General features: G+C 71.7%; 45 protein-coding genes (1 of these 45 cut by a window edge). 21 read left to right on the top strand and 24 right to left on the bottom strand.

The genetic code is table 11. The annotated features are described in order from the left end of the window. Nucleotides 1-209 precede the first annotated feature (209 nt). From ACZ4XD_RS07295 to ACZ4XD_RS07280, 4 genes are all read right to left on the bottom strand, one after another. Nucleotides 210-1244, bottom strand: a complete 1035-nt coding sequence (locus ACZ4XD_RS07295) for an NUDIX hydrolase (protein WP_468039049.1) — start codon at nucleotides 1242-1244, stop codon at nucleotides 210-212. Nucleotides 1245-1597: 353 nt separating this feature from the next. Continuing rightward, nucleotides 1598-2515, bottom strand: coding sequence for a carbohydrate ABC transporter permease (locus ACZ4XD_RS07290; RefSeq protein ID WP_468039047.1), 918 nt, complete (start codon nucleotides 2513-2515; stop codon nucleotides 1598-1600). Further along, nucleotides 2512-3423, bottom strand: coding sequence for a carbohydrate ABC transporter permease (locus ACZ4XD_RS07285; RefSeq protein ID WP_468039045.1), 912 nt, complete (start codon nucleotides 3421-3423; stop codon nucleotides 2512-2514). Before ACZ4XD_RS07285 ends, ACZ4XD_RS07290 begins: the two co-directional genes overlap by 4 nt. A gap of 44 nt (nucleotides 3424-3467) precedes the next feature. Then, nucleotides 3468-4724 carry an ABC transporter substrate-binding protein gene (locus ACZ4XD_RS07280; protein ID WP_468039043.1) on the bottom strand — a complete coding sequence of 419 codons (1257 nt, stop codon included), beginning with the start codon at nucleotides 4722-4724 and terminating at the stop codon, nucleotides 3468-3470. A 269-nt stretch (nucleotides 4725-4993) separates the two neighbouring features. Between ACZ4XD_RS07280 and ACZ4XD_RS07275 the strand changes: the two genes are divergently transcribed. Further along, nucleotides 4994-7069, top strand: coding sequence for an NPCBM/NEW2 domain-containing protein (locus ACZ4XD_RS07275; RefSeq protein WP_468039041.1), 2076 nt, complete (start codon nucleotides 4994-4996; stop codon nucleotides 7067-7069). Between the two features lie 69 nt (nucleotides 7070-7138). Here ACZ4XD_RS07275 and ACZ4XD_RS07270 read toward each other — a convergent pair whose 3' ends face one another. Beyond that, nucleotides 7139-9043, bottom strand: a complete 1905-nt coding sequence (locus ACZ4XD_RS07270) for a serine/threonine-protein kinase (protein WP_468039147.1) — start codon at nucleotides 9041-9043, stop codon at nucleotides 7139-7141. Nucleotides 9044-9324: 281 nt separating this feature from the next. Further along, nucleotides 9325-10278: an ROK family protein gene (locus ACZ4XD_RS07265; RefSeq protein ID WP_468039038.1), complete on the bottom strand. Its 954-nt coding sequence runs from the start codon at nucleotides 10276-10278 to the stop codon at nucleotides 9325-9327. Between the two features lie 143 nt (nucleotides 10279-10421). On the opposite strand from ACZ4XD_RS07265, the gene ACZ4XD_RS07260 reads away from it, so the two are divergent. After that, nucleotides 10422-11462, top strand: a complete 1041-nt coding sequence (locus ACZ4XD_RS07260; protein WP_468039036.1) for a LacI family DNA-binding transcriptional regulator — start codon at nucleotides 10422-10424, stop codon at nucleotides 11460-11462. Nucleotides 11463-11537: 75 nt separating this feature from the next. On the opposite strand, the gene ACZ4XD_RS07255 is transcribed toward ACZ4XD_RS07260, so the two are convergent. After that, entirely contained in the window at nucleotides 11538-11888 is a 351-nt protein-coding gene (locus ACZ4XD_RS07255; RefSeq protein WP_468039034.1) for a hypothetical protein, read from the bottom strand. A gap of 57 nt (nucleotides 11889-11945) precedes the next feature. On the opposite strand from ACZ4XD_RS07255, the gene ACZ4XD_RS07250 reads away from it, so the two are divergent. Further along, nucleotides 11946-12572, top strand: coding sequence for a TetR/AcrR family transcriptional regulator (locus tag ACZ4XD_RS07250; protein ID WP_468039032.1), 627 nt, complete (start codon nucleotides 11946-11948; stop codon nucleotides 12570-12572). Nucleotides 12573-12695: 123 nt separating this feature from the next. On the opposite strand, the gene ACZ4XD_RS07245 is transcribed toward ACZ4XD_RS07250, so the two are convergent. Further along, nucleotides 12696-13982 carry a DUF6986 family protein gene (locus tag ACZ4XD_RS07245; RefSeq protein ID WP_468039030.1) on the bottom strand — a complete coding sequence of 429 codons (1287 nt, stop codon included), beginning with the start codon at nucleotides 13980-13982 and terminating at the stop codon, nucleotides 12696-12698. A 197-nt stretch (nucleotides 13983-14179) separates the two neighbouring features. Here ACZ4XD_RS07245 and ACZ4XD_RS07240 point away from each other — a divergent pair, with 197 nt between their 5' ends. After that, entirely contained in the window at nucleotides 14180-14698 is a 519-nt protein-coding gene (locus tag ACZ4XD_RS07240) for a DinB family protein (RefSeq protein ID WP_468039028.1), read from the top strand. A 90-nt stretch (nucleotides 14699-14788) separates the two neighbouring features. Here ACZ4XD_RS07240 and ACZ4XD_RS07235 read toward each other — a convergent pair whose 3' ends face one another. The 4 genes from ACZ4XD_RS07235 to ACZ4XD_RS07220 all read right to left on the bottom strand — a co-directional run bounded on the left by ACZ4XD_RS07235 (nucleotide 14789) and on the right by ACZ4XD_RS07220 (nucleotide 17977). Continuing rightward, nucleotides 14789-15751: an electron transfer flavoprotein subunit alpha/FixB family protein gene (locus ACZ4XD_RS07235; protein WP_468039026.1), complete on the bottom strand. Its 963-nt coding sequence runs from the start codon at nucleotides 15749-15751 to the stop codon at nucleotides 14789-14791. 49 nt (nucleotides 15752-15800) lie between these two features. Next, nucleotides 15801-16586 carry an electron transfer flavoprotein subunit beta/FixA family protein gene (locus ACZ4XD_RS07230; RefSeq protein WP_398831856.1) on the bottom strand — a complete coding sequence of 262 codons (786 nt, stop codon included), beginning with the start codon at nucleotides 16584-16586 and terminating at the stop codon, nucleotides 15801-15803. A gap of 239 nt (nucleotides 16587-16825) precedes the next feature. Then, nucleotides 16826-17332, bottom strand: coding sequence for a flavin reductase family protein (locus ACZ4XD_RS07225; RefSeq protein ID WP_468039145.1), 507 nt, complete (start codon nucleotides 17330-17332; stop codon nucleotides 16826-16828). Nucleotides 17333-17557: 225 nt separating this feature from the next. Then, entirely contained in the window at nucleotides 17558-17977 is a 420-nt protein-coding gene (locus ACZ4XD_RS07220; RefSeq protein ID WP_468039023.1) for a TlpA family protein disulfide reductase, read from the bottom strand. Between the two features lie 252 nt (nucleotides 17978-18229). On the opposite strand from ACZ4XD_RS07220, the gene ACZ4XD_RS07215 reads away from it, so the two are divergent. Continuing rightward, nucleotides 18230-18946, top strand: a complete 717-nt coding sequence (locus ACZ4XD_RS07215) for a lysophospholipid acyltransferase family protein (RefSeq protein ID WP_467162490.1) — start codon at nucleotides 18230-18232, stop codon at nucleotides 18944-18946. A gap of 117 nt (nucleotides 18947-19063) precedes the next feature. Here the strand turns inward: ACZ4XD_RS07215 and ACZ4XD_RS07210 are convergent, their stop codons facing one another. From ACZ4XD_RS07210 to ACZ4XD_RS07190, 5 genes are all read right to left on the bottom strand, one after another. After that, the gene (locus ACZ4XD_RS07210) at nucleotides 19064-19789 is read right to left on the bottom strand and encodes a B3/B4 domain-containing protein (protein ID WP_468039020.1); all 726 of its coding nucleotides are present in this window, start codon (nucleotides 19787-19789) and stop codon (nucleotides 19064-19066) included. 12 nt (nucleotides 19790-19801) lie between these two features. Further along, on the bottom strand, nucleotides 19802-20380 hold the full coding sequence (locus ACZ4XD_RS07205; RefSeq protein ID WP_468039018.1) for a transglutaminase domain-containing protein: 579 nt from the start codon (nucleotides 20378-20380) through the stop codon (nucleotides 19802-19804). Between the two features lie 75 nt (nucleotides 20381-20455). Continuing rightward, the gene (locus ACZ4XD_RS07200) at nucleotides 20456-21544 is read right to left on the bottom strand and encodes a threonine aldolase family protein (protein WP_468039016.1); all 1089 of its coding nucleotides are present in this window, start codon (nucleotides 21542-21544) and stop codon (nucleotides 20456-20458) included. Then, nucleotides 21523-22284: an SDR family NAD(P)-dependent oxidoreductase gene (locus ACZ4XD_RS07195; protein ID WP_181018707.1), complete on the bottom strand. Its 762-nt coding sequence runs from the start codon at nucleotides 22282-22284 to the stop codon at nucleotides 21523-21525. Before ACZ4XD_RS07195 ends, ACZ4XD_RS07200 begins: the two co-directional genes overlap by 22 nt. Nucleotides 22285-22343: 59 nt before the next feature. After that, nucleotides 22344-23741 (bottom strand): DUF6421 family protein, encoded by a 1398-nt coding sequence (locus ACZ4XD_RS07190; protein ID WP_468039014.1) that lies wholly within the window; start codon nucleotides 23739-23741, stop codon nucleotides 22344-22346. 533 nt (nucleotides 23742-24274) lie between these two features. On the opposite strand from ACZ4XD_RS07190, the gene ACZ4XD_RS07185 reads away from it, so the two are divergent. The 4 genes from ACZ4XD_RS07185 to ACZ4XD_RS07170 all read left to right on the top strand — a co-directional run bounded on the left by ACZ4XD_RS07185 (nucleotide 24275) and on the right by ACZ4XD_RS07170 (nucleotide 27732). After that, nucleotides 24275-24958 (top strand): glycerophosphodiester phosphodiesterase, encoded by a 684-nt coding sequence (locus tag ACZ4XD_RS07185; RefSeq protein WP_468039012.1) that lies wholly within the window; start codon nucleotides 24275-24277, stop codon nucleotides 24956-24958. Nucleotides 24959-25142: 184 nt separating this feature from the next. Then, nucleotides 25143-26024, top strand: coding sequence for an ABC transporter substrate-binding protein (locus tag ACZ4XD_RS07180; RefSeq protein ID WP_468039009.1), 882 nt, complete (start codon nucleotides 25143-25145; stop codon nucleotides 26022-26024). A 14-nt stretch (nucleotides 26025-26038) separates the two neighbouring features. Beyond that, nucleotides 26039-26923, top strand: coding sequence for an amino acid ABC transporter permease (locus tag ACZ4XD_RS07175; RefSeq protein WP_468039006.1), 885 nt, complete (start codon nucleotides 26039-26041; stop codon nucleotides 26921-26923). Next, nucleotides 26920-27732, top strand: a complete 813-nt coding sequence (locus ACZ4XD_RS07170) for an amino acid ABC transporter ATP-binding protein (protein ID WP_468039004.1) — start codon at nucleotides 26920-26922, stop codon at nucleotides 27730-27732. The genes ACZ4XD_RS07175 and ACZ4XD_RS07170 overlap by 4 nt, the downstream gene beginning before the upstream one ends. Before the next feature lie 18 nt (nucleotides 27733-27750). Here the strand turns inward: ACZ4XD_RS07170 and ACZ4XD_RS07165 are convergent, their stop codons facing one another. Beyond that, the gene (locus ACZ4XD_RS07165) at nucleotides 27751-28284 is read right to left on the bottom strand and encodes a GNAT family N-acetyltransferase (RefSeq protein WP_468039001.1); all 534 of its coding nucleotides are present in this window, start codon (nucleotides 28282-28284) and stop codon (nucleotides 27751-27753) included. Between the two features lie 139 nt (nucleotides 28285-28423). On the opposite strand from ACZ4XD_RS07165, the gene ACZ4XD_RS07160 reads away from it, so the two are divergent. The 5 genes from ACZ4XD_RS07160 to ACZ4XD_RS07140 all read left to right on the top strand — a co-directional run bounded on the left by ACZ4XD_RS07160 (nucleotide 28424) and on the right by ACZ4XD_RS07140 (nucleotide 32157). Next, complete coding sequence (locus tag ACZ4XD_RS07160) at nucleotides 28424-28810, top strand: VOC family protein (protein WP_423606182.1); 387 nt, start codon at nucleotides 28424-28426, stop codon at nucleotides 28808-28810. A gap of 126 nt (nucleotides 28811-28936) precedes the next feature. Continuing rightward, entirely contained in the window at nucleotides 28937-29542 is a 606-nt protein-coding gene (locus ACZ4XD_RS07155; protein ID WP_468038998.1) for a DUF5134 domain-containing protein, read from the top strand. Between the two features lie 138 nt (nucleotides 29543-29680). Beyond that, nucleotides 29681-30616: a M56 family metallopeptidase gene (locus ACZ4XD_RS07150; protein ID WP_468038997.1), complete on the top strand. Its 936-nt coding sequence runs from the start codon at nucleotides 29681-29683 to the stop codon at nucleotides 30614-30616. A 105-nt stretch (nucleotides 30617-30721) separates the two neighbouring features. Next, complete coding sequence (locus ACZ4XD_RS07145; protein ID WP_468038995.1) at nucleotides 30722-31462, top strand: phosphatase PAP2 family protein; 741 nt, start codon at nucleotides 30722-30724, stop codon at nucleotides 31460-31462. Then, a complete protein-coding gene (locus ACZ4XD_RS07140) occupies nucleotides 31459-32157 on the top strand; it encodes an HAD family hydrolase (RefSeq protein WP_468038993.1) in 699 nt (232 codons plus the stop codon). Before ACZ4XD_RS07145 ends, ACZ4XD_RS07140 begins: the two co-directional genes overlap by 4 nt. Nucleotides 32158-32190: 33 nt before the next feature. On the opposite strand, the gene ACZ4XD_RS07135 is transcribed toward ACZ4XD_RS07140, so the two are convergent. From ACZ4XD_RS07135 to ACZ4XD_RS07120, 4 genes are all read right to left on the bottom strand, one after another. Further along, the gene (locus tag ACZ4XD_RS07135; RefSeq protein WP_468038991.1) at nucleotides 32191-32589 is read right to left on the bottom strand and encodes a VOC family protein; all 399 of its coding nucleotides are present in this window, start codon (nucleotides 32587-32589) and stop codon (nucleotides 32191-32193) included. Between the two features lie 145 nt (nucleotides 32590-32734). Next, nucleotides 32735-34954 carry an NADP-dependent isocitrate dehydrogenase gene (locus ACZ4XD_RS07130; RefSeq protein WP_468038989.1) on the bottom strand — a complete coding sequence of 740 codons (2220 nt, stop codon included), beginning with the start codon at nucleotides 34952-34954 and terminating at the stop codon, nucleotides 32735-32737. A 196-nt stretch (nucleotides 34955-35150) separates the two neighbouring features. Next, nucleotides 35151-35690: a hypothetical protein gene (locus tag ACZ4XD_RS07125; protein ID WP_468038987.1), complete on the bottom strand. Its 540-nt coding sequence runs from the start codon at nucleotides 35688-35690 to the stop codon at nucleotides 35151-35153. Between the two features lie 125 nt (nucleotides 35691-35815). After that, a complete protein-coding gene (locus ACZ4XD_RS07120; protein ID WP_468038985.1) occupies nucleotides 35816-36676 on the bottom strand; it encodes a DUF3761 domain-containing protein in 861 nt (286 codons plus the stop codon). An 892-nt stretch (nucleotides 36677-37568) separates the two neighbouring features. Between ACZ4XD_RS07120 and ACZ4XD_RS07115 the strand changes: the two genes are divergently transcribed. The 5 genes from ACZ4XD_RS07115 to ACZ4XD_RS07095 all read left to right on the top strand — a co-directional run bounded on the left by ACZ4XD_RS07115 (nucleotide 37569) and on the right by ACZ4XD_RS07095 (nucleotide 43897). Beyond that, nucleotides 37569-38510, top strand: coding sequence for a hypothetical protein (locus ACZ4XD_RS07115; protein WP_468038983.1), 942 nt, complete (start codon nucleotides 37569-37571; stop codon nucleotides 38508-38510). A gap of 56 nt (nucleotides 38511-38566) precedes the next feature. Beyond that, on the top strand, nucleotides 38567-40102 hold the full coding sequence (locus ACZ4XD_RS07110; RefSeq protein WP_468038981.1) for an amino acid permease: 1536 nt from the start codon (nucleotides 38567-38569) through the stop codon (nucleotides 40100-40102). Between the two features lie 270 nt (nucleotides 40103-40372). Further along, nucleotides 40373-41053 carry a response regulator transcription factor gene (locus tag ACZ4XD_RS07105; protein ID WP_468038979.1) on the top strand — a complete coding sequence of 227 codons (681 nt, stop codon included), beginning with the start codon at nucleotides 40373-40375 and terminating at the stop codon, nucleotides 41051-41053. Between the two features lie 124 nt (nucleotides 41054-41177). Beyond that, nucleotides 41178-41834 carry a Pvc16 family protein gene (locus ACZ4XD_RS07100; protein WP_468038977.1) on the top strand — a complete coding sequence of 219 codons (657 nt, stop codon included), beginning with the start codon at nucleotides 41178-41180 and terminating at the stop codon, nucleotides 41832-41834. Beyond that, nucleotides 41831-43897, top strand: coding sequence for an ATP-binding protein (locus tag ACZ4XD_RS07095; RefSeq protein ID WP_468038975.1), 2067 nt, complete (start codon nucleotides 41831-41833; stop codon nucleotides 43895-43897). Before ACZ4XD_RS07100 ends, ACZ4XD_RS07095 begins: the two co-directional genes overlap by 4 nt. Before the next feature lie 52 nt (nucleotides 43898-43949). On the opposite strand, the gene ACZ4XD_RS07090 is transcribed toward ACZ4XD_RS07095, so the two are convergent. Beyond that, nucleotides 43950-45302, bottom strand: coding sequence for an RICIN domain-containing protein (locus ACZ4XD_RS07090; protein WP_468038973.1), 1353 nt, complete (start codon nucleotides 45300-45302; stop codon nucleotides 43950-43952). A gap of 81 nt (nucleotides 45303-45383) precedes the next feature. Continuing rightward, complete coding sequence (locus tag ACZ4XD_RS07085; protein ID WP_468038971.1) at nucleotides 45384-48401, bottom strand: AfsR/SARP family transcriptional regulator; 3018 nt, start codon at nucleotides 48399-48401, stop codon at nucleotides 45384-45386. A 332-nt stretch (nucleotides 48402-48733) separates the two neighbouring features. Here ACZ4XD_RS07085 and ACZ4XD_RS07080 point away from each other — a divergent pair, with 332 nt between their 5' ends. Further along, nucleotides 48734-49930 carry a hypothetical protein gene (locus tag ACZ4XD_RS07080; RefSeq protein ID WP_468038969.1) on the top strand — a complete coding sequence of 399 codons (1197 nt, stop codon included), beginning with the start codon at nucleotides 48734-48736 and terminating at the stop codon, nucleotides 49928-49930. A gap of 134 nt (nucleotides 49931-50064) precedes the next feature. After that, nucleotides 50065-51457: the 5' portion of an eCIS core domain-containing protein gene (locus ACZ4XD_RS07075; RefSeq protein ID WP_468038967.1), read on the top strand. Its footprint extends 332 nt past the window's final position; 1393 of the gene's 1725 nt are visible here — the first part of the coding sequence; the start codon lies at nucleotides 50065-50067; its stop codon lies off the right edge, out of view.

Here is a 51457-nt window from a genome sequence, read left to right as displayed (position 1 = left end):
TGTGCCGGACGTAAAGCGAAGCAGTCCGGCACACCCCACCCGCGCAGGCCCGTCACCGCACCCCGACAGCCCCGCGCAGCGGCACCGCCCGCCGCGTGGGGGTACCTCCCACGCCCTTCAGGCAGTGGGGGAGCAACGGCGAGTGCACCGCGCAGCGGGCAACAAACGGCGAGCAACAACCACGGCGGGAAAGCCAAAAACGTGGGGAGCTACCCCAAAGGCGCTCCGGCCTCCAAATAGAGCGGACACCCCCGCTCCCGCGCGCGAAGCGCCCAGCGGAGGCGGTTCCACCGGACCGGTGGCAGCATCGTCTCGGCCTCCGCCTCCGTCACAAAGCGCCAGTCGCGCAATTCCGCGCCGGGCAGCTGTAGCTTGCTGATGCGGTCGTGGGAGAGGGTGCCGCCGTCGTAGAGGAGCCGCAGTCCGCCGAAGGCGGGTGGGTCGGGGGCTTCCCAGTCGAGTACCAACAGGGTGAGGGCGCGGGGGAGTTCGATGCCGAGTTCTTCGGCCACCTCGCGCACGCCGGCCTGGGCGGGAGCCTCACCGCGTTCCACGACACCGCCGGGGAATTCCCAGCCGGCTTTGTAGGTGGGGTCGACGAGCAGGACCCGGTCCTGGTCGTCGAAGAGGAGGACACCGGCGGCGAGGGTTTCGGCGGTCGGTTCCGGGGTCTGCACGATGTCGCAGGTGCCGGCGCCGGTGCGTACGGCCTCGGCGACCTGCTCGGCGGCCTGCCGGGGGGTGAGCCGGGTGGTGTCGACGACATGGGCGTCGCCGCGCAGCCAGGGTAGGGCGTCGGCGTACGGTGTGAGGTGTTCCAGGCTCCACCGGCGGATCGTCGCCTGGGCTCCGGGGTCGTCCGAGGTCTCCTCGCGGTGGGCCATCCGCGCCCGCAGGATCGTTTCCTCGGCGTGCAGCAGAACATGTCGTACGGGTATCCGGCGGGCGGCGAGGGCGCCGAAGATCTCGTCGCGGTACTCCTGGCGCAGCAGCGTCATCGGCGTCACCAACGGACCGGGCACTTCGGTGAGCAGGGCGGCGGCGGTGTCCACGACCATGCGCCGCCAGGCCGGCAGGTCCTGATAGTCGTCGATCTCCTCGAACCGCTTGGCCGGCAGCATCAACCGCAGTCCGCTGCCGAGGAGTTCGGGGTCGTAGAGCGTGCTTCCGGGAAGCAGGTCGAGCAATTCTTGAGCCGTAGTGGTCTTGCCCGCACCGAACGCGCCGTTCAGCCAGACGATCACGGTTTCCCCTCTTCCCTAGACCCCAGGTGAGTTGCCCGCAACACCCTGCCACGGAAACGCTCGGGAACCAGGGGCCGCGCGCACGACCGGAAACGTTGCACATTCGACTATCGGCCCGGCCAGGGGACGTCGCTCACCCATGGACGTGCCGATCGAGAAATGCCGCGTGCGGCGGATGCCGGTCACCGTATCCGCCGCCGCGTAGCCCCCGGCTAACAAGCGCTCCCCCGCCCCTCCTGTACCGAAACCCCCACCCGATACCGGGTTTTCGCACCGCGGCCGGGCCACAAGGCCCGGCGCATATGACGGCGGCCCATCGTGGGGCCCGGCGGCGGGGGCCATGCGGTTCCTGCCTACCCTTTGCTCGCGCCGAGGGTCAGACCGGCGATGAAATGCCGCTGGAGGAGCAGGAAGACCAGGACCGTGGGCAGGGCGACGAGGACGGAGCCCGCGGCCAGCAGGTTGTAGTCCGTGAAGAATTCGCCGCGCAGATTGTTGAGGGCCGAGGTGACCGGGAGTTTGTCGCCGTCGGAGAGGAAGACCAGGCCCCAGAGGAAATCGTTGTACATCCAGGTGAATTGCAGGGTGCCGAGGGCGGCGAGCGCGGGGCGGCACAGCGGCAGGGTGACCCGCCAGAACTGTGTCCAGACGCCGGCTCCGTCGATGATCGCGGCCTCCAGGATTTCCTGCGGCAGGGTGCGCATGAAATTGGCCAGGACGAAGACACAGAAGCCGAGCTGGAAAGCGGTCTGGACGGCGATGACGGCCCAGAGGGAGTCGTACATCGTCAGGGAGTCGGACATCCAGTAGGGCAGCGGAATCCGGTTGAACAGGACATAGAGCGGGGTGACGATCACCTGTTGGGGCAGCAGGTTCCCGGCGGTGAAGAGCATCAGCAGGATGATGCCGCCGCGCATCCGCAGCCGGGACACGGCGAAGGCCACGAACGAGGCCAGGAAAAGCGTGAGCAGCACTCCGGGGACGGCGATGAGTAGCGAGTTGAGGAAATACTTGCTCATCCCGGAGTCGGTGAAGGCCTGCCGGTAGTAGTCGAAGGAGAGTCGTCGGGGGAAGGAGAAATAGCCGTATCGCGCGGTCTCTTCGTAGGGGCGCAGCGAGGCATAGACGGCCAGCAGCAGCGGAGCGAGGAAGGCGAGCGAGACGGCGCCCAGAAAGAGGTGGACGCCGAACCGGCCGCGGCGGCGGGCCGGTGCCGGGGCCGCGGGTTCCGGGCGCGGGGCGGGTGGCGCGGCGGTGGCAGCGGTGGTCATCGCCGACGCTCCCCTCGGAGTTCCTGGACGAGATAGGTCACGATGAATCCCAGGGAGACCAGCAGCAGGACGACGGCGAGCGCCGAGCCGAATCCGATGCGGCTCGCCTCGCCGATGATGTTGTCGGTGACGAGCACGGACAGCAGTTCCAGGCCGTTACGGCCCTTGTTGACGGCGTAGACGATGTCGAAGGCGCGCAGCGATTCGATGACGGTGATGACGCCGACGATGACGTTCACCGGGCGCAGGGTGGGAAGGACGACCCGGAAGAATGTCTGGCGTTCACCGGCGCCGTCGAGGGCGGCGGCCTCTTTGAGTCCGGGATCGACGGATTTCAGTCCGGCGAGATAGAGGATCATGACATAGCCGGTGTGCCGCCAGCAGGCGGCCAGCAGCACCATCCAGATGTTGAGTCCGGGATTTCCCAGCCAGTCGGTGGGATTTTCGCCGCCGAGGACCGCGTTCAGGGCGCCCTGGTCCCGGGAGAGGATCAGCTGGGCGATAAAGCCGACGACGGCGAGCGAGAGCACCACCGGCATATAGAGCGTCGACTGATAGAAGCGGCTGAAGCGGACGCCGCGGTCGATGAGGACGGCGAGCAGCAGGCCGAAGGGGGCGGCGAGCAGCCCCAGGAAGGCCAGCCACAGCAGGTTGTGGCGGACCGCCGGCCAGAATTGCGGGTAGCCGGTGAAGAGGTGGTCGTAATTCTGGAGGCCGGTCCACCGGATATCGCCGATACCGTCCCAGGTGGTGAAGGACAGTCCGACGGAGGCGAAGGTCGGGCCCCAGATCAGGGTGAGGTCGAGCAGGATCGGCAGGCCCAGCAGCACGCCCAGGACGAGGCGGTCGCGGCGGGTGTACCGGCGCGGTCCCGGTCGCCGGGCGCGCCGTGCGCGGAGGTTCGGCACGGCGGTTCGCTCCCCGTCTTTCACGGTTTCCGTTCGGCGGCGCGTCACGTCGCGGAGAAGATCTGCTTCTTCTGGCGTTCGATGTCGTTCACCAGTCCGTCGATGTCATCCGGCTTGTTGAGGAACTGCTGGATCGCCTGAATCATCACGGTCGAGGCGAAATCGGGCCGGGTGTCGCGGTCCAGGAACTGCGATATCTGCCGGGCGCCGGACACGAGTTGGACGGCCTTCTTCTGGAGCGGGGTGTAGGCGGCGGTGTCGGCGCCGCTGTTGAGCGCGACGTTGTTGGGGTCGGACTTGAGGTAGCTCTCCTCCGCCTGAGGGGTGGCGAGGAACCTCAGCAGCTCTTTCGCCCCGTCCCTGTCCTTGGCCTTCTTCGACATCAGAAATCCGTCGATCGGTGCCTCGACCGCGTCCTGTCCGTGGGCCGGGTCGATCTCCGGGAAGGGGAAGAAGTCCAGGTCCTCCCGGTCGGCGGCGCTGAACTGCTGGCCGGGGTGCGGCAGTCCGAGCACCGTCATACCGGCCTTCTTCTGCGCGAGGGTCTGGGCGGCCTCCTGCCATGTACGGCCGTTGGCACCCTTCTGGTGATAGGGCAACAGACCGCGCCACAGGTCGAATACCTGCTTCACCTGCGGGCTGTTCCAGGATTTCTCGCCGCGCAGCAGGGCGATATGGAAGTCGTAGCCGTTGACGCGCATATTGAGGTAGTCGAAGGTGCCCATCGCCGGCCAGCCGTCCTTGTCACCGAAGGCGAACGGCACCAGGCCGTCCTTCTGCATCTGTTTGGCGAGCGCGCGGTACTGGTCAAAGGTCTTGGGGACGTCATATCCCCTCTCCCGGAACACGCTCTTCCGGTGGAAGACGGCCCAGGGATAGTAGTAGTACGGCACCAGATACTGCTTGCCGTCCAGGCCCGTCGACTGCTTCTTCAGTGCTTCGGAGAATCCGTCGAAGTCCCGCCACAGGTCGCTGATGTCGGAGAGCAGTCCCTTCTGCGCGAAGTACTGCATGCGGTTGCCGGCGAACCACATGAAGACATCGTCCGGGGTGCCCTGGAGATAGCGGTTGATGTTCTCCTGGAAGTTCTCGTGATTGACGGTATTGACCCGTACCGTCTTCTTGGACTTCTTCTCGTACGCCGTGAAGGCCGCGGCGAAGGCCCTCTTCGGCACGGGGTCCGAGGCGTTGGACCCCATCGTGACGCCGCCGGGGCCGCCGCCACAGGCAGCGAGCACGGACGGGAGGGCCACCGCCCCCGTGCCGGCCGCCGCGCCCCTCAGTAGTGTCCGGCGGGACATCCGACGTCCTGCCGCTTCCCCCTGCGCAGCCGAGCCGCTGAACGTTGACGGGACCATATCCCCCTCCTCAGGGGTGGAACCAAACAGAAACGAACGCGAGTGGTGGGATCTCACTCCGAACGGCACGGCGCGTCAAGGGTTTTGGCAGGCGGAGCAGGAACCGTTACCGCTCCTCTTCCAACAGACTCCAACAAGCCCTACCGTAAACACTCGCCAGTGACCGGTACATGCCCCCACCACACCTCTCGTGAAGACGGAGGACGCGAAGCATGCGCGTTCATATCGGCACCACCCACCGGCGAGGACACCGAAGAATCGTCGGAGCGCTGTCCGCCGCGCTGTTGTGCACAGCAGGGGTGACCGCCCTGCCCGCCGCGGCCCGGACACCCGACGCCCCGGCCCCCGGCGCCGCCCCCACCGCCCGTACGACCGGGACCGCTCCGGCCCCCCGGCTTCCCGGCGGGCTCGCCCAGACGCCCCCGATGGGCTTCAACAACTGGAACTCCACGCACTGCCGGGCGGAGTTCAACGAGGAGATGGTCAAGGGCATCGCCGACCTCTTCGTCACCAAGGGCCTCAAGGACGCCGGCTACCAGTACGTCAATCTCGACGACTGCTGGGCGCTGCCCACCCGCGACGCGAACGGCAAGCTCGTACCGGATCCGCAGCGCTTCCCGCACGGCATCAAGGCGGTCGCCGACTATGTGCACGCCAAGGGCCTGAAATTCGGCATCTACACGAGCGCCGGCATCAAAACCTGCAACCCGGCCGGATTCCCCGGCGGCCTGGGTCATGAGAAGTCCGACGCCCAGCAGTTCGCCGACTGGGGCGTGGACTACCTCAAGTACGACAACTGCAACAACCTGGGTGTGGACGCCCAGCAGCGGTACCGCACCATGCGGGACGCGCTCAAGGCCACCGGACGGCCCATCGTCTACAGCATCTGCGAATGGGGCGAGAACAAGCCCTGGGAGTGGGCGTCGGACGTAGGGCATCTGTGGCGCACGACCGGCGACATCAGTGACTCGTGGTCGAGCATGCTCGCCATCGCGAAGCAGAATCTGCCGCTCGCCGCGCACGCCGGGCCCGGGCACTGGAACGACCCGGACATGCTGGAGGTCGGCAACGGCGGGATGACGGACACCGAGTACCGCAGCCACTTCTCCCTGTGGTCGATGATGGCCGCCCCGCTGCTGATCGGGTCCGATCTGCGCAAGGCGTCCCCGGAGACGTTCGAGATCCTGGCCAACAAGGACCTCATCGCCATCGACCAGGACACCCTGGGCAAGCAGGCCACCGTGCTGAAGTCCGAGGACGGCCGCTGGACGGTGGTCCGGCAACTGGCCAACGGGGACCGTGCGGTGGCGCTGTTCAACGAGACCGGCCGGCCGCAGCGGATCTCCACCACGGCCAAGGACATCGGTCTGCCGCGGGCCGACGGCTACCGGCTGCGCGATCTGTGGCAGCACCGGGACACCCACACCACCGGCACCGTCTCCGCGACCGTCCCGGCGCACGGCACCACGGTCTACCGGGTCTCCGCCGACCCGCGCTGGGCGGCTTACCCGCCGGCCGTCGAGACCGGCACCGACCGTACGCCGCTGGTCGAGGCCGGGACCGCCACCGGGATCGGCTCCACCGTCCGCAACCTGGGCGGCACCCCCGCCAAGCACCTCACGGTGACGCTCAAGGCCCCGCGGGGCTGGCGGGTCCAGGCCACCTCGCCCGCGTCAGCCCGCGCCCTGCCCGGCGGCCGTACGCTCCGCACCAGCTGGCGGATCACCGCACCGGCCGGCACCGCGCCCGGTGCCTACGCCCTGCCGCTCACCGCCGACTACCGCTCACCGCGCGGCGAACGGAGCAGCACCACCCTGCCCGGCACGGCCCATGTCGTGGTGCCCCCGCCGGCCGGGACCGCGGACGCCGCCGCACTGCCCTGGCTCACCGCCGCCAACGGCTGGGGCCCGGTGGAGAAGAACAGCAGCGTCGGGGAAGAGGGGGCCGGGGACGGCCGGCCGCTCAGCATCGGCGGCACCGGTTTCGCGAAGGGCCTCGGGGTGCACGCCGCCAGCGAGGTGAGCTTCTACACGGGCGGGCGCTGCTCCGTGTTCAGCGCCCGGACCGGCCTCGACGACGAGGTGGGCGACCGTGGCTCGGTGGACTTCGAGGTGTGGGCCGACGGCAAGCGGGTCGCCCGGATCGCCGGGGTGACCGGTGCGGATCCCGCCGGGACCGTCAGCGCCCCGGTCGCCGGCGCCCAGAGCGTCCGGCTGGTCGTGACCGACGGCGGGGACGGTATCGACTACGACCACGCCGACTGGGCGGACGCCACGTTCAGCTGCTGAGCCGGCATTCAGTTGCTGCCGGGCGGGCCGGTGTCGGTCCGCCCGGCAGCCGAACCGTGTACCGGGCGTTCAGCAGGTGGGCAGCCCGGGGACCGGCTGGTCATTCGCCCCGCCCTTGAGGTAGACGACGCTGATGTAGACACCGGAATTGCCGCTGTCGTCATCGGTCTTGGCCCACCAGACGTTCGTCCACTTCCCGTACGTCTCCCGGCGGCCCAGCTTCGCCTGGCAGTAGAAGTAGTTCGTGCCCATGTTGAGGGTGCCGACCTGCTCGAAGGACGCGGTGTACGAGTGCGCGCCGCGCCAGACGTCGCAGTTGGCCTTGCCGCCGCCGATCGGCTCGCACGACGGCCCCTGCGTCGGCTCCTCGCCGTCACTGCCACCGTCGCCGCCGGTCCCCCCGGACGCCTCGCCGTGGCCACCGTCCGCGCCACCGCCGTCGGTGCCACCTTGGCTTTCTCCCGAGCCGCCGTCCTGTCCGCCCGGACTCCCGCCCGCACCACCAGGCTCGGTGCCCTTGGACCCGCCGCTGTCCGAGGGCCGGTCCGACGCGGACGGCGACGCGCTCTTCCCGCCGCCCTTGCCCTCGTCGTTGCCCGCGTCCTTGCCGTCTTCCCCGCCGGCCCTGCCCTCGGCCGCGTCCCGGCCATCCGGCCCGCCGGGCGGCCCGGCCGGCCGGGCCGACGGCCGCCCGCGGTCCGCGACCGTCTCGCCCGCCTCGCCGCCGACCAGCGCATACGTCAGCCCACCACCTGCCGCGAGCACGGCGAGCACCGCCGCCACGGCCGGGAGGACCCGACGCCGTCCCCGGGCAGGCACCCGTGCGGTGTCCCGCTCGGCGGAGCCCACCGGGGACGGGCCGGTGGCCGCCGGGGGAGGTGCGGAGTGACCGGCGTGCGGGGCGGGAGGCGTCGATGTCGGTGCCGCTGCCGGTGCCGGTGCCGGGGTCGGGGTCGATGTCGGGGTCGATGTCGGTGGCGATGCGGGCAGCGGCGTGGGCTCGGTCGGTGGGCCGCCCTGAGCCTCCGGTCCGGACGGCGAGCCGGCCGCCCGGACATCCGTCACCGTCGGCGAATGCGGTGCCCCGGGCGCCGGTGGCGGCGTGGGCTCGCGGCCCTCGGCCACCGCCGCCAGCAGGTCCCGCGCCTGGGCGGCGGAGGGCCGGTCGGCCGGGTTCTTGGCCATCAGGGCATGGAGTACCGGGGTGAGCGGGCCGGCCCGCCGGGGCTCGGGGAGCGCCTCGGTGACGATCGCGGTGAGCGTCGACCACACCGACGTACGGCGGAACGGCGCGCCGCCGCCCTCGACCGCCGCATACAGCGTCATCCCCAGCGACCAGATGTCCGAGGCCGGGCTGGGGTCCTGGCCCTGCGCCCGCTCGGGCGGCAAGTAGTCGAGCGAGCCGACCAATTCGCCGCTGCGGGTGAGGTGCGTGGTCGCGCCGTCGCCCGGGGCCTCGATGCTGGCGATGCCGAAATCGGTGAGCACCACCCGGCCTCCCCCGGTGCCCGAACGGCCCGTGCGGCGCCCCCAGTTGTCCAGCAGCACATTGCCGGGCTTCACATCGCGGTGCAGCACGCCCACCTGGTGGGCGGCCTCCAGGGCATCCAGCACCTGGGCGCCGATCCGGGCGATCTCCCGTGGGTCGAGGGCGCCGTGCTGTTCCAGCACATCGTCCAGCGACGGGCCGTCCACCAGCTCCATGACGATGACGGGCCGGCCGTCCTCGTCGATGACGTCATGGACGGTGACCACACCGGAGTGCCGGATACGGGCCGCGGCCCGCGCCTCGCGCTGCATCCGGGTGCGCAGATCGGCCAGTTCCGGAGCGGAGGCATCGGTGTAGGCGCGCAGGACCTTGACCGCGACTTCGCGGCCCAGCACCTCGTCGACGGCGCGGCAGACCACGCCCATGCCCCCGCGTCCGATCCGGCCGGTCACGCGATAACGGCCGCCCAGCAGCCGCCCGGTCAGGTCCGCGTCACCGCCGCGCCGCGGCTCGCTCGCGGCGGCGGCCCCGGGCGCACCGTGGCCCGCCCCGCCCTCTGCGCTCCCTGGTGGGTCGCCGGCCGGCTCGCCGGGGCCGTTCACCCCGCTCGCCTCAGGCTCCCCGTCCGCTCCGCCCTGCGCACGCTCCCCCGTTGTCACCGTCGTCGATCCCCTCGCTACCCGTGCCCCTGCCAACCACCGGCTGCGTCACGGTGGTCGTCGCGATGGGCACCACACTAAGGGGCGCAGGGGGCCCGGTGGTGACGTCAGGGCGCCGGGACGAAGGCATCGAGGCGGGACTGTTGCGCGGCGGCCGCGGCGCCCACCACCCCGGCGTCCGTGCCCATTTGGGCGGGTACGACCGTCAGGCCCGACACGAACGACAGCGTCGCGTAGTCCCGCAGCGCCGCACGCAACGGGCGGAAGAGGACCTCCCCCGCGCCCGCGACCCCGCCGCCGATGACCGCGATATCGATCTCGACGAGCGTGGCGGTGGCGGCGATCCCGGCGGCCAGCGCCCGGGCCGCTCGCTCGAAAGAACGCAGGGCGACCGGGTCACCGGCCCGGGCGGCGGCGGCGACGCCGGCCGCACTGGTGTCACCGTCCGGGCCCGGCTGCCAGCCGTGGGCCAGCGCCCGGCGGGCGATGTTGGGGCCGCTGGCGATCCGCTCGACACAGCCGCGGGACCCGCACGGGCAGGGGTCTCCGTCGATATCGACGCTGATGTGGCCGATGTGCCCGGCGTTTCCCGTGGGTCCCGGGTGCAGCCGGCCGTTGAGGACGAGCCCGCCGCCGACCCCCGTGGACACCACCATGCACAGGGCGTTGGCGTGGCCCCGTGCAGCGCCCTGCCAGTGCTCGGCCGCGGTCATCGCGACGCCGTCACCGACCAGGACGACCGGGCGCTCCCCGACGAGCGCCCGCACTCCGGCGACGAGCGGGAAGTCGCGCCAGCCGGGGATGTTGACCGGGCTGACGGTGCCGGTGGCGGCGTCCACCGGGCCCGCGCTGCCGATGCCGACGGCCGTCACCCGCGCCCAGTCCGGCGCCGCCGCCAGCTCGCCGAGCACCGCGGCCACCGCACGCATCACCGTCGCCCCGTCCTTGTCGGCGGGGGTGGGCCGGGCGGCCCGTACGAGCAGTCTGCCGTGCGGGTCCACCAGAGCGCCGGCGATCTTGGTGCCGCCGATGTCCAAGGCTGCGCTGAGGTCCGTCTGCATCGGTGTGGAATCTCCTGGTCGGGCCCGGGGGCCGAGCGTACCGGCCCGGCGTGAGAACGCCAGTCTTCCCGCGATTGACAACGTTGTCTAGGGGCTATGCTCGACGCCACACGCCGATGCCGACAGAATCAGGACCGCACACCGTGAGCGACTCCGCGCGGGGCACGTCCCGCCGCTATGGCACCCGGCCCACGATGAAGGATGTCGCAGCACGCGCGGGGGTCGGCCTCAAGACGGTCTCCCGTGTGGTCAACGGCGAACCAGGAGTCACCCCGGACACCGAACGCCGCGTCCAGGAGGCCATCACGGCCCTCGGATTCCGCCGTAACGACTCCGCCCGGATTCTGCGCAAGGGACGCACCGCCAGCATCGGCCTGGTCCTGGAGGATCTCGCCGACCCCTTCTACGGCCCGCTCAACCGCGCCGTCGAGGAAGTCGCCCGCAGCCACGGCGCCCTGCTGATCAACGGCTCCAGCGCCGAGGACCCGGCTCGCGAACAGGAGTTGGTACTCGCCCTGTGCGCCCGGCGGGTGGACGGCCTGGTCATCATCCCGGCCGCGGACGACCACCGGTATCTGGCACCGGAGATCGCGGCCGGGATAGCCACCGTCTTCGTCGACCGCCCGGCCGGCCGCATCGACGCCGATGTCGTCCTCTCCGACAGCTTCGGCGGCGCCCAGGACGCGGTGGCCCATCTCATCGCGCACGGCCACCGCCGGATCGGCTTCATCGGCGACCAGCCCCGGATCCACACCGCCCATGAGCGGCTGCGCGGCTACCGTACGGCAATGGCCGCCGCCGGCCTGCCCGTTGACGAGTCCTGGGTCTCCCTCGGCCCGACCGCGCCGGAGCGGGTGCGGTCCGCCGCCACCGCCATGCTGGCCGGCCCGCAGCCGGTGACCGCGCTGTTCGCGGGCAACAACCGCGTCACGGTCACGGCCGTGCGGGTACTCGCCGAGCACCCGCGCCCGGTCGCCCTCGTCGGCTTCGACGACTTCGAGCTCGCCGATCTGGTCAACCCCGCGATCACCGTCGTCGCCCAGGACGCCGCACGACTCGGCCGTACGGCGGCGAAGCTGCTCTTCCGCCGGCTCGACGGCGCCGATGACGCACCCCGCCGGATGGAGATACCCACCCGGCTGATCCCCCGCGGCTCGGGCGAGATCCCGCCCGCGGAGAGCTGAGCTCCCCGCTGCACACGCCGGGACCGCCGCACCCCGAGGACCGCTACACACCCAAGGGCGGCCACGGCCCCGGCCTCACCGGTCGTCGCGCCCAGGGGGACCGGCGCTGCCGGCCGCACCCCGCCCCCGCTGCCCGCGCCCGTCGTCGTCCAGGTGACGGGCGGCGGCCCGGAGCGCCGCACCGGCCGGCGATCCACCGCTCCGGGAGGCACCGCGGCCCCGCGCGGCGCCCCGGGCGTCCAGACCGCGGCTCACGGCCCGCGCCGCGGGTGCCGCGTACCGCCGCACCGCGCCCAGCCTCCCCCGGCGCCGGAGCGTCACCGCCACCGCGAAGACCAGCAGCGTCAGCACCACCAAACCCCCGACGAGCAGGCCGAATCGAAGGAGAAGAAGGTTCAGGACCTGTTCCATGATCACCTCTCGCATTTTTGTATCACAGGTGTGATAGAAAACAATTTATCACAGCCGTGATAGAAAGAGCTCATGCCCAAACAGGTGGACCGCGAGGCCCGGCGCCGCGAGGTGGTCGACGCCCTTTTCCGCGTGGCCGTACGCGACGGCCTCCAGCGCGCCTCGCTGCGTGCCGTCGCCGACGAGGCGCAGCTCAACATCGGTTCGGTCCGGCACTACTTCGCCGGCCAGGAAGAGCTGATCCGCTTCGCGATGCGGTCGATGGTCGACCGGGTCGGTGACCGGCTCCAGCGCCGGATCGACGAGATCGGTGAACTGGACGGACTCTCCGGACCCCGGGTCCGCCGGTTCGCGGTGGAGCTGCTGTCCGAGCTGCTGCCCCTGGACGACCGCCGGCGCGCCGAGGTCACCGTCCTCGTCGACTTCTCCACGGCCGCCCGGACCGACCCCACCCTGGACGGCCTCGCCCACGAGACCGCCGTCGCCACCCGGGCCCTGGTGCGCCGCATCCTCACCCGCCTCGACTCGGCGGGCGGACTGCGGCCGGGACTCCACGTCGAGATGGAGACCGAGCGGTTGACGTCCCTTCTGGACGGCCTCGCCTTCACGGCCGTACTACGGCCCGAGGTGCTGGACGGCCGCACCTGCGCCGCCGTCCTGCGCGCCCACCTCGACGACCTCGGCCCGGCGGCGGACTGACGCGGCAGGCCCCCGCCGGACCGGCGGGGGCCTCATCGGGCCTGACCGGCCCGTAACCATAAGTGGCAGTCAACTCCCCGCCCCACACGCGGAGTTGCGCGGGACCGGATTCGACTGTCGCCCTCAGACGTCCCTGGCTGCCGGGCGGCCCGCGAGGGCGTCCAGGTCGGCGCGGGTCAGCCCGGTCAGCCGGGCGACCTCGGCGGTGTCCACGGCACCGCAGTCCAGTCCGCGCAGCAGATAGCCGCTGAGCGCCTTGGCGGTGGCGGGCTCGTCCATGACATCACCGCCGGCCTTGGCGACATACGCCGCGAGCCGGGCCGCGGCCTGCTCCAGGCCGCCGCGGTAGAAGGCGTAGACCGCGGCGTAGCGGGTGGGCAGATGGGCCGGGTGCATGTCCCAGCCCTGGTAGTAGGCGCGGGCCAACGAGCGGCTCACGAGGCCGTGATGGAGCCGCCAGGCCGCGTGGACCCGGTCGGTCGGGCCGACGGGGAGGACATTGGTGGAGCCGTCGGAGAGCCGTACGCCGGTGCCGGCCGCCGCGACCTGCATCACGGCCTTGGCGTGGTCGGCCACCGGGTGGTCGAGGGACTGGTGGGCGGCGCTGACACCGCAGGAGGCGCTGTAGTCGAAGGTGCCGTAGTGCAGGGACGTGGCGCGGCCCTCGGCCGCCTCGATCATGCGGGCGACGGTGGCCCGGCCGTCGGCGCCCAGGATCGACTGGGTGGTCTCGATCTGGATCTCGAAGCCGATCCGGCCGCTCTCCAGGCCGTGTACCCGCTCGAAGGCCTCCAGCAGCCGCACCATGGCGGTGACCTGTTCGGCGTAGGTCACCTTGGGGAGCGTGAGGACCAGTCCGTCAGGCAGTCCGCCGGACTCCATCAGGCCGGTGAGGAAGATGTCGAGGGTGCGGATACCGCGGTCGCGGACGGCGGCCTCCATGCACTTCATCCGGATGCCCATGTACGGGGCCGCGGTGCCCTTCTCGTACGCGGCGGCGACCAGGGCGGCGGCACGGGCGGCGGCCGCGTCCTCCTCGGCGTCCGGGCGGGGGCCGTAGCCGTCCTCGAAGTCGATCCGCAGATCCTCGATGGGCTCACGGACCAGCTTGGCGCGGACCCGGTCATGGACCTCGTCGGCGAGTGTGTCGGGCAGACCGAGGACGGCGGCGAGCGCCCCGGCGTCGGGGGCGTGCGCGTCGAGGGCGGCGAGGGCCTGGTCACCCCAGGAGCGCAGGGTGTCGGCGGCGAAGGCATCGCCGGGGACATAGACCGTGTGGACCGGCTGGCGGGTGCCGGGGTCGCCCGGGTAGTGCCGCGCCAGATCCGCGTCCACCTGGGCGAGAGCGGCGCCGATGCCCTCGCGTACGGTGTCCGCGAGGCTCGTCGCCGCGGTCTCCTGCTGCCCCATTCGCTGCCCCTCCCGGTGCTCGGCCCGACCATCGAGCGCATTCCGCGTAACGGAATCAACAATCCGTATAGCGAAGTTATCCGGGTCGTTCGGCGAGGTCAACACCCGCCGCCCGGAGCGGCGCAGGTCATGGGCGCGCGGGCGCGCCGACCGGAAACCCCGTGGCGCCACGGTGCCGGCCCCGTCAGACTCCCCGCATGACTTGGATCGCACCCACTATCGAGCGCCGAGAATTCCCCACCGTGGCCGGTGAACGGGAGATGCTCCAGGGCTGGCTCGACTTCCACCGCGACACCCTGCTCACGAAATGCACCGGACTCACCGCCGACCAGCTCACCCAGGCCGTCAGCGCGCCGTCCCCCCTCACCCTGCTGGGCCTGGTGCGCCACATGACCTATGTCGAACGGATCTGGTTCCGCAAGCGCTTCCTCGGCGAGCGGATCGACGATCACTACATCACCGAGGACCAGCCCGACGCCGACTTCAACGATCTCGACCCGGCCGCCGCCGAGGCGCACTTCGCGGCCTTCCGCACCGAGATCGAGGCCTGCGACAAGGCCGTGGCGGACAGCGAACTGGACGAGACCTTCCTCAGCTCCCGGGGCCGCCCGCTGAGCCTGCGCTGGATCTACGTCCACATGATCGAGGAGTACGCACGGCACAACGGCCACGCGGATCTGCTCCGCGAGCAGATCGACGGCGTGACCGGCTGTTAGCCCCTCCGCCCACCACGGACGCACGAGGCCCCGTACGCGCGCCGCGTACGGGGCCTCGTGCCGTGCCGAAGGGCCGGCACCGGGACGAGCTCAGCCCTTGCGGGTCTTGACCTCGTCGGTGAGGGCCGGGACGACGTCGAAGAGGTCGCCGACCACGCCGTAGTCGACCAGGTCGAAGATGGGGGCCTCTTCGTCCTTGTTGATGGCGACGATCGTCTTCGAGGTCTGCATACCGGCGCGGTGCTGGATCGCACCGGAGATGCCCGCCGCGATGTACAGCTGCGGCGAGACCGACTTACCGGTCTGGCCGACCTGGTTGGTGTGCGGGTACCAGCCGGCGTCCACGGCGGCACGCGAGGCGCCGACGGCCGCACCGAGCGAGTCGGCGAGCGCCTCGATGACCGGGAAGTTCTCGGCGCCGTTGACGCCACGGCCACCGGAGACCACGATCGCGGCCTCGGTCAGCTCCGGGCGGCCGGTCGACTCACGCGGGGTGCGCGAGACGATCTTGGTGCCCTTGGACGAGTCGGCGACGGTCACCGCGAGCTGCTCGACCGTGCCGGCGGCCGGCGCGGCCTCCGGGGCGGCGGAGTTGGGCTTGACGGTGATGACCGGGGTGCCCTTGGTGATGCGGGACTTGGTGGTGTACGAAGCCGCGAAGACGGACTGCGTGGCCACCGGGCCCTCGTCGCCGGCCTCCAGGTCGACGGCGTCGGTGATGATGCCGGAGCCGATGCGGACCGCGAGGCGGGCACCGATCTCCTTGCCCTCCACGGAGGACGGCAGCAGCACGGCGGCCGGGGAGACCGCGTCGTAGGCGGCCTGGAGCGCGTCGACCTTGGGAGCGACGAGGTACTCCGCGAACTCCGGCGCGTCGGCGGCCAGGACCTTGACCGCGCCGTGCTCGGCGAGGACCTTGGCGGCCTCGTCGGCGTGCGGGCCGAGGTGCACCGCTACCGGCTCGCCGATGCGGCGGGCGAGGGTGAGCAGTTCGAGGGTGGGCTTGCGGACGGCACCGTCCACGTGGTCGACGTAGACAAGAACTTCAGCCATGGGATTGCTCTCCTGCGGGAAGAATGAGGGCGGTGGAAAGGGCTGCGGCTCAGATGAACTTCTGGCCCGCGAGGAACTCGGCGAGCTGCTTGCCGCCCTCGCCCTCGTCCTTGACGATCGTGCCCGCCGTACGGGCCGGACGCTCGGCGGCGTCCTCGACCTTGGTCCAGGCGCCCTCGAGGCCGACCTCGTCCGCCTCGATCTCCAGGTCCTCCAGGTCCAGGGACTCCACCGGCTTCTTCTTGGCGGCCATGATGCCCTTGAAGGAGGGGTAACGCGCCTCACCCGACTGGTCGGTGACGGACACGACGGCCGGCAGCGCGGCCTCCAGCTGCTCGCTGGCGGTGTCGCCGTCCCGGCGGCCGGTGACCTTGCCGCCGTCGACGGAGACCTCGGAGAGCTGGGTGACCTGAGGGATGTTCAGACGCTCGGCGAGCAGCGCGGGCAGCACACCCATCGTGCCGTCGGTGGAGGCCATACCGCAGACGACGAGGTCGTAGCCGGTCTTCTCGATGGCCTTGGCGAGTACGAGGGAGGTACCGAGCGCGTCGGTGCCGTGCAGGTCGTCGTCCTCGACGTGGACGGCCTTGTCGGCGCCCATCGACAGCGCCTTGCGCAGCGCGTCGTTGGCGTCCTCGGGGCCGACGGTGAGGACCGTGATCTCCGCGTCGTCGGCCGCTTCCTTGATCTGCAGGGCCTGCTCGACGGCGTACTCGTCGAGCTCCGAGAGCAGACCGTCCACATCGTCACGGTCGACGGTCAGGTCCTCGGCGAAGTGCCGGTCGCCGGTGGCGTCGGGCACGTACTTCACACAGACAACGATCCTCAAGCTCACGCCGACTCTCCTACCTGCTTCGTCTCTTCAGAACTGCCTTGTGCTGGCAGCATAGGCGCCTGTTGGGGCGGCTCCCGGTCGGATCCGGTTCCCCACGCCGACCGTCATATTACTCGCCAGTACATCCAGTCTCGTGCCCCGAATCAAGGCCGTCGAAATGTGACCTTGCCAACGGCCCTGAACGGAGGAAGAGGAAGCCTTGCGGGAACCCGCGCGTGTCGGGTTCCGGCGACGGGCCGTCAGTCGCGCAGCGCGTTGAAGCGGCCCTGGTGATAGAGGAGCGGACGGCCGGGCCCGGCCGGGTCACCGACGACGGGCTGAGCGATCACGAGGCAGTGGTCGCCGGCCGGGACCCGTGCCTCGACCCTGCACACCAGCCAGGCGAGGACGCCGTCCAGGAGGGGCACGCCCTCGGGGCCGGTGCGCCAGGAGGTGGCGGGGCCGAAGCGGTCGGCGCCGCTGCGCGCGAAGGTGGCGGCCAGCTCCTGCTGGTGCTCGCCGAGTATGTGGACGCCGATGTGCTCGGCCACCGAAACGGCCGGCCAGCTGGAGGAGCCGGTGCCCACGCCGAACGAGAGCAGCGGCGGATCGGCGGCGACCGAGGTGAGGGAGGTGGCGGTGAAGCCCGCGGGGCGGGAGCCGGGCGCGGTGATCACCGCGACGCCGGCGGCGTGCTGCCGGAAGACCGAGCGCAGGAGCTCGGGAGAGGCGGTCTGAGGCGTGCCGAGGCCGGGCAGGGCCGTCATGGAGTTGTCCTTCTGCTGTCGAGTACGAGCCCGGGCGGAGCCGTCGACGGCCGGGCGGCGGTCGGCGGCGGTGGTGTCGTCGCTGCTCACATGCCCGGACAGCGGGCGCTGGCAGTCCGCAGAAGGTCGACGTGGGCGCGTCCGTAGAGAAGGGGTCCTGGCCGCATCACGTCAGAGTGACGATTCGTGACCCACAGCGTCAAGGGGAGCCCGTCATCTGGGAGATCAATCACGGACCGCCGCGCCCAGGGCCGCGATCACATCCGCCTTCCGGGGCTGTCCGGAGGCGCGGCGCACGATCGCGCCGTCCGCGTCGAGCACCAGCACCGTCGGGGTGCGCTGCACATGGAGCTGTCGTACGAGCTCCAGATGGTCCTCCGCGTCGATCTCGACATGGGCCACGCCGTCGACCATGCCGGCGACCTCGGTGAGGGTGCGCCGGGTGGCCCGGCAGGGCTGGCAGAAGGCGCTGGAGAACTGGAGCAGGGTGGCCCGCTCCCCCAGCGCCGCCCCGATCTCGGCGGCGCCCAGCCGTCCCGCCTCGTCCCGCTCCCGCACCCTCGGCCTCCTCTTGCTGTGTTGCTGCCACCGCCGGAGACCCTCGTCGCCGCGAGCGCCCCGATGGCACACCATGCGTCCCGTCATCCACGGATGCAGCGTTCACGGGACCACAAAGATTCCCGGGGATGCCTCCGGTCCGGCGTACGGGAGGTACCTTCTGCTGCGGAGAGCGGTCGGCTGAAGCCGCCACGTGACAAGAATCTCCCGGTCCGGGCGGCCGACGCGCTGGCCGCCACGGCCGACATCGGGCACGATCTCCCGAAAGCCGCAGTTACGACTGCGTAGGTTTCCGCCGGGAGAACCCTCCCCAGGCGTGGAAAAGGGGTCCTCCGGACAATGGCAGAGCTCGTCTATCCGCCGGTGATCGGCGCCGCACGCACGCTCTTCAAGGCGCTCGATCTGAAATTCGACATCGCCGGCACGGATCACATTCCGCGCCGCGGCGGGGCGGTTCTGGTGAGCAATCACATCGGCTATCTCGACTTCGTCTTCGCCGGGCTGACGGCACGGCCGGCCAAGCGGCTGGTGCGCTTCATGGCGAAGGAGTCGGTCTTCCGCCACAAGGTGTCGGGCCCGCTGATGCGCGCGATGAAGCACATCCCCGTGGACCGCGGCCAGGGGATGCACGCCTACAAGCACGCGCTGTCCGCGCTGCGTTCGGGCGAGATCATCGGGGTCTTCCCCGAGGCGACGATCTCCGAGAGCTTCACCCTGAAGAACTTCAAGTCGGGTGCGGCGCGGCTGGCCCAGGAGGCCGGGGTGCCGCTGCTGCCGGTGGCGCTGTGGGGCACCCAGCGGCTGTGGACCAAGGGTCACAAGCGCGATCTGGGCCGGAACCACTTCCCGATAACGATCCGGGTGGGCGAGCCGATGGCGGCCGACCCGGCCGAGCAGGCCGAGAAGATCACCGACCGGCTGCGGACCCGGGTGCAGGACCTGCTGGAGGCGGCCCAGCGCGCCTACCCCGTACGCCCCAAGGGCCCCGAGGACACCTGGTGGATCCCGGCCCACCTGGGCGGCACCGCCCCCGCGGCGCCCGGCAGCCTCGCGTAACCGACCCGGCGGTTTCGCGTCACCGGCCCGGCGGTCTCGCACTCGGCCCCGGTGGCCGGCCGCACCGTCACCGGACCGGCCGCGGTCCCTTCCGCCGGCCGGTCCGCACGGCCCTGATCACGGGGACCAGATCTCACCGACCTCGATCCGGGCGTCCGGGCAGGCCCGGTGCAGCGCCTCGGCCAGCTCGGCGCCCGCCGCCGCCAGCTCGTCGAGCGGCATGGGGGCCATCCGCTCCAGCAGGAAGAGGGCGCTGACCGAGTCCTCGGTGAGGCGGGTACGGACGCCCTGCCGCCAGTTCCAGCGGCGGCAGGTGACGCCCTCGTCATCGCACCAGACCACCTCGCCCGCGTCGGGGTGCTCGATCACCTCGGCGCCCCCGGCCGCGGTCGCGAACGGCTCGTCGCCGGTGGCCCGTACGAGCCGCATCCCGCCCTGGATCCGGTCCAGGTCCTCGCCGCCCACGGGGATGAGGTGGGCGACGCTGATGGCGTTGTAGAGATCGACGAGGCGGTTGATGCGCGGCAGGCCGCCGTCCGCGAGCGCGCGCCGGGCCAGCGCCTCGGCGGAGTTGCGAGTGCGGGACGGCTTGCTGCCGAAGGCGGTGTACGCGGCGCGCCAGGCGGCGATGTGCGGATCGTCCTGCGGGGCACGCCCGTCGAGGCGCGCGATCAGCCGGCGGGTGGCGTCGTCCAGGAGCGCCGCACCGGCCTCGTCGCTGGGCCCGTTGGTCAGCCCGTGGGCTTCCACGGCGAGACAGCCGAAGCCGGGCGCCAGGGCGCGCACCTCGTCGGCGACATGCAGGGTGCGGGTGAGGTCGGAGACCTGCGAAGAGCTGGGCATCAGGGCCGTTCCTCAGAGATCGGTGGGGAGCGTCTGCCAGAGGTGAGGCCGGTCGACGGCCTCCCGGAGGCATTGGAGCACGGCCGGGTGTGGTTCAGCAAATAGCACCGGGTAGTCCACTTCATTGAACTCCGGTCGCACGGTGAAGGCGAGCTGCTCGCGGTCGAGGCGGAACTGCGCGTCGACACCGGCCTTGTTTCCGCGTGGGTCCTGCCGCACCCAGCGGTCCTCGCCGGGCAGCCGGACGGCCACCAGGCCGTGGACGACATCGAATTTCTGGTAGCACAGCGCGGTGGGGATCCCCTTCGCCCGCAGCAGTGCCGCGAGGGCGTGCGCCTTGGCGTAACAGATGCCGGTGCGCTGCCCGAGAACGTCCGAGGCGCGCCAGGTCACCCTCGGATCACCGACGTCCTGGCTGTGCGGAATGGTGTCGCGGACGAAGGCGAAGGCGGCCTTGGCGTATGAGTATGCATCGGGTGCGTCGGCGGAGAGGGCCGCCGCGACGGCCCGGACGCGTGGATGCTCATGGTCGATGACCTCGTCAGCGGCCAAGTAGGCAGAGATTTCCGGGGTGTCCTGGATCAGCTCCATGCCCGGGGAGCGTAGCTATGCGCCCGGCCGAGAGTCAATGACTTTCCGGCCGGGCGCATAGCTATGCAGACTGGGCTAGCGGCCCATCTCCTCGCGGAGTGCGGCGAGGAAGCCGTCGACGTCCTCCTCCGCGGTGTCGAAGGCGCACATCCAGCGCACGACACCGTCCGCCTCGTCCCAGAAGTAGAAGCGGTAGCGCTTCTGGAGCCGCTCGCTGACATCGTGCGGCAGCCGGGCGAACACCCCGTTGGACTGCACGGGGTAGAGGATCTCCACCCCGCCGATCTCCCGCACCCCGGCCGCCAGCCGCTGCGCCATGGTGTTGGCGTGCCGGGCGTTGCGCAGCCACAGGTCCTTGGCCAGCAGCGCCTCCAACTGGACGGAGACGAAGCGCATCTTGGAGGCCAGCTGCATGGACAGCTTCCGCAGATGCTTCATCGCCCGCACCCGGTCGGGGTTGAGCACGACCACGGCCTCGCCGAAGACCGCACCGTTCTTCGTGCCGCCGAAGGAGAGGATGTCGACCCCCACGGCGTTGGTGAAGGCCCGCATGGGGACATCGAGCGTCGCCGCGGCGTTGGCTATCCGCGAGCCGTCCAGATGCACCACCATGCCGCGCTCATGGGCGTGTTCGCAGATCGCCCGGATCTCGTCGGGCGTGTAGACCGTGCCGAGCTCGGTGCTCTGGGCAATCGAGACGACCTGCGGCATGGCACGGTGCTCGTCGTCCCAGCCGTACGCCTGGCGGTCGATCAGCTCGGGCGTGAGCTTGCCGTCCTCGGTCGGCACGGTGAGCAGCTTGAGCCCGCCGACCCGCTCGGGCGCACCGCACTCGTCCACGTGGATGTGCGCGGACTCGGCGGCGATCACCGCGCCCCAGCGGTCGGTCACGGCCTGGAGGGCGACGACATTGGCGCCGGTGCCGTTGAACACCGGGAACGCCTCGGCGCGCTGCCCGAAGTGGCTGCGGAAGACCCGCTGGAGGTGCGCGGTGTAGTCGTCCTCCCCATAGGCGACCTGATGGCCGCCGTTGGCAAGGGCGAGCGCGGCGAGCACCTCGGGATGCGCGCCCGCGTAGTTGTCGCTGGCGAAGCCGCGTACCTCGGGATCGTGGTGCTGCCGGGCGTCGGTCTTCGCGCCGGTCACGGCTCGGGGGTCAGCCACAGACGCTGTCCATTCACTTCCTGGGCGGGCCGGCTCCAGACTCCGGCGATGGCCTCGGCCAGCTCCGTGACGTCCGTGAAGCCCGCGAACTTCGCATTCGGTCGCTCGGCGCGCATCTGGTCGTTGACGAGCGCCTTCACGATCAGGATGGCAGCAGCGGCGCGCGGCCCCTGCTCACCCCCCGCCTTGCGGAAGCCGTCCGCCATGGCCAGCGTCCAGGCCTCGGCCGCGGCCTTGGAGGCGGCATAGGCGGCGTTGCCCCCGGTGGGCTTGCTGGCGCCGGCCGCGCTGGTGAGGAGAAAACGGCCGTTACCGCTGCGCTCCAGGGCCTCGTAGAAGGCGAGGGAGGTGTGCTGGACGGTGCGGACCAGCAGCTTGTGCAGCACGTCCCAGTCGGTCAGGTCGGTCTCCGCGAACGTCGACGAACCGCGCCAGCCGCCGACGAGGTGCACCAGGCCGTCGATCCGGCCGAATTCCTTCTCCGTACGGTCCGCCCATTCGCGGGCCTGGTCCAGGTCGAGGAGGTCAACGGTGTCCCCTATCACCGTGGCGCCGCCGTGGGCGTAGCGCGCCGCGTCCACGGCCTCCGCCAGCCGCTCGGGGTTCGAGTCCGAGCCGACCACCACCGCACCCGCTTCGGCCAGCCGCAGCAGTGTCGCGCGGCCGGCCGGTCCGGCCGCACCCGCCACTGCGATGACCGCACCCTCCAGCGGCCCCTGACCGCGCGTCGACGTACTCATCTTCGTCGCCTCCTCGTCCTGCTCCTCGACGGCCTGCGGCCGGGTGTTCCGGTCAGTCGTCATGCCGCCGCCAATGCGTCACTGTGGGCCGTGATGCCCTTGGTAGAGGCGATCACAGCACGCAGCTTCTTGGCGAGCGCTTCGTAGAACATGCTCAGCGGGAATTCGTCGGGGAGCACGTCGTCCACGAGTTTGCGCGGCGGCTGGTCCAGGTCGAGGGCGTCGGGTCCCTTGGCCCAGACCGAGCCCGGGTGCGGGGCGAGATAGGTCGAGACGAGGTCGTACGCAGCGAACCAGTGGACCAGCTTGGGCCGGTCGATACCGTCGCGGTAGAGCTTTTCGATCTCGCCGCACAGCTGGTTGGTGACCTTGGGCGCCCGCTCCCAGTCGATGTGCAGTGTGTTGTCCGTCCAGCGTACGACGTCGTGCTTGTGCAGGTACGCGAAGAGCAGCTGGCCGCCCAGGCCGTCGTAGTTGCGGACCCGGTCGCCACTGAGGGGGAACCGGAACATCCGGTCGAAGATCACCGTGAACTGCACATCGCGCGCCTGGGGGTACCCCTCGGCCTCCAGCTTCACGGCCTCCTTGAAGGCGGTGAGGTCGCAGCGCAGCTCCTCCAGGCCGTACATCCAGAACGGCTGGCGCTGCTTGATCATGAAGGGGTCGAACGGCAGGTCACCGTGGCTGTGGGTGCGGTCATGCACCATGTCCCACAGGACGAACGCCTCCTGGCAGCGCTTCTGGTCGTCGAGCATCGCGCGGATGTCGTCGGGGAGTTCGACACCGAGGGTCTCGATGGCGGCGTGGCTGACCCGGCGGAAGCGGGCGGCCTCGCGGTCACAGAAGATCCCGCCCCAGCTGAACCGCTCGGGTGCCTCGCGCACCGCGATGGTCTCCGGGAAGAGCACGGCGGAGTGGGTGTCGTAGCCGGCCGTGAAGTCCTCGAAGGTGATACCGCAGAAGAGGGGGTTGTCGTAGCGGGTGCGCTCCAGCTCGGCGAGCCAGTCCGGCCAGACCATGCGCAGGACGACGGCCTCGAAGTTGCGGTCCGGGTTGCCGTTCTGGGTGTACATGGGGAACAGCACGAGGTGCTGGAGGCCATCGGCGCGCTGCTGGGCGGGCTGGAAGGCGAGCAGCGAGTCCAGGAAGTCCGGCACCTCGAAGCCGCTGTCGGCCCAGCGGCGCAGGTCGGCGGCGAGCGCCTGGTGGTAGGCGGCGTCGTGCGGCACCAACGGGGCGAGCTCACCGATGGCCGCTATCACGCGGTCGACCTCGGCGCGCACGGTGCCGGCGCTCGGCGCACCCTCCGCCGTCAGGTCGATCGAACCGTCCTTGGACTGCCAGGGGCGGATGGTCTCGACCGCGTCCTTGAGCACGGACCACGCCGGGTGCGCGACCACACTCTCCGCGGTCGTGGTGGCCTCCTGGACACCCACAGGCGAAAGAATTTCCGTCATGACTGCCCTCCGGCGGTAGATCGTGTTGTCAGCCCACGGTAACCAGCCGAGGATCGCCGCCTCAAGTGGGGCTGGTGAAAATCTTTCTGCCGACACCCCGCAGTCGCGCCGATTTTTCCTGTGCGTGACGGCTTGGGCGACACTTCCTGGCCATGAGGGCGAGGGTTTCGGCGCTTCTTCCAGGGCCTGTTGACGGGAAAAGGGCCCCTTCCCGCCTCCTGGCGCGGCGCGGTCCGACCGCCGGGACATCTACTGTCCGTAGCCGTATGGCATATGACACACCCCGGTCCCCGGCGCCGCGGCGGCCGGGGACCGTCAGCGCGCCGGGGACTCGCCCACGCGAGGGTGAGGGGTCTGGAAGCGGGATATGGCGGGTACCCGTACTGGACACACCGGGGCCGGTCCGGCACCCCTTTTTCCGCCGTACCGTCCCGTTAGGCTGAGCGCCATTTCGTTACGCCGCTGCCGACGGTCGACGGTCGACACCGGGACCGAGCCGACAGCGGCACCGAGCCGACAGAAGCGAGGCAGCCTTGTCCTTTCTCACCATCGGACACCGCGGGATGATGGGCGTCGAGCCGGAGAACACCCTGCGCTCCTTCGTGCGCGCCGAGCAGGAGGGCCTCGATGTCATCGAACTGGATCTGCATCTGAGCAAGGACGGCGCGCTCGTGGTGATGCACGACGCGGACGTGGACCGGACCACCGACGGCGCCGGACCGATCGTGGAGCGCACCCTCGCCGAACTGCGTGAGCTCGATGCCGGGCGGGGCGAGCGGATCCCCGTCTTCGAGGAGGTCGTGGCGGCGGTCAAGGCGCCGCTCCAGGCCGAGATCAAGGATGTGGCGGCCGCGCAGGCGCTGGCCGAGGTGCTGCGCTCACGCGATCTGGTCGACCGGGTCGATGTGATCTCCTTCCACGACGAGGCGCTGGCCGCGATCCGGACCCTGCTGCCCGGCGTCCGTACCGCGCTGGTCGGCAGCCGCTACGGCGCCGATGTCGTCGACCGGGCGCTGGCCGTCGGCGCGACGATGCTCTCGCTGAACATCCGCCGGCTCACCCTGGAACTGGTCGAGCGGGCGCATGCCGCACAGCTGAAGGTCGTGGCCTGGACGGTCAACACCCACGACCAGCTCCGTCTCGCCCGCGGGCTCGGTCTGGACGGTGTGGTGACCGACCTGCCGGAGATCCGGCGGGCGGTCCGCTTCACGGCGTAGGACAGCGGGCGCGGCGCCCGGCCGGGCGGGGCGCACCGCTTCCCTCGGGCCCCGCCCCGGCGTACGGCCCCGCCCCGGCGTACGGAGAAATCCGCAGTTCACAGCGCTGCAATGTGCTTCCAGCATGCGGATATTTCCGCCGGCGATCTCGACAGATCACCGCGCGCACTGCCACGCTCCCGCCATGCGCCTCGCCAACCGCCCCCTCCGCCTTGCCGCTTGCGCCACCGCCGCGCTGCTCACCGCGGCCGTCGGCTGTGCCCCACAGGACGCGTCCCCCGGTGAACCGGGGGCCGCCGGGCAGGGCAAACAGAGCTGCGCCCGCGGCCAACTGGCCACCGTGGCCCGCGGAACGCTCACGGTCGGCACCGACAAGCCCGCGTACGCGCCGTGGTTCCACGACGACAACCCGGCCAACGGGAAGGGCTTCGAATCCGCGGTCGCGTACGCCGTCGCCAGGCAGCTGGGCTACGACAAGGGCGCGGTGCACTGGCAGACCGTGCCGTTCAACAACGCCTTCGCGCCCGGTGCGAAGAAGTTCGACTTTGACATCAACCAGATCTCCATCAGCGCCGCGCGCAAGCGGGCCGTCGCCTTCTCCTCCGGCTACTACGGCGTGCGGCAGGCAGTGATCGCGCTCAAGGGCTCCAAGGCGGCGCACGCCAAGAGCATCGCGGATCTGCGGCAGGTCAAGCTCGGTGCGCAGGTCGGCAGCACCAGTCTGGACGTCCTCCAGGACACCGTCCGGCCCACGCAGCAGCCGGCCGTCTTCCAGAAGAACGACCTGGCCAAGTCCGCGCTGAAGAACGGCCAGGTCGACGCGATCCTCACCGATCTGCCGACCGCCTTCTACATCACCTCGGCGGAGGTCCAGGACGCCGAGGTGGTCGGGCAGTTCGCGGCCACCGGTGCCACCGACGAGCAGTTCGGACTGGTCCTGGACAAGGAGAGCCGGATCACCGGCTGTGTGACGGCCGCGGTGGACACCCTGCGGAAGAACGGCACCCTGGCCCGGCTGGAGAAGAAGTGGCTGACCGACGCCGTTTCGGTTCCGGTGCTCAAGTGACGTACGGAGAGGGTGTGTTGAAGACCCGTACGGCACCGGAGGGGGCCGACGACGGGTATGTGCCCTCGGCGCGGCGGATCGAGCGGGAGCGTTTCCGGCGGGCCAGGGCCCGGCGGGCGACGGCCGTCGCCGCGCTGAGCACCCTGGTCACCGGCGTGGTCCTCTTCCTGGTCATCACCCGCTCGCCCGGCTGGCCGCGCACCCGCGAGACGTTCTTCAGCCTGGAGTACGCCCGGATGGCGCTGCCGAAGGTGCTGGACGGGCTGCTGCTGAATCTGCGGCTGCTGGTGGTGTGCGGGGCGGCGGTGCTGGTGCTCGGGCTGCTGCTGGCGGTGGCCCGTACGCTGCGCGGCCCGGTGTTCTTCCCGCTGCGCGCGCTGGCCGCCGCGTACACCGACTTCTTCCGCGGACTGCCGCTGATCATCTGTCTGCTGATGGTGGTCTTCGGGGTGCCGGCGCTGCGGCTGCAGGGCGTGACCACCGATCCGGTGCTGCTCGGCGGGTCCGCGCTGGTGCTGACGTACTCGGCCTATGTCGCCGAGGTCTTCCGGGCCGGCATCGAGTCGGTGCACCCCTCGCAGCGGGCCGCGGCCCGGTCGCTGGGGCTCTCCGGCGGCCAGGCGCTGCGCTTCGTGGTGCTGCCGCAGGCGGTGCGGCGGGTGGTGCCGCCGCTGCTGAACGATCTGGTCTCGCTGCAGAAGGACACCGGTCTGGTGTCCATCGCGGGCGCGGTGGACGCGGTCTACGCGGCGCAGATCATCGCCGGCAAGGACTTCAACTTCACGCCGTACGTCGTGGCCGGGCTCGTCTTCGTCGCGCTGACCATCCCGATGACCCGCTGCACGGACTGGATCACGGCTCGCATGGACCGCAGGCGCGCCCAGGGAGGGCTGGTATGAGCACGACGGACGACGCCCCGCGGGCCGCCGCGGAGAAAGCCGGTCCGGCCGCGCCCGACGACCGGCCGGTGCTGCGGCTGGAGTCCGTACGCAAGACCTACGGACGCGGCACGGTCGTCCTGCGGGACGTGGATCTGGAGGTCCCGCCGCACACCGTGACCGCGCTGATCGGCGCCTCCGGCTCGGGCAAGTCCACCCTGCTGCGCTGCGCGAACCTGCTGGAGGAGATCGACGACGGCGCGATCTTCCTGGACGGCGAGGAGATCACCGACCCACGGGCCGATGTGGACGCGGTGCGCCGCCGGATCGGGGTGGTCTTCCAGGCGTACAACCTCTTCCCGCACATGACCGTGCTGGACAACATCACACTGGCGCCCCGCCGGGTGCACGGGGTGCCGCGCGCCGAGGCCGAGGCGCGCGCCCGTGAGCTGCTGGAACGGCTCGGGCTCGGCGGGCGGGCCGGGGAGTACCCGGACCGGCTCAGCGGCGGCCAGCAACAGCGGGTCGCGATCGTCCGCGCGCTGGCCGGGCGGCCCCGGCTGCTGCTGCTCGACGAGATCACCGCGGCGCTCGACCCGGAGCTGGTCGGCGAGGTGCTGGAGGTCGTCCGCGAGCTCAAGACGGACGGCATGACGATGGTCATCGCCACCCATGAGATGGGCTTCGCGCGGGAGGTCGCCGACCAGGTGTGCTTCCTGGACGGCGGGGTGGTGCTGGAGCGCGGCACCTCCGAGCAGGTCTTCGGCGCTCCGCGGCACGACCGCACCCGGCAGTTCCTGCAACGGATCATCCAGGCGGGGCGGCTGTGAGCAGCGGCCGGCGGCCTGCTAGCCGAGCGGCTTGACCAGCAGCTCGAATTCCAGGTCGGGGCGCTGGGGGATGCCGAACCGCTCGTCGCCGTACGGGAACGGGGTGCGCTCCCCGGTACGCCGGTAGCCGCGGCGCTCGTACCAGGCGATCAGCTCGGTGCGCTGCCGGATGACGGTCATCCGCATCTCCCGGGCGCCCCAGACGTCCTGCGCGGTCCGCTCCGCCTCGGCGATGATCACCTTGCCGAGGCCGCCGCCCTGGAGCTCCGGGCGCACCGCGAACATCCCGAAGTACGCGTGGTCCCCGCGGTGTTCGAGCTGGCAGCAGGCGATCAGCACGCCGTCCCGCTCGGCGATCAGCAGCCGGCCGGTCTCGTTGCGCACCACGGCGGTGACGCCCTCCGGGTCGGTGCGCTGCCCCTCCAGCAGGTCCGCCTCCGTCGTCCAGCCGCTGCGGCTGGTGTCCCCGCGGTAGGCCGACTCGATGAGGTCGACGAGCCCGGGGACGTCGGCATCGAGGGCGGTGCGGAAGGTCAGCTCGCTGGTGGGCATGGCGCGGGGAGTCCTCTCAGGCGGACGGACGGCTTCATGGAGGCTAACAAGCGGCAGGTGTGCGATGTCAGGGCCGATTGTCACGGTCTTCCGGCGGCGGTTGCCCGGCCGTGCGGGGCGGGCGGCGTAGGGTCCGGACATGGTGCATGTACTGAGCAGCAGGGTGCTGTTGCGGCCGGCCGACCCCGAGCGGTCGCGGGCGTTCTACGGCAAGGCGCTGGGGCTGGAGATCTACCGGGAGTTCGGTACCGGATCCGAGCGCGGCACGGTCTACTTCCTCGGCGGCGGCTTCCTGGAGGTGTCCGGCCGCGCCGCCGGGCCGCCCACGGAGACCCTCCAGCTGTGGCTCCAGGTGGCGGACGCGGCGGCGGCGCACCAGGAGCTGCTGGCACACGGGGTGGAGGTGCTGCGCGCGCCCGTGCAGGAGCCGTGGGGGCTGATCGAGATGTGGATCGCCGACCCGGACGGCCACCGGATCGTGCTGACCGAGGTCCCGGCGGACCATCCGCTGCGCTACCGCCCCTGAGGCCGTTTTTGTGCCCCGGCGGCACTCCACCACCGCGCTCCCCCTTTGCGCCCGTGCGCTCCCGTGTGCCGGACGCCCGGCGGGCATCCTGCCCCCGATGCCCACGGGTGCGAGGGGAGGTGCTCCGTGCACGGACCGGTGTGGGTCGGCTGGCTGCTGGTGCTGCTGGGGGCCGCCGCCGGGGCGTACTGCCTGGTGCGGGCGCGCAGCGGACCGGTCGCGCAGCGGGGCGAGGCGCGCGGCGAGGGTCTGATGGCGCTGGGGATGGCGGCGATGGCCTGGCCGGTGGCGGCGCCGTCGTGGTTCCCGTGGCTGTTCACCGCGGTCTTCGGGGCGGCGGGCCTGTGGGCGCTGGCGCACCGCCATCTACATCATGCGGTGGGCGCGCTGGCCATGGCGTACATGGCGCTCGCGATGGTCATCCCGGCGCCCCAACAGGCGGTCCACACAGGGCAGATGGGCCAGGTGGGCCAGATGGCGCAGATGGCGCAGATGAGCCAGGCGGGCGGGACGGGCCCGATGGCGCATGCGGCGGCGGGCGGTGTGCCGTTGCTGACGGGGCTGCTGCTCGTCTACTTCACGGGGTATGTCCTCGCGGCCGGGGTGCGGCTGGTGCCGGCGGCGGGGGACGGAGCGGCGCGCGGGGTGGTGCCGGTGGCGGGCGCCGGGGTGCTGCCGGCCTGCCGGGTGGCGATGGGTATCGGCATGCTGGCGATGCTGCTGGCGCTGTGAGCTGCGGTGATGCGCTGCCGTCCGGTTCGGCGCGGGGCGTGTGCCCGTTGACCGTGCACACCCGTTGCCCGGGTGGTATGCATCACTTCCGTCGCGCGGCCGTACCAACGGGTAGTCGTGCGCTCATAGGGTGACGGCATGATGGTCCCTCTCGCGCTGATGATGCTCGGCGTGCTGGCCGCGGCAATGGCGCCACGGCTGATGGCCCGTTCCGACTGGCCCGACCGTGAGCCGGTGCTCGCCCTGTGGGTGTGGCAGTGCGTGGTGGCCGGTGTTCTGCTGTGCTGTCTGCTCGCGATGTCGCTGAGCGCGGCCGCCGCCTGGGAAGCCGTCCGCAGCCCGGTGTTCGGGTTCGCCCCGCGGGTCGTCGTCGAGGCGTACGCGCTCCAGACGCACGGGCCGTGGGCCGGGGTGCTGGCCCTGCTGCTCGCGGGCGGCGGCGCCTGGACGGCCGTCGCACTGACCCGCGAGGTACGGGCGGTGCGCGCCCGTCGGCGGCAGCGGCGGGCCGAGCTGCTGCGCCGCGCACCGCTGTTGCCCGGCGAGGAGCCTTCCGGGGAGCGTCTGGTCGTCCTGGAGGGGGACCGCCCGGAGGCCTGGTGGCTGTCCCACGCCTCCCCTCAACTGGTCATCACCACTTCGGCGTTGCGTCGGCTGAAGGGGCATCAGCTCGATGCGCTGATCGCCCATGAGCAGGGTCATGCGCGGGCCCGGCACGATCTCCTGCTGTACTGCGCCTCGGCGCTGGCCGCCGGTTTTCCGCAGGTCCCGGTCTTCGCGGCGTTCCGCGACCAGGTGCACCGGCTGGTCGAGCTGGCCGCCGACGATGTGGCCTCGCGCCGCTTCGGCCGCCGCACCATCGCCCTGGCCCTGGTCGAACTCAACGAGGACCGCGGGGTGTTCGGCCCCTGCCCCGCCCAGCTCGCCCAGGTACCGGAGCGGGTGGACCGGCTGCTGGCCCCCGCGCCCCGCTTCACCCCCGGACGCCGGCTGCGGATGACGGCGGTGGCGGCGCTGGTACCGGCGATTCCGCTGCTGGTCACCTTCATTCCCGGGCTGCGGGCCCTGACCTAGGGCCTGGCCGGTGTCCGGTGACCGGTGACCGGTGGCCGGGACCCGATGGCGGTGGCCGGTGGGTCGGCGTGGCCCCGGACGCCGGATATCGGCGAGGATCGGGATATGCCACCGACGCCACGCCCTGCCGTCCGGTCGTCCGCCGTGGGCGACGACCGCCGTCCCGCCCCCGCCTCCCGTGTCCCGGCCCTCCCGTGCGCCGTTCTCTGCGCGCTCGTCTTCGGTCTGCTGCTGACCCTGGTCGCCGTGCGCTGGGAACCCTTGATGGCGGTGGACCGGGCGCTGGCCGGCGCGCTGCACCGGACGGCCGTCGCCGCGCCCGGCTGGACCCGCCTCAACCGGGTGCTCAGCGACTGGCTGTGGGACCCGTGGATGATGCGCGCGGTACTGGTGGCGGCGGTGGTGCTGCTCGTACGGCGGGGAGAACGGCTGCTCGGACTCTGGGTGGCGGCCACCGCGCTCGTCGGGACGGGGCTGCAGCAGGTGCTGAAGGCGGCGGTCGGCCGGGACCGCCCGGTCTGGCCGGATCCGGTGGACGCGGCGCATTACGCGGCGTTCCCGTCAGGCCACGCGATGTCCGCACTGATCGCCGGCGCGCTGGTGCTGTGGCTGCTGTGCCGGTGCGGGGCCCGGTCGCTGTGGCGGTGGACGGCCGGGGCGGTGGCCGTGGTCTCGGTGGTCGGCGTCGGCTTCACCCGGGTATATCTGGGCGTGCACTGGCTGTCGGATGTCGTCGGGGGCTGGCTGCTGGGCGGGGCGCTGGTGGCCACGGCGGCCGCTACGTACACCGGGAACGCGCCCCGGGTGGGGAACGGCGCCGCACAGTGGGCAGGGAAGCGGTCATGACAACCATCAAGGGTGTGCTCTTCGACTTCTCCGGAACCCTGCTGCGGATCGAGCCGGCCGAGTCCTGGCTGCGGGCGGCGCTGGCCGCGTGCGGTACGGCCATGACCGATGCCGAGATCGCCCGCCGGGCGGCCGCGCTGGAACGGGCCGGTGCGCTGCCCGGCTCCTCCTCGCCCGTCGAGATCCCCGCCGCGCTGGCCGGCCTGTGGGAGATCCGGGACCGCGACGCCCGCCACCACCGCGCGGTCTACACCGGCCTGGCCCGCCAAGTACCGCTCCCCGACCCCGCGTTGTACGACGCGCTCTACGACCGCCATATGACGGCGGCGGCCTGGCAGCCCTACCCCGATGCCACCGAGGTGCTGGCGGAACTGCACCGTCGCGGCACCCGGACCGGCGTGCTGAGCAACATCGGCTGGGATCTGCGGCCGGTGCTGCGCGGCCATGGCCTGGACCGCTCTCTGGACGCCTGTGTGCTGTCCTACGAGCACGGCATCCAGAAGCCGGATCCGCAGCTCTTCGCCCTGGCCTGCCGGGAGTTGGGGCTGGATCCGTCCGCCGTGCTGATGGTGGGCGACGACCGCCGAGCGGACGGCGGCACCACGGCGCTGGGCTGCTCGTTCCTGCCGGTGGACCATCTGCCGGTGGACCGGCGCCCGGAAGGGCTGCGGCCGGTGCTGGACCTCGTGGGTTGAGCGACGGGCGCCGGGCGGGCCGGGGCGCGGAGGTCAGCCGGTGGACCGCGGTGTCAGCCATTCCTGGAGCTCGACGAGGTTCCCGTCGGGGTCCTTGAGGTGGGCGACCCGCATCCGGTCCGTCATCGGCGCCGGGCCGTGCGCGAGGACGGCGCCGCGCCCGGTCAGCTGGGCGCAGTAGGCGTCGAGGTCATCGACCCGGAGGACGACCAGGGACCGGTAGCCGTCCGGCGCGTTTGCCAGTTCGCCGAGGACCCGGGCCATCTGGGCGCGCTCCTGAAGCGCGATGCCCGCGGTGCCGTCGTCGCAGGTGAACTTGGCATACGGGCCGTCCGGCGCCGCGAACTGCGGGGTGAGCCCCAGCGTGTCCTGGTAGAAGCGGTAGCAGCCGTGGAAGTCCGAGACGAGCAGGCGGACTTGGGCGAGTTCCATCGATACCCCCGTGCGGAAAAGGTGCGGACCCTGCACGGTGACGCTATCCCTTCCCGGCTCCGCTGACCGGGCCGCCGCCGGATACGGCACCGCCCCGGCCGGTGGGAAACCGGCCGGGGCGGCAGGGGCGTGCGCAGCTGTCGGGTCAGCCGAGGTTCGCCAGCGCCTGGTTGAGGGTCTTCGACGGACGCATGACCGCATCGGCCTTCGCCACGACGGGCTGGTAGTAGCCGCCGATGTCGGCCGGGGAGCCCTGCACCGCGATCAGCTCGTCGACGATGGTCTGCTCCTGCTCGGTCAGCGTCTTGGCGAGGGCCGCGAACGCCTCCGCGAGCTGAGCGTCTTCGGTCTGCTTGGCCAGCTCCTGCGCCCAGTAGAGCGCGAGGTAGAAGTGGCTGCCGCGGTTGTCGATGCCGCCGAGCTTGCGGCTGGGCGACTTGTTCTCGTTGAGGAAGGTGCCGGTGGCGCGGTCGAGGGTGTCGGCGAGCACCTGGGCGCGCGCGTTGCCGGTCTTCTGCGCGAGGTGCTCGAAGCTGACCGCGAGGGCCAGGAACTCACCCAGGCTGTCCCAGCGCAGGTAGTTCTCCTTGACCAGCTGCTGGACGTGCTTGGGCGCGGAGCCGCCGGCGCCGGTCTCGAACAGGCCGCCGCCGTTCATCAGCGGGACGACCGAGAGCATCTTGGCGCTGGTGCCCAGCTCCAGGATCGGGAACAGGTCGGTCAGGTAGTCACGCAGCACATTGCCGGTGACCGAGATCGTGTCCTCGCCGCGGCGGATGCGCTCCAGGGAGAAGGTGATCGCGTCGACCGGCGACATGATCTCCAGCTGAAGGCCCTCGGTGTCGTGCTCGCCGAGGTAGGTCTTGACCTTCTCGATGAGCTGGGCGTCGTGCGCACGGCCGGCGTCGAGCCAGAAGACGGCCGGGTTGCCGGTGGCGCGGGCGCGGGTGACGGCGAGCTTGACCCAGTCGCGGATCGGCGCGTCCTTGGTCTGGCACATCCGGAAGATGTCGCCGGCGCCGACGACCTGCTCCAGGACGGCGTTGCCGTTCTCGTCGAGGACCCGGACGGTGCCGGTGACCGGGATCTCGAAGGTCTTGTCGTGGCTGCCGTACTCCTCGGCCTTCTGCGCCATGAGACCGACGTTCGGGACCGAGCCCATCGTCGACGGGTCGTAGGCGCCGTTGGCGCGGCAGTCGTCGATGACGGCCTGGTAGATGCCGGCGTAGCTGCTGTCCGGGAGGACCGCGAGGGTGTCGGCCTCGGCGCCGTCCGGGCCCCACATGTGACCGGAGGTGCGGATCATGGCCGGCATGGAGGCGTCGACGATGACATCGCTCGGCACGTGCAGGTTGCTGATGCCGCGGTCGGAGTCGACCATGGCCAGCTCCGGGCCCTCGGCGAGCTCGGCGTCGAAGGACGCCTTGATCTCGGCGCCGTCGGCCAGCGACTCCAGGCCCTTGTAGATGCCGCCGAGGCCGTCGTTCGGGGTCAGGCCGGCGGCCGCGAGCGACTCGCCGTACTGGGCGAACGTCTTCGGGAAGAAGGCGCGGACGACGTGGCCGAAGATGATCGGGTCGGAGACCTTCATCATCGTGGCCTTGAGGTGCACCGAGAACAGCACGCCCTCGGCCTTGGCACGGGCGACCTGCGCCGTGAGGAACTCACGCAGCGCGGCCACCCGCATCACGGACGCGTCGACGACCTCGCCCGCGAGGACCGGTACCGACTCGCGCAGGACGGTGGTGGAGCCGTCGTCGCCCGACAGCTCGATGCGCAGCGTGCCGTCCTGGCCGATGACCGCGGACTTCTCGGTGGAGCGGAAGTCGTCGACGCCCATGGTGGCGACGTTCGTCTTCGAGTCGGCCGTCCAGGCGCCCATGCGGTGCGGGTTGGACTTGGCGTAGTTCTTGACCGACGCCGGCGCCCGGCGGTCGGAGTTGCCCTCACGCAGGACCGGGTTGACGGCGCTGCCCTTGACCTTGTCGTAGCGGGCGCGGATGTCGCGCTCCTCGTCGGTCTTCGGGTCGTCCGGGTACGCCGGCAGCGCGTAGCCCTGCTCCTGAAGCTCGGCGATGGCCGCCTTCAGCTGCGGGATCGAGGCCGAGATGTTCGGCAGCTTGATGATGTTCGCCTCGGGAGTCTTCGCCAGCTCACCGAGCTCGGCGAGGGCGTCGTCGATGCGCTGCCCCTCCTCCAGGCGCTCGGGGAAGCTCGCGATGATGCGCCCGGCCAGCGAGATGTCACGGGTCTCCACGCTGACGCCGGCCGTCGACGCGTATGCCTGGATCACCGGCAGGAACGAATACGTCGCCAGGGCCGGGGCCTCGTCAGTGTGGGTGTAAATGATGGTCGAGTCAGTCACCGGGTGCTCCGCTCCACGTCTGCAACATTGCTCGACATCAAGATATCTCGTGGGCGGCCCCCTCTCGACAGGACCCCGCCCCGGACAAACCGGAGGAAATACTTCCGACCTGCCACGACCGGCGAAAACCGGCCGCCCGCCGGGGCGGGCGACCGGCCTGCTGCCCTTCCGCCGCCCCGGCGCCCCGGCGCCCCGGTCAGCCGATCTTGGTCCACTGCCGGCAGCCGTTGGTCTCGAAGGTCTCCCCCGTGTGCACGGTGACACGGGCGGGGCCCTTGGCGGTGCCGTTGGCGAGGATGCCGGCCATCGTGCCGCTGGAGTCCTTGGCCCGTACCCAGTAGCACAGCGGCACATCGGAGGCGGCGGGGCCGCCGGTCCGGTAGGTACCGGCCGCGATGTCCTTCCCCACGAGGTAGCTGCCCTGGCTGACCGCGGTGGCGGGCGCGGCGGGCACCGTCGCCCGCGCGGTGGGCCCGGTCGCCCGTCCCGCCTTCTCCGCTGCGGCCTGCGCCGTCTTGGCGGAGACGGTGACCGTGACGGCGCGGGCGGGCTTCGCTCCGTCCTTCTTGCTGCCGCCGCCGACGGTGACGCCGAGCCCGAAGACGACGAGGGCGCACCCGGCCCCCACCGCGATCTTGAGCCCGGAGTGCCTGGTCACCGGCGGCTGCGCGGCCGGCGGGGGCGCGAACGGGTGGGGCTGCCGACCGGAGGGCGCGGGCTGCGGCGAGTACGACATGATCAATCCCCCTGGCATCTGTGATGGTGTCGTGAAGACCACCCAATGCCGTCGAAGGTTGCACGGCCAGGCGCCCGCCCGGCCCGCGCCCCGTACGCCCCGCCGCTTCCGGACCGGGCGCCCGCTCAGGCCGGAAGGCTCCGCAGCCAGACCGCGACCCCGTGGTGGTGGCTGCATGTGCCCCGCCGGTGGGCGCTGTAGCTGTAGGTCCCGTCGTTGCATCGCGCGGAGGCGCCGGCCGGGGCTTGGGCTTCCTCCTCGCCGCCACTCGTGGAACTGCTGCCGCCTCCGGAGCCGGTGCCCCCGGAGGAGCCGGAGCCGCCGGAGGAACTGGAGGAGCCGCTCCCGTCCGCACCGGAGGAGGCGGAACCGCCCGAGGTGCTGGACGAGCCGGAGGAGCTGGAGGAACTGGACGAGCCGGAGGTGCCGTCCGCGGTCGGATCGTCCGTGGGCTCAGGGGCGCCGTCGTCGCCTGCCGACCCTGACGCGTCAGGTGCGTCGCAGCTCTCACCGGTCTTCACGACGGTGAAGGTGAGCGTTTCGGTATCCGTCATGTCCGACCCGGCGGCCGGCTCTTGCGCGCACACCTGCCAGTTCCGGTCCCACACCTGCATGCGGTGCCGGACGGACAGATCGCGGCTCTCCAGCAGGTAGATGCCCCTGCCCTGCGCGTCGTCCTGCGCCTCCTGAAGGTTGCTCCCGGCGTAGTCCGGCACGGTGACGATGCTGCTCTCGCTGTCGGAAGCGTCGCCGCCGTCCGTGGCGTCGGACGCGTCGGAGGCACCGGATCCGTCCGCTCCGTCCGCTGCGTCCGCCGCATCGGACACGTCGGAGACCGAGCTGCCGGCGGACGGCTTCGACTCCTCGCCGCCGTCCATCAGGTTGACGCATCCGCCGACCAGCAGCACGAAAACGGCGATGACCGCGCAGCCGAGCCGGGCGTTCTTCTTCTCTTCCGGCGACATCGGCCGTTGGTTCCCGGTCATGTGGCCCCCCTGTCGTGCGACTGCATACTCCCCTGCATGCATGGCCCTGCCCACGGTCGCGAGCCGCCGCCCGGCTGAAACCGGGGGGACAAGTGGTGTCGGAGTGCTGCCTGCGTGAGGGAGGCCGCGCCGCTCCGCGGCCAGCGGTACGGCCCTCCCGTCGCGTCAGGCGATCCAAGGCGTCTGGAACCGGGAGAGTATCGAGTTGTTGAACATCGAAATAGACGAAGTGAAGAGACTGTGATGATGTCGTGACCGAAACGGGTGGGCAGCCCATCGGGCCGCTCTGCCGGACCGTCAACTCGTCCTCGAACGCGGGCCGATGGACACCCGGGGAAACTCGGGCACCCACACGGCGTCGGCCGGCAGCTCCATCACATGAGCTTTTATCGCCGAAGCAATGTGCGCAGGCGCGCGTCAGTGAATAGTCTTCTTTCTCAAGTCAGCACCACATGACCGAAGTTGACAGCCCGCTTGCGCAGTACATGCATGCCACGTACAGGAGATTGCGGTGATTGCCCCTCAAGGTCGTATCGGGCTGTCGCCTGCGCACGAGACAGCCCCGCAGCAGGGGCCGGATCCGGGGCTCGCGGCGATCGCCCCCGGCTCCCCACGATGTCCGGGCAGTCTTCTCACCAGCGGCGCGGAACCGGTGCCGGACCGCCTCGCCCGACGCCCTCGCCGGCCCGCCCGCCAAGGACGCCGGGCATACGGGCCCGGCCGGCCCCATGGTCGTTCGCCCAGCGCGACGCGCTCCCCCTACGTCGGCGTCCGCCACGACGGACGCCCACCCGGAGGCCTGAAAAGTGCCTGTTGATCATCCCCGTGCGCACCGTCCTGCGCATGGTGAGGAACTGTTCCCCGCACCCGAGAGAACACCGGCGGGCCGGCCGTGAGACGTCAACCGGCGTTCGACCGGCATCCGGCGCGGGACGACACCCGGTTGCGCGCGGTGGTGGAGGACGCCGCGATGGGCAGGTGGGAAGGCGCATCGGAACTGCTGACCGCGACCGGCGCCGACTGGGACCGCCGGATCTTCCGCCTCCAAGTGCTCGCCCGCGCGGGGGCCCGGCTCACCTTCGCCGACACCTGGGCACAGGCCGAACCCCGTTCCCCTCATGCGCTGGCCCTGCTCGCCACCGTCCTGGCACTGCGCTCGATGGCCGGCCCACGGGGACAGGGCAGCGGGCCGGACATGGAGGCGGCCTGGGAGACCTGCCATGCCGCCAGTGATGCGTTGCCGGCCGATCCCACGCCGTATGTCGTGATGCTCGCCCTGCTGCGCTTCCACTCCCCGCCACGCGACCGGCAGTGGCGGGAGACGGTGCACACCGTGTGGCAGGAGATCGAGGAACGCGACCCGTGGAACAGGGAGGCGCACCACGAGCTGCTCACCTACATGTTCCCTGACCAGCACGGCGTGGCGGGCGAGATGTTCCACTGGGCGCAGGAGCGGTGCGCCCATGTCCCCCGCGGGATGCCGCTGCACGTCCTGCCACTGGTCGCGCTCGCCGAGTCGCACCGGATGCGGATGAAGAAGGAAGGCCACCGGTACGGCCTGACGGTCCACCCCTGGACGGACAACCCGTCGACCCAGCAGGCGTGGGTGAACTGGTGGACGTACCGGGCCCCTTCCATGCCGCACGCCGCCTTCCATGAGGACGCCAACTACCTGGCCCATGCGATGTCCTTCGCGAATCAGCACCGGGCGGCGGCCGAGGTGTTCGACGCCATCGGCCCGTACGCCACGGATGTGCCGTGGAGCTATTGCGGAGACGCCCAGCAGCTCTTCGCCCGGCATCGGAAATGGGCGGTCAAGGGGTCCGCACCGTAGCCCCGGCCGAGGTTGTTCCGCACGTCACCGCGCCACCAACAGGAGAGGTCCCAGCCATGCCACTGGAGATTCCAAGCGTCACGCAGACGGAGGAGGAGCGCCTCGCCGAACTGGGCATCGCCCAGACGTTGGACCGTTCGATGTCCGGGCGGCAGAATTTCGCCGTCTCGTTCACCATCATCAGCATCCTGTCCGGCTGCCTGACCATGTACGGCTTCGGGATGAACACCGGCGGACCGGCCCTGATCATGTGGGGCTGGGTGCTGGTCGGTCTGATGACCCTGTTCGTGGGCCTGGCCATGGCCGAGGTCTGTTCCTCCTATCCGACCTCCGCCGGCCTCTACTTCTGGGCGCACAAACTCGCTCCGCAGCGGTCCGCGCCGGCCTGGGCGTGGTTCACCGGCTGGTTCAACACGCTCGGCCAGGTGGCCGTGACCGCGGGCATCGACTTCGGCGCCGCGTCTTTCCTCAATGCCTATCTGAAACTCCAGTTCGGCTACGCCGCCACTCCCGCCCACACGATCCTGCTCTTCGGCGTGATCCTCCTGCTGCACGCCGTGGTGAACACCTTCCGGGTGCGCGTGGTCGGCTTCTTCAACACCGTCTCGGTGTGGTGGCACCTGATCGGCGTCGTGGTCATCGTCGGCGCGCTGCTGGTGATCCCCGAGAAGCACCAGTCACCCGCTTTCGTCTTCACCGAGTTCGTCAACAACACCGGCTGGGGCTCCGCGGTCTATGTCGCGCTCATCGGCCTGCTGATGGCGCAGTACACCTTCACCGGCTATGACGCCTCCGCCCATATGACGGAGGAGACGAAGAACGCCTCGGTCGAGGGGCCGAAGGGCATCGTCCGCTCGATCGTGGTGTCCTGGGCCGCCGGATTCGTGCTGCTCTTCGGTCTGACCTTCGCCATCCAGTCCTACACCGGCGCGCTGGAGTCGGGCACCGGGGTGCCGCCGGCCCAGATCTTCCTGGACGCGCTCGGCGCGAGCACCGGCAAGCTGATGCTGCTCGTCATCATCGGGGCCCAGCTGTTCTGCGGGATGGCGTCGGTGACCGCGAACTCCCGCATGATCTACGCCTTCTCCCGCGACGGGGCGCTGCCGTTCTCCGCCGTCTGGCACAAGCTCCACCCGGGGACCCGCACCCCGACCAACGCGGTGTGGCTCGCCGCGGGCGGTGCGTTCGTCCTCGGTCTGCCGTACCTGTTCAACACGACCGCGTACGCCGCCGTCACCTCCATCGCGACGATCGGGCTCTACATCGCCTACGTGGTGCCCACGCTGCTGCGTCTGCGCCAGGGCGAGAACTTCCGGCGCGGCCCCTGGCACCTGGGCCGCTGGTCGAAGCCGGTGGGCGTGACCGCGGTCGGCTGGGTCGCGGTCATCACCGTGCTGTTCATGCTGCCGCAGCAGAGCCCGGTGACCCTGGAGACCTTCAACTACGCGCCCCTCACCGTGGGTGTGGTGCTGGTCTTCGCCGGTACCTGGTGGCTGGTCTCCGCCCGCAAGTGGTTCCTCAACCCGCAGCACCCGCGCAGCAACCCGGCGCAGGGCTCGGCGCCGGAGCGAACGGCTTCCGCCTCGCACTAGGCGGCCGCCGGCCACGGGGGTGGGGGGGGGGGGTGCCCCCCCCCCCCCCCGCCCCCCCCCCCCCCCCCCCCCCCCCCCCCCCCCCCGGCTCCGCACGCCCCGCCTTCCCCATGCGATGCGGTGGTCGTGCCCCTTCTCGCCTCGACGCCGAAGCCTCCGCTCCGGCGTTGATTGCCCGGTAAACGTTTGTTGATTGCCTTCACTCACTCTGTGACTGTCGGTAAATCGGGGGCGAGACGAGGAAAATAAGTGCCGGATACACGTGTCACGGTGACAGTGCACGCCGCCGACCCGCTCAGTCGGGCCGGGGTCGTCAGTCACCTCCAGCACCAGCCCACCGTCGAGCTTGTCCAGCACCAGACCGGAACAGCGGTCAGGGAGCGGACGGAGCAGACGGAACGTGGCAGAGCGAATGAAGGCGGCGGGGAAGCGGTCGGAACCGTGGCGATCATGCCCATCGACCGGTTCGACGACCTGGCCGCGGCCGAACTGAGGCGGCTCATACGGGGCGGCGAGCAGCGCGTCGTCCTCATTGCCCGGGATCTGCGCGAGCCGGAGCTGATGACGGCCGTGGAGTACGGCGTACGGGCCATCCTGTGGCGCCATCAGGCCACCCCGCAGCGGCTGTTACGGGCGGTGCAGAGCGCGGCGCGCGGCGAGGGCGACCTGCCACCGGACCTGATCAGCACACTGCTCACCCAGGTGGGGCAGCTGCGGCGGTCGGTAACGGCCTCGCCCTCCGTCGGGTACGTACCGACGCTCGGAATGGCGCCGCGCGAGGTCGATGTACTGCGGCTGATCGCCGAGGGGCTGGACACCCGGCAGATCTCCGAGAAGCTCGCCTACTCCGAGCGCACCGTCAAGAACATCCTGCATGCCCTGATGACGCGGCTCCAGTTGCACAACCGCGCGCACGCCGTCGCCTATGCGCTGCGGGAGGGCTACATCTGATGGGCACGGCAGGAAGCACGGAAACGGGTGGGGACGCGGAGACAGGTGCGAATGCAAGAGCAAGGGGCGCAGCGGTGACGGAGTGGGCACAGGAAGCGGCGGGTCGCCGGGCGGGGGAACGCGCATGATGCACGAGGTCGATGAGGCGCTCCGGCGGGTGCTGCGCGGCGGGGTGCTGCCGGACGGCACCGGGGACGTCGCGTTCGAGGCGCCGACCCGCGACTGGGCGGCGCGGCGCAACGCCCCCACGCTCAATGCGTATCTCTACGACATCCGGGAGGAGGTCGCCCGCCGCGAGCGCGGGACGATCGCGGAACGGGACGCCGCCGGGGTGGTCGTGCGCCGGCGTCAGCCGCACCGCTGGTTCCGGCTGTCCTACCTGGTCACGGCGTGGACCACCCGCCCGGAGGACGAGCACCGGCTGCTGTCCGCCGCGCTGGGGTGCCTGCTCTCGCACGAGATCCTGCCGGCGGCCGCGTTGCCGGACGCGCTCCGCGGGCCGGCGGTGAGCATTCCGCTCACCGTCGCCGTGCCCCCGCCCGAGTCCCGCTCGATCGCCGACATCTGGTCGGCACTCGGCGGCGAACTCAAGCCGTCCCTGGACGTGGTGGTCACCGTGCCCTTCCCGGTCTCGCCGTCGTACGAGGTGGCGCCGCCGGTCACGGAGGGCGCGGTCACGGTCGTCCACGGAATCGACGGCGTGCCCGGCGACTCCCGGCCCCGGATGCTCCGGTCCGCTCCGGGTGCCGCGCCCGCGCAGGGCAGCGAGGGGGAACGGTGACGGGCAGCACGGCAGGCGACACTCCCGGCGGCGCCCTGCTGACCCGGCTGGCGGGGCTGCGGGAGCGGGTGGCCGGGCTGGTCGAGCGGCGCAGCGCCGACGATCCGACGGCTGCGGACCCGCTACGCGGGCTGTATGTGACCCCGGAAACGGCCCGACGGCTGGCCGCGCAGCCGCCGACGGACGCCGATCCGTCCCTCGGCGAGAGGTTGGCGGGTCAGGCACGGACCGGCGAGCCGGCCGACGAGGCAGCGGACCGATCGGCCGCGCTCGCCGGGCGGTTCGGGCTGTCGGCCCTGGACCTGCATATCCTCCTGGCCGCGCTCGCGCCCGATGTGGACCGGGGCTTCGAGCCGCTGTACGGCTACCTCAACGACGATGTCGGACGTCGCCGGGCCACGGTCGCGCTGGCGCTGGACCTCGCGGGCACCGGCCCGTACGACCCCGCGGCCCGCGCCCGCTTCCACCCCGCCGCGCCGCTGCTGTCCGGTGGGCTACTCGTCATCGAGGACGAGGACCGGCCGCTGCCGGGACGGGCGCTGCGGGTGCCGGAGCGGGTGGTGGCCCATCTGCTGGGGGACGACGGCCTCGACCCGGAACTCGGCACCGGTGAGGTCGAGTTGCTGGCGGCGGGACAGCCGGCCGCCGGCCGTACCGGAAGCGAGGCCCGCACCGGGGACGAGGCGTTCGCCGGGCGGCTCGCCGGGCTCGCGAGTGAGCGGCCGCTGGCCGTACATCTGCGGGAGCGCCGGCCCGGTACCGCCGCCGCACCGGTGACCGACGGGCTGCGGCGCGCCGGGCTGCCCGTGCTGCGGTACCGGCCGGACGGCCGGCACGGTGACGGGATGGGCCTCGCGGGGGCGCTGCTGCGGGAGGCGCGGCTGCGGCGGGCCGCGGTCGTCGTGGGGCCGCTGCCGGAGCGGCCCGACGGACTCGTCAGGGCGCTGGCGGGCCGGGACGTACCGGTGGTCTTCTTCGGGAGCGAGCCGTACGACCCGGGCTGGGCCCCGGATTCCGGGCTGTTCGCGCTGGAGGCGCCGGATGCCGGGGCGGCGGCGGGTGAGGTCTGGCGCACCGAACTCGGCGCCGTGGACGAGGGTTTCGACCTGGCCGCGGCCGTGGCGCCGTACCGGCTGGGCGCCGCCCAGATACGCCGGGCGGCCCGTGCCGCCACCGCCCTCGCCGCCTTCGACGGGACGCCGGTGACCGCCGCCCATGTCCAGCACAGCGCGCGTCAGCAGTCCGCGCCGCTGCTGGACCGGCACGCCCGGCGCATCCGCCCCGCCGTCGGCTTCGACGGGCTCGTCCTGCCACCCGAACCGCTGACGCTGCTGCACGAACTGGTGCAGCGGGCGCGGCATCGGGAGAAGGTGCTGGGCGAGTGGCGGCTGCGGACCGGCGGCGGGCGCGGCCGGGGCGTGGTGGCCCTGTTCGCCGGGGAATCCGGTACCGGAAAGACGCTCTCCGCGGAGGTCGTGGCCGGCGAACTGGGCCTGGATCTCTATGTGGTGGAGCTGTCCGCGGTGGTGGACAAGTACATCGGGGAGACCGAGAAGAACCTGGAGCGGATCTTCTCCGAGGCCGACCGCACGGACGCCGTGCTGCTCTTCGACGAGGCGGACGCCGTCTTCGGCAAACGCTCGGAGGTCAAGAGCTCACACGACCGGTACGCGAATCTGGAGAGCGCGTATCTGCTCCAGCGGCTGGAGGCATTCGACGGGATCGCCGTCCTGACCACCAACCTGCGGGCCAACATCGACGAGGCGTTCACCCGGCGGCTGGATCTGGTGGTCGACTTCCCGTTCCCGGACGCCGAGCAGCGCATCGCGCTGTGGCGCTCCTGCCTGGCCGCCACCCCCTGCGCGGACGACCTCGCTCTCGATGTCTGCGCCAAGGAGTACGAGCTGTCCGGCGGGGCGATCCGGTCGGCCGCGGTGACCGCGGGCTATCTCGCGGCGGGCCGCGGCGAGGCGGTGTCGGCCGAGGACATCCGGGCCGGGGCCCGGCGCGAGTACCGCAAGATGGGGCGGCTGGTGCCGGACGCTTCGCCGTTGTGGACCTGAGGGTCCCGGTGCGGCCGGGGTCTGGCGGGGTGCCCGCCGGCCCCGGCCCGCGTCACTGACCCTCGGCGATCTTCCAGTCCTGCCGGTCGAAGGGCCCGTCGGCGCACTTGAAGGACACCGCGCCCTTGTCGTTCTGCATGTCGGTCAGACATTCGTCGTTGCTCACGTTGACGATGCGGGTGAGGCCGTTGCCCGTGTCCACCAGCCGCCACTTCTGATGGGGCGGCAGCTGGCCCGAGGCCAGTTGCTCCGGGTCGGCCTTCATGAGCTCGACCTCGTTGGTGCCCGGCTTCAGCTGGGCCACGCCGCCCGGGGCGCTGCCCGGCTCCAGGGAGACCGTGTTGTCCTCGGGGTAGTGGTGGATGGTCCACCACTGGTTGCGGCCGAACTGGTCGTCCGTCCAGGTGGCGCTCTGGCCGATCTGTGTGCCGTCCTCCTGACCGCCCCCATTGGCCTGGAGGTACCAGCCGCCGTTGGCGCCGGACTTGATGGTCTGCTGTGCCGGCCCCTCGTCCTTCGGCTCGTCGCCGCCGGCGGGCTCCTCGGGCTTCTCCTCCGGCTTCTCCTCGGGCTTCTCCTCCGGCTTCTCGGAAGGGGCCGGCGCGGACGGCTTCTCTTCCTTCTGCGGCAGCTTGTGGGACGCGCCGGCCTTCTCCCGCGCGCTCGACGTCAGCTTGGGCACGGCTCTGAACCACATGGCCACGAAGGCGATCGCCGCCACGAGCAGCAGCGACAGCACCGCCATCGCCCAGCGCGGCAGCACGGACGGCTGGAGGTAGGTGCCGTGCAGCTCGGTCGGCTCCGGGACTCCGGCACGCTGCACGGTGACGGTGAACGGGTGCTTGTTGATCCCGCCGACCCAGCTCACCGTGCCCGGACGGATATTGAGGCGCGTGAAGGCGGCCCGGCCCGGCGCGACCTGGACCGATGCCGGCTCGGGTTCGACGGTGAGGGCGTCACCGTTCTCGCGGCCGGAGAGGGACACCGTCAGCGGCTGGTTGCCGAGGTTGTCGACGGCGACCGACGCCTTGGCGCGCCACCGGCCGCGTACGGTCAACGGCACCAGTTCACAGCGGAGTTCGGAGAACGGCCCCACCGTGATCTGGCCCTCGACGACATCGCGGATCTCCGGATGTTCCGTCGGCTCGACGCGGATGCCGAACGGCGTCGGCCCCGCCACGGCGTCCGGCGTACGCGGAGGCGCGAACTCGACCTGCGCCGTGCCCTCGGCACCGGGGTACAGCCGCAGCACATCCGGCTCCACCCGTGTCCAGCCCGCCGCGTCGCCGGCCGGCCGCAGCCGGTACTCCTCCACGGTGTCGCCCGTGTTGCGTACCCGCAGCCTTACCCTCGCGACGGAACCGGGGTCGACGGTGGTCGAAGGCGGTTCCAGTGAAGTCCACATGCTCACCAGTGCAGTCAACCGGCTGCGCCGGGTCCGGGTCAGCGTGCGGAAGGGCAGAGCCGGGGGCAGAGTCGGATGTCCTTACGGCTCCTTGCACCGCAAGCCGCCCCGCGGGCCACCCCTGGGAGGGCCGGTAGCCGGAGGCCGTACATCACCTCGGGCGCGCTGCGGCATGCCGGCACCGCCCGCGCCGAGAGCAGGGCGGGGCGGGCCCCGGTCGGACTCGCCGGGGCCGGGCACCGTGCGGTCGCGGGCGGACCACGACCGTCCCCGGGAGAAGGGGTCGCCCAGCCCCCGTTCGAGGGCGAGGGCCTGCGCCGCACACTCCGGAGCCGCCCGGGCCCGGCCGGTCCCGAACGATGTGCCGCAAGTGATCCGGGCCCAGGTCAGCGTCTCCCGGCACGGGTGTCGAGCGCGACGGCATCGCCGCCGCGCCTGCCGACGGAGGGCCGCCGGCTGCCGCGGAGATCGGGCGCGCTTCCGGTCCCCCACCGCGAGCACGAGGGTCAGTTCGTGGGCGTCCTGGGCGCTGAGCAGGAGGTCAGGGACCGGCCGCGGGCTCTCGGGGAGTGCGCGCACCGCCGGTCCGTACGTCCCGGTGCCGGACCGCGGGGCCCGGAGCAGACGTTGGGCACGTGCCGCGGCCCTGTCGTCGCCGTGCCGCCGGGCGCTGTCCACGGCGCGGCGGATCAGCGGTTCGAGCTCGCGGTGGCGCGCGGTGCTCCGGAGCGCATACGACCACGCGGTGAGGAGGTCCACGGCGGACCCCAGCAGTTCGGGGGACGCGCCCAGGGCCCACTCCACGGCCGCGTACAGCCGCGGGTGCGCGGTGTGCAGCCACTCGCGCGCGGCGTCGGCATCGGCGAACGCACCGCCCGAGCGGTCCGGGCGAGCCGGGCGGTGCGGCGGATCCGGCGGGCCGCCGTGCGGCGCGATCAGCCGCGACGCGGTCAGGACGGTGTCCCGCACGTGGTCGAAGAAGCGGTGCTGTGCCGCCGTCCGCTCGGCAGGGCTGTCCTGGCGTTCGCCGAGCCGCCGGGCGAAGAGCCCGACCAGATCGTGATAGCGGTAGCGGTCATCGCCGTGCACCTCTATGAGCCCGGCATCGACCAGCGCCTCGACCGCCGCCTCCGCCGCGTCGTCCGTGGTGTCCAGCAGCGCGGCCGCGGCGGCCCGGCAGAAAGTCGGCATGCTGCCCAGGGCGAGGGCCCGGAAGGCGTGGCTGAGACCGAGCCCGAGCGCCTCGTAGCCGAGCCGGAAGGTCGCTTCCACTCCCAGGTCGCCCACGCGCAGCTCGTCGAGCCGCCGCTGCTCGCTCAGCCGGGCCACGAGGTCGGCCACGGCCCAGCCCGGCCGGGACGCCAGCCGGGCGGCGGCGATGCGTACCGCGAGCGGCAACCCGCCGCAGACGGCGACCAGTTCGCGAGCTGCTTCCGGCTCGGCGGCCGCCCGCTCCGCCCCCACGATCGCGCCGAGCAGCCCCAGCGCCTCCGCTTCGGCCATCACCTCCACGTCGACCCGGCCCGCCCCGGGCAGCGCGAGCGTCCGCGCACGGCCGGTGACCAGCACCGCGCTCCCCGGCGCCCCGGGCAGCAGCGGCCGCACCTGTGCGCTGTCGCGGGCGTTGTCGAGGAGTACGAGGACCCTGCGGTCGGCGATCAGCGAGCGGTACAGGGCGGACTTCTGCTCCAGCCCGTCCGGTACGGCGCTCTCCGCGACGCCGAGCGCGCGCAGGAAGTGCGTCAGCACGGCGCCGCTGTCGGCCGGGGCCCGGCCGGTGCCCTGCAGATCCACATACAGCTGCCCGTCGGGGAAGCAGGCCCGTACGGAATGCGCCACATGCAACGCCAGCGCGGTCTTACCGACCCCGCCGAGCCCACTGAGCGTGGCCACCACCGGCGCCCGCCCACCAGCCGCCCCGCGCAGCGCCGAGGCCAGGTGGGCGACGGCCTCCGTACGCCCGGTGAAATCGGCGATGTCGGGCGGGAGCTGAGCCGGTACGGGCGACGGCGGGGCGATACACGGGGCGTTCGGGGCGGGGCGGGGCAGGCGGGCGCGGCTGTCGTCAAGGCCGGGGCGGTCAGGGCGGGCACCGTCGGGACGGGGGCGGACAGGCCCGGCGCGGTCAGGACGGGCGCCGTCGGGACGGGCACGCCCGTCGGCGGGGCCGGAAACACGCCGGGCCCCGGGGCCGGTACCGGGCTCGTTCCCAGCCCCGGGCCCACGCCCGTAGCCCCCCGGCCGCGCGCACAACTCCTCGTGCAGCGACCGGAGTTCCGTCCCCGGACCGGTGCCGAGTTCGGCGTCGAGGGTGCGGCGGGTGGCCGCGTAGACCGCGAGGGCCTCCGCCCGGCGGCCCGCGCGGTGCAGGGTCAGCATCAGCAGGGCCTGGGTGTGTTCGCGCAGCGGATGCTCGGCGGCGAAGGCCCGCAGTCCGGCGATCGAGTCGCCCCCCGGACCGGCCCGCCCGCCCAACTCCAGTGCGCAGTCGAAGAGTTCCTCCTGCGCGGTGACGCACAGTTCGGTGAGCCGGTCGCGCTGCCGCTGTGCGTACGGTCCGGGCAGTCCGGCCAGCGCCATACCCTCCGGAAGGGCCAGCGCACCCCGCAGCTGCTCGTACGCGCCCGCGGTGTCGCCCGCACCCCGCAACCGGCGCGCCGTGACCAGCCGCCGCTCGAAGCCGGCCGCGTCCAGTGCCTCGCCGGGGACCCGTAGCGCGTAGCCGCCGCCCGACGACACCAGCAGCTGTCCGTGCTGCCGGGGCGCCCGCTCCGGCTCCAACAGGCCGCGCAGCCGGGAGATATACGTCCGTACGGTGCCCACCGCCCGCGGCGGCGGCCGCTCGTCCCACAGCGCGTCCACCAGCTGTGGTACGGGGACCGGCCGGCCGGCGTGCAGGAGCAGCATCGCCAGTACGGCGCGCTGTTGCGGCGGGCCGAGCGGCAGCGGACGGCCTCCGCGCCAGGCCCGCACCGGGCCGAGCACCTGAAACCGCAGCCGGCCGGCCCGGTCCGGGCTGCCCGCCCGCTCCGCGCCCGACGGCTCGTTCGCGTCGCTGTGCACCGCCAGCTCGCTCCCCTGCCCCTGTCGACCTGCCACGCCACCCCTTTGGACCAGCGCTGATGTGCCGGCCGTACCAAACGTAGCCCAGCATGCGGACACCGATTCCAGGAAAACGTCTGATATTGACCCAACGCCCATTCCCCCGTCTTTCTCCGGCCGCCGGGGCTTCCCGCCGACGCTCACCAGCGTTTCCAGTGCCCATCGATGTCCGGCAGGGCAATCGCACTGCCCGTTCGGCTCCCCTTCCGCCTCTGGAGTCGATCAGCGCTGCGGCCGAAAATCGGCGTGGGGCCACCTGGGCCGGGCCACGGGGCCCTTCAGGACGGACCCCGGACCAACGAATCACCGGCCGCCAGAACGGAGCCCTCGTGCACGCACACGAACGGCGGGCCACGGGAGGGGAATCGGCGCCACGCACCGCGACCCGCGGACCCGAGCGCCCCCGCACCCCCGCACCGGCCCTGTCCACCCATGGGCCGGATGCGCTGCGCACCCTCCAACGGACCGCGGGCAATGCGGCGGTCGCCCGCGCGCTGGCGCCGGAGCGGACAAAAGAGCCACAGCAGGTGCAGCGGTACGCGGAGGGCGAGGCCGCGCACGGCTTCGACAAGGTCTCCACGCAGGGCGGTATCGCCCTCCGGGGCCGGCAGGAGGCCTACGCCGACGCGGACATGATCACCGCCGCCGCGCACAGCCTCGACTCCCAGGAGCGGGTGCCGATCACCCTGGAGCGCGGGGCGGCGGTGCAGGTCGGTGAGCGCACCCTGTACCGGGTGCTGCCCGTGTACAAGGACGCGGCCAGGGCGGAGGCCGCCGTACGGGCCGCCGGGCGGAATGCGGAGGGGGCCGGTCACGAGCCCGTACGCGGGGACACCGGCGCCCAGCGCGACGACAAGCGTGCGGCCTACCTGCGGTCCCTGACCGACCCCCCGGAGGTCCGGCAGCTGGTCGCCCTCACCCAGCGCATCGTGGCAGCGCGCCAGGCGCGGGGCGAACCGCGCAGCTCCACCGTCGACGGCCTGCGGGCCGAGGCCATGAAGCTGGCGGTGGCCACGATGGGCGGCGGCTGGGTCGCCGCCCATTTCCCCTACCCGGAGCGCGCCGGCCGGGAGGGGCTGACCGACCTCGCCGTCCTGATGCCGGGCCTGACCTCCGAGTTCCTCGCCGGCCTCCCCGCCGTCGAGAACCAGGAGGCCCAGGTGCACGAGCTGCTCATCACGCTCCCGAACGACTGTCAGGCAGCGGCCGCCCAACTCATCGGCAGGCCGGCGGACGGCGGGCTCAGCGTGCGGCGTGACGCCCCCGCCGTCGGCGAGAACCACTACGTCGACCTGACCGCAGCGGCCCCGGACGGCTGGGCGAACCACTTCGCCGCCGTCATCCTCCGCGACGGCTCCGACAGCCTGACGTACGAGGCGGCCGCCGATCGCACCAGTGCCCTTCAGCACGGCAAGTCCCTCGGCTACTTCGCGCTGTACGGGCGGGCAGGGACCGACCAGTCCTTCGACACCGTCATCCGGGCCCAGAACCTGGCCTACGCAGCACGGACGGCGCCGCCCACGTGACCGAACGGGCAGTGCGCTCTGCCCCCGACGACGCCCGTTCGTCTCTACAGCCGGGGCCGCCCGTCCGCCAGGGTTGAAAACGTAGGGCGCAGAGACGGCCAGCAGTGGTCAGCAGGTGATGGGGGAGGAACGACGTGCGGGCACAGGATCGGCAGCCGGGCCCGGGGAGCGCACGCCCGGGGGCGGCGCACCCCGCCCGTACGACGCCCTCCCCGGCTTCCGACGCGGCCCGTCAGACGGCGGCCGGCGAGGCGGAGCGGCTCACCCCGGAGGCGGCCGCCGCCCTCCAACGGGCCGTGGGCAACGCGGCGTTCTCGGCCGCCCTGGCCGGCCAGGAGCAGCACCGGCACGGCCCCGGCTGCGGACACGGCGCACCCCCCGCCGTGCAGCGCTCGGCGGTCCACGATGTCCTGCGCACACCCGGCCGCCCCCTCGACGAGCCGGTCCGCGCCGACATGGAGACGCGCCTGGGCGCGGACTTCTCCGACGTGCGGGTGCACACCGACACCTCCGCCCATGCATCGGCCGAGGCCGTCCAGGCCCATGCGTACACCTCCGGTTCGCACATCGTCTTCCAGCGCGGCCGCTACGACACGTCCTCGGCGTCCGGCCGCCACATGCTCGCCCACGAACTGACCCACGTCATCCAGCAGCGCAACGGCCCGGTCGCGGGCACCGACCGCGGCGACGGGACGAAGGTGAGCGATCCGTCCGACCGGTTCGAGAGGGAAGCGGAAGCCAACGCGAGCCGGGTGCTGTCGGCAGAGGTGCAGCGGACGGACGGCCCCGCGCCCGCCCCGGACCACGGCACCACGGGCGGGCATCAGCCCGTGCAGCGGACATTCAAAATCGCGAACAAGACCGTCCAGACCGCTGACGATGTCCTTCCCGTCGAATCGCTGATCGCCAAGGGCAAGGCACGCCATGCCCGTTGGGACAAGGACTTCCAAACCAAGGTCCGCGACGAACTCGTCAAGATGGCGGGCGAGGAGCAGGACCTCGGGCGGTACGGCTCGTACGAGGATCTCCTGGACTTCGCCGAGAAGCGGGTCCGCGCGGCTGCGGCGGCCCACCTCCCTCCGGTGGTCCCCACCGCCATCAAGACCGGTGCGTCGAACCCGGAGCACACGGCAGCGAAGATCTCCGAGACCGAGCAGATCCACCGCCTCGCCGAGGTCCGCCGGCGGCTGTCGCTGCGCGGGACGGAACAGGACCTCGACGGTTTCCGCAATCGCCAGAAGATGGTGAACCCGTTCAAGCACAAGCCGACCGGAAACGCCTACTCCATCGGCCATACCGGAAACTTCGTCCTGGGCGGCCCCCAGGAAGGCGAGTACGACGTGCTCTTCGAACGCGCCGCGAACAGCAGCGGCCTGTCCGACAAGGAACTCGCCAAGCATTTCATCCGGGCCCTGACCGAGCCGGGATATGACTTCGATGGCATGAGCGAGGACGGCCGCAAATACTGCACCAAGGTGGTCGCCATCATCCAGGGCGCCGAATTCCGCCGGGCCGCCGCCAACCCGA

It is taken from the genome of Streptomyces sp. NPDC029466, assembly GCF_055574515.1.
This window is presented reverse-complemented; position numbering and strand designations above follow the sequence as displayed.

Coding starts and splice junctions, on each gene's coding strand:
- ACZ4XD_RS07290 (WP_468039047.1), bottom strand. CDS start 2,515: ATGACCACCGCTGCCACCGCCGCGCCACCCGCCCCGCGCCCGGAACCC.
- ACZ4XD_RS07280 (WP_468039043.1), bottom strand. CDS start 4,724: ATGTCCCGCCGGACACTACTGAGGGGCGCGGCGGCCGGCACGGGGGCG.
- ACZ4XD_RS07275 (WP_468039041.1), top strand. CDS start 4,994: ATGCGCGTTCATATCGGCACCACCCACCGGCGAGGACACCGAAGAATC.
- ACZ4XD_RS07265 (WP_468039038.1), bottom strand. CDS start 10,278: ATGCAGACGGACCTCAGCGCAGCCTTGGACATCGGCGGCACCAAGATC.
- ACZ4XD_RS07255 (WP_468039034.1), bottom strand. CDS start 11,888: ATGCGAGAGGTGATCATGGAACAGGTCCTGAACCTTCTTCTCCTTCGA.
- ACZ4XD_RS07250 (WP_468039032.1), top strand. CDS start 11,946: ATGCCCAAACAGGTGGACCGCGAGGCCCGGCGCCGCGAGGTGGTCGAC.
- ACZ4XD_RS07245 (WP_468039030.1), bottom strand. CDS start 13,982: ATGGGGCAGCAGGAGACCGCGGCGACGAGCCTCGCGGACACCGTACGC.
- ACZ4XD_RS07240 (WP_468039028.1), top strand. CDS start 14,180: ATGACTTGGATCGCACCCACTATCGAGCGCCGAGAATTCCCCACCGTG.
- ACZ4XD_RS07235 (WP_468039026.1), bottom strand. CDS start 15,751: ATGGCTGAAGTTCTTGTCTACGTCGACCACGTGGACGGTGCCGTCCGC.
- ACZ4XD_RS07225 (WP_468039145.1), bottom strand. CDS start 17,332: ATGACGGCCCTGCCCGGCCTCGGCACGCCTCAGACCGCCTCTCCCGAG.
- ACZ4XD_RS07220 (WP_468039023.1), bottom strand. CDS start 17,977: ATGACGGGACGCATGGTGTGCCATCGGGGCGCTCGCGGCGACGAGGGT.
- ACZ4XD_RS07215 (WP_467162490.1), top strand. CDS start 18,230: ATGGCAGAGCTCGTCTATCCGCCGGTGATCGGCGCCGCACGCACGCTC.
- ACZ4XD_RS07210 (WP_468039020.1), bottom strand. CDS start 19,789: ATGCCCAGCTCTTCGCAGGTCTCCGACCTCACCCGCACCCTGCATGTC.
- ACZ4XD_RS07205 (WP_468039018.1), bottom strand. CDS start 20,380: ATGGAGCTGATCCAGGACACCCCGGAAATCTCTGCCTACTTGGCCGCT.
- ACZ4XD_RS07195 (WP_181018707.1), bottom strand. CDS start 22,284: ATGAGTACGTCGACGCGCGGTCAGGGGCCGCTGGAGGGTGCGGTCATC.
- ACZ4XD_RS07190 (WP_468039014.1), bottom strand. CDS start 23,741: ATGACGGAAATTCTTTCGCCTGTGGGTGTCCAGGAGGCCACCACGACC.
- ACZ4XD_RS07180 (WP_468039009.1), top strand. CDS start 25,143: ATGCGCCTCGCCAACCGCCCCCTCCGCCTTGCCGCTTGCGCCACCGCC.
- ACZ4XD_RS07170 (WP_468039004.1), top strand. CDS start 26,920: ATGAGCACGACGGACGACGCCCCGCGGGCCGCCGCGGAGAAAGCCGGT.
- ACZ4XD_RS07165 (WP_468039001.1), bottom strand. CDS start 28,284: ATGCCCACCAGCGAGCTGACCTTCCGCACCGCCCTCGATGCCGACGTC.
- ACZ4XD_RS07160 (WP_423606182.1), top strand. CDS start 28,424: ATGGTGCATGTACTGAGCAGCAGGGTGCTGTTGCGGCCGGCCGACCCC.
- ACZ4XD_RS07150 (WP_468038997.1), top strand. CDS start 29,681: ATGATGGTCCCTCTCGCGCTGATGATGCTCGGCGTGCTGGCCGCGGCA.
- ACZ4XD_RS07145 (WP_468038995.1), top strand. CDS start 30,722: ATGCCACCGACGCCACGCCCTGCCGTCCGGTCGTCCGCCGTGGGCGAC.
- ACZ4XD_RS07140 (WP_468038993.1), top strand. CDS start 31,459: ATGACAACCATCAAGGGTGTGCTCTTCGACTTCTCCGGAACCCTGCTG.
- ACZ4XD_RS07135 (WP_468038991.1), bottom strand. CDS start 32,589: ATGGAACTCGCCCAAGTCCGCCTGCTCGTCTCGGACTTCCACGGCTGC.
- ACZ4XD_RS07125 (WP_468038987.1), bottom strand. CDS start 35,690: ATGTCGTACTCGCCGCAGCCCGCGCCCTCCGGTCGGCAGCCCCACCCG.
- ACZ4XD_RS07120 (WP_468038985.1), bottom strand. CDS start 36,676: ATGACCGGGAACCAACGGCCGATGTCGCCGGAAGAGAAGAAGAACGCC.
- ACZ4XD_RS07110 (WP_468038981.1), top strand. CDS start 38,567: ATGCCACTGGAGATTCCAAGCGTCACGCAGACGGAGGAGGAGCGCCTC.
- ACZ4XD_RS07100 (WP_468038977.1), top strand. CDS start 41,178: ATGATGCACGAGGTCGATGAGGCGCTCCGGCGGGTGCTGCGCGGCGGG.
- ACZ4XD_RS07090 (WP_468038973.1), bottom strand. CDS start 45,302: ATGTGGACTTCACTGGAACCGCCTTCGACCACCGTCGACCCCGGTTCC.